The 43,468-nt window shown below is 48.6% G+C and carries 22 protein-coding genes; 17 read left to right on the plus strand and 5 right to left on the minus strand.

Features of this window, described 5'->3' with window-relative positions; translation table 11 throughout:
* The 4 genes from MoGM_RS10560 to MoGM_RS10575 all read left to right on the plus strand — a co-directional run.
* Positions 1 to 2,109 (plus strand): alpha-2-macroglobulin family protein (locus tag MoGM_RS10560; protein ID WP_104370014.1); only part of this gene is annotated, 2,109 nt, incomplete at its 5' end.
* Between the two features lie 19 nt (positions 2,110 to 2,128).
* Positions 2,129 to 3,190: a DUF1573 domain-containing protein gene (locus tag MoGM_RS10565; RefSeq protein WP_233210262.1), complete on the plus strand. Its 1,062-nt coding sequence runs from the start codon at positions 2,129 to 2,131 to the stop codon at positions 3,188 to 3,190.
* Between the two features lie 71 nt (positions 3,191 to 3,261).
* Positions 3,262 to 4,362: a methylmalonyl Co-A mutase-associated GTPase MeaB gene (gene meaB / locus MoGM_RS10570; RefSeq protein ID WP_104370016.1), complete on the plus strand. Its 1,101-nt coding sequence runs from the start codon at positions 3,262 to 3,264 to the stop codon at positions 4,360 to 4,362.
* Between the two features lie 135 nt (positions 4,363 to 4,497).
* Complete coding sequence (locus MoGM_RS10575; protein WP_104370017.1) at positions 4,498 to 5,460, plus strand: 4-hydroxy-3-methylbut-2-enyl diphosphate reductase; 963 nt, start codon at positions 4,498 to 4,500, stop codon at positions 5,458 to 5,460.
* 139 nt (positions 5,461 to 5,599) lie between these two features.
* Here MoGM_RS10575 and MoGM_RS10580 read toward each other — a convergent pair whose 3' ends face one another.
* The 5 genes from MoGM_RS10580 to MoGM_RS10600 form a co-directional block, all read right to left on the minus strand.
* Complete coding sequence (locus tag MoGM_RS10580; protein WP_104370018.1) at positions 5,600 to 7,459, minus strand: alpha-glucuronidase; 1,860 nt, start codon at positions 7,457 to 7,459, stop codon at positions 5,600 to 5,602.
* A 73-nt stretch (positions 7,460 to 7,532) separates the two neighbouring features.
* A complete protein-coding gene (locus tag MoGM_RS10585) occupies positions 7,533 to 8,828 on the minus strand; it encodes a glycoside hydrolase family 43 protein (RefSeq protein WP_233210270.1) in 1,296 nt (431 codons plus the stop codon).
* 73 nt (positions 8,829 to 8,901) lie between these two features.
* A complete protein-coding gene (locus MoGM_RS10590; RefSeq protein WP_104370019.1) occupies positions 8,902 to 9,867 on the minus strand; it encodes a glycoside hydrolase family 43 protein in 966 nt (321 codons plus the stop codon).
* Positions 9,864 to 10,976 carry an endo-1,4-beta-xylanase gene (locus tag MoGM_RS10595; protein WP_104370020.1) on the minus strand — a complete coding sequence of 371 codons (1,113 nt, stop codon included), beginning with the start codon at positions 10,974 to 10,976 and terminating at the stop codon, positions 9,864 to 9,866. Before MoGM_RS10595 ends, MoGM_RS10590 begins: the two co-directional genes overlap by 4 nt.
* A gap of 44 nt (positions 10,977 to 11,020) precedes the next feature.
* Positions 11,021 to 12,511, minus strand: coding sequence for an MFS transporter (locus tag MoGM_RS10600; protein WP_104370021.1), 1,491 nt, complete (start codon positions 12,509 to 12,511; stop codon positions 11,021 to 11,023).
* A gap of 180 nt (positions 12,512 to 12,691) precedes the next feature.
* Here MoGM_RS10600 and MoGM_RS10605 point away from each other — a divergent pair, with 180 nt between their 5' ends.
* The 13 genes from MoGM_RS10605 to MoGM_RS10665 all read left to right on the plus strand — a co-directional run bounded on the left by MoGM_RS10605 (position 12,692) and on the right by MoGM_RS10665 (position 43,300).
* Positions 12,692 to 14,593 carry a sialate O-acetylesterase gene (locus MoGM_RS10605; RefSeq protein ID WP_104370022.1) on the plus strand — a complete coding sequence of 634 codons (1,902 nt, stop codon included), beginning with the start codon at positions 12,692 to 12,694 and terminating at the stop codon, positions 14,591 to 14,593.
* A 558-nt stretch (positions 14,594 to 15,151) separates the two neighbouring features.
* Positions 15,152 to 17,593 carry a TIM-barrel domain-containing protein gene (locus MoGM_RS10610; protein WP_104370023.1) on the plus strand — a complete coding sequence of 814 codons (2,442 nt, stop codon included), beginning with the start codon at positions 15,152 to 15,154 and terminating at the stop codon, positions 17,591 to 17,593.
* 122 nt (positions 17,594 to 17,715) lie between these two features.
* Entirely contained in the window at positions 17,716 to 19,035 is a 1,320-nt protein-coding gene (gene xylA / locus MoGM_RS10615) for a xylose isomerase (RefSeq protein WP_104370032.1), read from the plus strand.
* A 909-nt stretch (positions 19,036 to 19,944) separates the two neighbouring features.
* Positions 19,945 to 22,482: a hypothetical protein gene (locus tag MoGM_RS10620; RefSeq protein WP_233210264.1), complete on the plus strand. Its 2,538-nt coding sequence runs from the start codon at positions 19,945 to 19,947 to the stop codon at positions 22,480 to 22,482.
* 41 nt (positions 22,483 to 22,523) lie between these two features.
* Complete coding sequence (locus tag MoGM_RS10625) at positions 22,524 to 25,778, plus strand: SusC/RagA family TonB-linked outer membrane protein (RefSeq protein ID WP_104370034.1); 3,255 nt, start codon at positions 22,524 to 22,526, stop codon at positions 25,776 to 25,778.
* A 10-nt stretch (positions 25,779 to 25,788) separates the two neighbouring features.
* Complete coding sequence (locus MoGM_RS10630) at positions 25,789 to 27,477, plus strand: RagB/SusD family nutrient uptake outer membrane protein (RefSeq protein WP_104370024.1); 1,689 nt, start codon at positions 25,789 to 25,791, stop codon at positions 27,475 to 27,477.
* Between the two features lie 32 nt (positions 27,478 to 27,509).
* Entirely contained in the window at positions 27,510 to 29,432 is a 1,923-nt protein-coding gene (locus MoGM_RS10635; protein ID WP_233210267.1) for a fasciclin domain-containing protein, read from the plus strand.
* A gap of 40 nt (positions 29,433 to 29,472) precedes the next feature.
* Complete coding sequence (locus MoGM_RS10640) at positions 29,473 to 31,095, plus strand: hypothetical protein (protein ID WP_233210268.1); 1,623 nt, start codon at positions 29,473 to 29,475, stop codon at positions 31,093 to 31,095.
* Positions 31,096 to 31,109: 14 nt separating this feature from the next.
* Positions 31,110 to 34,238 carry a SusC/RagA family TonB-linked outer membrane protein gene (locus MoGM_RS10645; protein WP_233210269.1) on the plus strand — a complete coding sequence of 1,043 codons (3,129 nt, stop codon included), beginning with the start codon at positions 31,110 to 31,112 and terminating at the stop codon, positions 34,236 to 34,238.
* Between the two features lie 12 nt (positions 34,239 to 34,250).
* Complete coding sequence (locus tag MoGM_RS10650; protein ID WP_104370027.1) at positions 34,251 to 35,921, plus strand: RagB/SusD family nutrient uptake outer membrane protein; 1,671 nt, start codon at positions 34,251 to 34,253, stop codon at positions 35,919 to 35,921.
* Positions 35,918 to 37,429 carry a glycoside hydrolase gene (locus MoGM_RS10655; RefSeq protein WP_104370028.1) on the plus strand — a complete coding sequence of 504 codons (1,512 nt, stop codon included), beginning with the start codon at positions 35,918 to 35,920 and terminating at the stop codon, positions 37,427 to 37,429. The genes MoGM_RS10650 and MoGM_RS10655 overlap by 4 nt, the downstream gene beginning before the upstream one ends.
* Before the next feature lie 327 nt (positions 37,430 to 37,756).
* Positions 37,757 to 38,995, plus strand: coding sequence for an Ig-like domain-containing protein (locus tag MoGM_RS10660; protein WP_104370029.1), 1,239 nt, complete (start codon positions 37,757 to 37,759; stop codon positions 38,993 to 38,995).
* Between the two features lie 414 nt (positions 38,996 to 39,409).
* Positions 39,410 to 43,300 carry a two-component regulator propeller domain-containing protein gene (locus MoGM_RS10665; RefSeq protein WP_104370030.1) on the plus strand — a complete coding sequence of 1,297 codons (3,891 nt, stop codon included), beginning with the start codon at positions 39,410 to 39,412 and terminating at the stop codon, positions 43,298 to 43,300.
* The last annotated feature ends 168 nt before the right edge of the window (positions 43,301 to 43,468 follow it).

Consider the following 43,468-nt stretch of genomic DNA (forward strand, 5'->3'; position numbering starts at 1 on the left):
ATGCTGAACGGAATGATTCAAGGCGAGGCCGTGGCGACAAAGGAAATAATGATTCAGCCAAACGTGCCGCGCTTCGTACGCATGGGCGACAAATCGCAGATAACCGCACGCATCTTCAACACGGGTACGGAAACGGTGAAAGGCACCGCAAGGATGGAGCTGATAGACCCGGAGACGGATAAGACGGTATATAAAGAGGCAAAGCAGGTGACGATAGATGCCGGCGGCACGTCAGGCGTGACGTTCGGTTACAGTCCGTCGGTAGGACACACCCTGTTGATATGCCGTATTTCCGTGTCGGGTAAGGATTTCAGCGACGGCGAGCAGCACTATCTGCCGGTACTTCCCGATCGTGAGCGGGTGACGGTCACTGTTCCATTCACCCAGAACGGGCCGGGAGTGAAGACGATAGACATATCGAAACTGATACCGGTAAAAGACGGACAGACCAAGCTCACGGTCGAATACACTGATAATCCGGCATGGATGATGGTGCAGGCGCTGCCAGTGATAGCCTCGCCGAATGCCGAAAACGCCATAGATCGCATGGCGGCGGTATATGCCAATACCGTGGCCGCAAGCATAATGGGCGGCAGTCCTAAGATAAAGGCCGCTATCGCACGGTGGAATATGGAGAGCGGCAGTGAGACATCGATGATGAGTGCCATGAAGAAAAACGGTGAATTGAGGGATATTGTACTCGCTGAGACACCGTGGGTGGCCGATGCCGACAATGAGGATGAGCAGAAACGGCAAATCGCCGACTTGTTGGACGGGGCGCAGATAGAAAGCCGCACTGTTTCCACGGTAAGGAAACTTATCGATACACAAAATTCCGACGGGTCGTGGGGCTGGTGTCCGGGAATGAGAGGAAACCCGTATGTCACAGTGACCACGGTACAAATGTATGCCCGGATGAAGGCTATGACCGGCAATGAGGCCGGTTGCGGGGCAATGATGGACAAGGCGTTCAAATATATGGACGGTGAGATTGTGAGGTTGGTAAGTGACATGAAGAAAGCGGAGAGCAATGGAGTGGAACAATCTTTCCCCGGAATGATGCCGTTGCAATATCTCTATTCGATGGCGATAAGCGATCGCAAGCCGTCGAACGCCGCACGCTCGGCATGCGATTATCTGATAGCGTTGTTGAAAAAGGACATTGCAAGCCAGTCAATATATGCCAAGGCGCTCACGGCAATAATACTCGCCAGACATGGAGAGACGGCCAAGAGCCGCGAGTATGTGCGGAGTTTGAAAGAATATACTGTATATAACGAGGAGACGGGGCGCTATTACGACACACGGAGGGCAAGCTATTCATGGTGCGACTATAAGATACCGGCACAGGTGGCGGCAATAGAAGCCATAAAGGCGGTGACCCCGGCCGATGGCAAGACGATAGGTGAGATGCGCCGCTGGTTGTTGCAGCAGAAGCGCACGCAGGCATGGGACACTCCTATAAACAGCGTCAATGCTGTATATGCTTTCCTTTTCGACAACACTAACGCACTGTCGGCAGGAACAGAAACGGTGCTTGCCATAGACGGGAAAAGGCTCGAAACACCGGGAGCGACGGCTGGATTGGGATATGTGAAGACTGCCGTCACAAATCCGAGAGGCACGGAACTGACGGCAACGAAGACATCGGAAGGCACGTCATGGGGTGCTGTATATGTACAGTACATGCAGAAGACACCGGAGGTGAGCGCCACCGGAAGCGGGATAAAGGTGAAAAGGGAAATAATACCATCGGGAACTGACGGCAAGAAAACCGTGAAGGAACTTTCCGTGGGCGACCGTGTGACGGTGAGAATAACGGTAGAGGCAAGCCGCGACTTTGACTTCGTGCAGATAACGGACCGCCGCGCGGCCTGCATGGAGCCGGTGAATAGGCTCAGCGGATACAGGAACGGTGCGTATATATCGCCAAAGGACAACTCGACAAACTATTATATCGACATGCTTCCGAAAGGAACATGGGTGATAGAGGATGTATACTACATAGACCGTGCGGGTACATACGAGACCGGAACATGTGCCGCAGCTTGCGTATATGCGCCGGAGTATCGTGCAACGGAGAAATCGCAGACGGTAAACGTGAAGTAAGTAATATTTGGATATGGAAATGAAAACGATAATAACACAACTGTTGCTGTTGGCTGCCATGCCTGTGGCGGCGCAGAGACTGACGGTAGCGAAGAAGACGGTGGACTGTGGAAAGGTGGCATACGAGAAGCCTGTGACCGCAACGTTCGAACTTCGCAACAAAGGGATTAGAAAACTGAAAATAACGGAAGTGAAAGCCGGCTGCGGATGCACGAAAGTGGAATATCCGACAGAGGACATTCCGGCGGGAGACAAGTTCACGCTCAGACTGACATACGATTCCCGCCAACTCGGACACTTCGACAAGAGTGTTCGAATAGTCAGTAACGGAAGCAAGCAACCGGTATATCTCAACATGAAAGGAGTGGTGGTGGAAGATCTGAAAGATTACTCCGCGTCTTATCCTTTCGCGATAGGCGAACTGCTCACCGACCGTAATGAAATAGAGTTTGACGATGTGAACAAGGGCGATAACCCGGTGCAGGAGATATATATCATGAATGCGGGGACAAAGGTGTTTACGCCGAATATGATGCACCTGCCGCCCTATCTCTCGGCAGTGGTGACCCCGGAACGGTTGGCACCGGGACGCTCAGGGAAGATAGAGGTGATGCTGAACTCGGCAAAACTGCATGATTTCGGTCTTACCCAGACATCTGTTTACTTGGCTCGTAACATAGGCGAGAAGATCAGTAATGACAATGAGATAACAGTGTCGGCAGTGCTTTTGCCCGATTTCACAGGTATGACGGGCGCACAGCGGCAGTATGCACCGAAGATGAAGCTGTCGGCCGAGACTCTCGATATAGCCTTTGACGGCAAGTCGAAGAAGACGGAAGAGATAGTGATAACAAATAACGGGCGCACTGCTTTGAAGATAACATCGCTGCAAATGTTTACATCGGGATTGAAAGTCACGCTCGGAAAGCGTGAGATAGCAGCGGGAGAGACAACCAAACTGAAAATAACGGCCCAGCGCGACGAACTGAAAAAGTTGCGCTCGAAGCCCCGTGTGCTGATGATTACCAATGACCCGGACAAACCGAAGGTGGCAATAGAGGTGAGGATAAAGAACGATTAGCGGTCCGTATTTCTGTTGTGACAGATAGATATTATATTTATTTACCGATTATGAATGATTGATTGTGAACTATGGAGCATCCGGAGAATAACGAAGAATACAAAGGACTGACGGTCAATGGAGGCGTGGAGCAGCCGTCGATAGTAAATCCGTACTTGAAGCGCAACCGTTTCCGACGCCGCGAACTTTCAGTAGCCGAGATGGTTGACGGAATAATACGCGGCGATGTGACGGTGCTCAGTCAGGCGGTGACACTTGTTGAAAGCGTAAACCCCGACCATGTGGCAAAGGCCCAGGAAGTGATAGAGAAATGTCTGCCGCATAGCGGCAATTCGATACGTGTGGGAATAAGCGGTGTGCCGGGCGCGGGTAAGTCTACAAGTATAGACGAGTTTGGCGTCCATGTGCTCGACACGTATGGCGGAAAGCTTGCCGTGCTGGCCATAGACCCCAGTTCGGAACGCTCGAAAGGAAGCATACTTGGCGACAAGACGCGAATGGAAAAACTCGCCCAGCACCCCAAATCGTTTATCCGTCCCAGCCCGTCGGCAGGCTCGCTTGGCGGTGTGGCACGTAAGACCCGTGAGACAATAATACTCTGTGAGGCTGCCGGATTTGATAAAATATTCGTAGAGACTGTGGGAGTGGGGCAGAGCGAGACAGCCTGTCACTCAATGGTGGACTTCTTTTTGCTTATCCAACTTGCCGGAACGGGCGATGAGTTACAAGGCATAAAGAGGGGAATAATGGAGATAAGCGACGGGATTGTGATAAACAAATGCGACGGAGAGAACGTGGATAAGTGCAAACTTGCGGCCACGAGTTTCCGCAATGCGTTGCATTTCTTCCCCATGCCGGAAAGCGGGTGGACACCGAAGGTGTTGTGTTACAGTGGTTTTTATGGTATCGGCATCAAGGAAATATGGGATATGGTGTATGAATATATTGATTTTGTCAAGGCAAATGGATATTTCGACTATCGCCGTAACGAACAAAGCAAATACTGGATGTATGAGAGCATAAATGAGCATCTGCGTAACAATTTCTACAACAATCCGCTTGTTCGGTCGCGTTTGAAAGAGTCTGAGCGTATAGTGCTTGACGGAGAGAAAACGAGTTTTACCGCCGCGAAAGACTTGCTTGACATGTATTTCGATGTGTTGAGAAAATGACTTTCAGGCAGATATCTGTTCTGTGGTGTGCCATGAGACGGTGAAAGAGGAATGGTGGCCATGGTATATGAATGATTGATTAACCGTGGTAAGGAATCTTTGATTAGCAATAATTGTTCAACGCTTATTTTGATTATGCTTCAGATAGAGATAGACAACGGCAGCGGGTTCTGCTTCGGAGTGACAACGGCCATCAGCAAAGCCGAAGAGGAGTTGGCCGAGGGAAAGACGTTATATTGCCTTGGTGATATCGTGCATAACGGCATGGAATGTGAGCGCCTGAGAAAGATGGGGCTGATAACCATCAATCATGATGAGATGCGCAATCTGCACGATGTGAAAGTACTGCTCAGGGCACATGGAGAACCGCCGGAGACGTATGAGTTGGCTCGAAGAAACAATATAGAAATCATTGACGCTACTTGTCCTGTGGTGCTGCAATTGCAACGCAGGATAAAGAAACAGTATGAAAAGGCAGGAGAGGCAAAGGCTTTTGTGGAAACCGGTGAAGAGGAAACCGGCGGTGTGATGGAGCGGAGTAGGAGTGAAGCGCGTCATGAGGCCTCGTCCGGACGGCAGGTTGCGGCCGCCCCGCAGATTGTTATATTCGGAAAAAACGGACATGCGGAAGTGCTCGGGTTGGTAGGACAGACGGAGAGTCACGCCATTGTGATAGAGCAGTTTGATGATGTGAAGCGTCTTGATTTCATGCGTGATATATACCTTTATTCGCAAACGACAAAGTCACTCGATGAGTTTCATAAGATAACAGAGTATATACAGAGCCATATATCGCCCGTTGCGGAGTTTCGCAGTTTTGATACTATCTGCCGGCAAGTGGCCAACAGAATGCCTAATATAAGTACTTTTGCCACACGCCATGACCTTATTCTTTTTGTTTGCGGCAGGAAAAGCAGTAACGGGAAGGTGCTTTTCAACGAATGTCTGAGGGTAAACGGAAACAGTCATCTTATAGAGGGGCCGGAAGAGATAAGGCCTGAGTGGCTTGAAGGAATAAGTACTGTTGGTATATGTGGGGCCACGAGCACACCGAAATGGCTTATGGAGCAATGTCGTGACGCTTTGTTGAAGTTGTGATTTCAAAGTAAGGCAAGTATTTAAAATGAATTGAGCAAGTAGGTTTGCTCAATGATGATATAATAAATGTGCGTTTAGGAGAAATGCTTCTCCTAAACGCACATTTATTATCATTGTGGATAAAGCTTGGTGATAAACTTTATTTGGTCGCGAACTTGCTGAAATAGTCCAGACAGGTGTCGCGCCATTCCTTGGCATCTTTAAGCTGTATACTTAGTTTTTCGTTTACTTCCTGCCATCTTTGCGGGTCTATTAGTTTTTTTGACTCTTGCCATATAGAGGCAAAGTCCTCTACTTCTTTCACTCCGCGATTATATCTGTACTGCATTTCGTCCCATAGTGTTCGTCCGCTCAGTGTGCGGTAGGTCCATGGTACATGGTGGAACCATAGCAGATAACGTTCCGGACATGTCGTCATACTGTCATATATGGTGCAGTACGGTGTCGGGTACTGCGCTGTAGCTCCCGTACCTTTGGTGCTTCTGTCGAATCCTACGCCTGCCGAGTCTGCCTGATGGTAGTACACAGGGCACCATTCTAACGGATAATCGGCCTTAAAACCGTCAGGTTCTGGTCCGTAGTGATGGTCGAACTTAAAGATGTGGTGCAGTCCGAGGGGCATCATGTAGTCAACACATGCTTCACGTGAGCGGAGCATCATCGACAGAATGGCTTCGTCGCGGACGAATGTTTGTTCGAGCCATTCTTCTGCGATATTGCGTGACGACAAGTCGGGATTCCATGCCAAGCGTCCGAACGCATACCAGTTTGCCTGCGCAAAATGATGGCCGCACCAATTCGCATCGTCTCCAATGTTGGCGACTCCGGCTATGCCAATGAGTTTTTTAGGGTTGACGAAAGAGAAAAACTCTTTCCACATGGGTGCGAGATATACCAGGTGATTGGATTGTCCGAGATATTCCTGTGTGATTTGGAGTTCAGCTATCTGCGGGGTCTTCTGCATTCTGTCGAATATCGGTGCGTACGGTTCACGCGGCTGGAAGTCGAGTGGGCCGTTCTTTGACTGCAAAATAACATTTTTTCTGAACTTACCGTCACAAGATTCGAACTCCGATACGGCTTGTTTTACCCTGTCTTCACCTTTATGGTTGGCACCGTATACGAAACTGCGCCAGATGATAGTGCCTCCGAATGGGGCAACGGCATCGGCGAGCATGTTTGCTCCGTCGCTGTGACTGCGGCCGTAATCTCCGGGGCCGGGTTGACCTTCGGAATTGGCTTTAACAAGAAAACCGCCGAAATCAGGTACCTCACGATATATCTCTTTAGCCTTTTTCTTCCACCATTGACGTACTCCGGTATTCAAAGGGTCAGCTGTTCTCAATCCGCCGAGTCTCATAGGTGATGCGAAGTTGACCGATAGATATACGCGTATGCCGTAAGGGCGCAGAATGTCAGCGATTTGTTTTACCTTCAATAGATAAGGGCGTGAAAGCATTTTTGGAGATGCGTTCACGTTGTTCAGAACCGTTCCGTTTATTCCAATGGAAGCATTTGCCCTTGCATATTCGTGTATACGTGCTGTATCAAGGCGCATTTCTTTGTTCCAAAAAATGCTTGGTCCCGCATATCCGCGTTCTATCGAACTGTCGAGATTGTCCCAATGATTGAGTATACGTAACCCGAATGCTGGTTGATTTACTCCTTGTGTCATATCGTTCCGAAGCAATGCGTAAGCTCCATAGAGTAGTCCGATGTCGCTTCCGGCGCTGATTTTTTTATCATTCTGCGTTCCGGAAATGACATAACTTCCGTTTGTCGGCAGCGATTTGTCAATATTCAGTGCAACTGATTTACCGTCATAGTATTGTTCCAGTTCTTTTTTTGCTATCTCGGCGGTAGCCGATTTCGAGTGAATTGTTACTTTGGCGGTATTGTACGGTTTGTGTCGCATCCATAGTTTACTGCCGTCCTCTGCCATGACAGTAAGGTTGAACAGTAGTAATGATATGGTGCACAACAGACTTTTTTTCTGCATTTGAATTGAATTTGTTAAAAGGATATTCTTTTGTTATTGGGCAAATACCTTTTGTTTTAGTTTCAGGACATTGTTATTTGAATTCCCACCAGTCGAGATTAAACAGGTTCTTGCTTTGTTTGGTAGAGCCTTTGAACACGAAGTAAAGATCATGCAGGCCGGTGGCACTCTTTATATCCGTCTCAAATACCTTCAGTTCCGACTTGGTGTTTGCTATATTAACGCTGCCTATCATTTTCCCGTCTGTGGCGTCAAGGCGTATCTCTATTGTGCCGCCGTATAGGTGGCAGGATGCGCTTATCTTGAATACAGAGGCTCCTTTGGCGAAATCCACTCCTTTCACCATGATGTATTCCCCGTCGTCTATTCCGGTTACGAGTTGATTCCACCGATCTTTGCCCCATGGGTTTTTCGTTACCGTTTCCAAACCGTATCCCCATGCCATTGTTTCGGCCTCTACTTTCCTGAAAGGATTGAACGGCTCTATCTGCTCCAATTTACAGTCGAGGAAGTAAGGGAGCTCCTGAATGGTTCCATCGGCATTGTACGTCATCTCTGCGGCAGAGACCGATCTGCGTTCCGCATGACGGCCTGTTTCGAGACGGAACACATCGTAATTCAGTCCAAAACAATATGATTTGCCTTTGTAGTCGATGATACCAGGGTGGTTTCCGCGTGTGCGGCTTGTGTGGTTCATGATGTGGCCTTTATATTCCCATGGGCCGGTCGGTGACTTGCTCATGGCATAACCGATTCCTTCCGGACAGCAGGTGGATGCAAATGCCATATAGTAATGTCCGTTACGCTTGTAGCACCACGGCCCTTCCTGATAGTCTTTGATGTGCGGTATCCGGACAATCTCACCTGAATATGAAATCATGTCTTTGTTGAGTTTCACGTAGTATGTGTTTGGATTGCCCCAGTACATATATGCCTGGCCGTCATCATCAATGAATACAGTAGGGTCAATGTCGTCCCAATGTTCTTTCTGCCATACCAAAGGTTTGCCTATCGGGTCTTTGAACGGTCCGTAAGGAGAATCGGCCACGAGAACACCTATGCCATGTCCGTGTATCGGGCAGTACATATACCATTTCCCGTCACGTTCTATTACCTGCTCGGCCCATGCTCCGTTGTTGCCTTTATACCACTCGAAATCTTTCAAAGAGGCGACGGCTCCGCGGTCTTGCCAGTTCACCATGTCTGTGGAAGTATAAAGCAGCCAATCTTTCATGTGAAATCCTTCCGCGTCGTTTTCGTCATGAGTAGTGTACAGATATATCGTGTCATTGTGCACCATTGGGGCGGGATCAGCGGTATATTTGGTCTGTATGATTGGCATATTAAGCTCTTGTGCCGCCGAATTCATGAAAGAGAAAAAAACTGTCGCAACAGTCGTGAGAATATGATATTTGTTCATAGATATCTTCTTTTAATATACGTCAATTGTTGATCACCGGTTTAATGGTGCCATCTTCATTGTAGTATAGTTTCTGTACTTTTAGAGAACGCAGCCATGTAATATCTCCCGATGGAACGCAGTCATGATAGAACAGATACCATTCTCCTTTGTATTTCACGATGCTGTGGTGTGTGGTCCAGCCGACAACGGGTTCAAGGATTACTCCTTGGAACGTGAACGGTCCGTAAGGATTGTCACCTATGGCATAGCACAACAGATGAGAATCTCCTGTTGAGTATGAGAAATAGTATTTACCGTTGTACTTGTGCATCCATGATGCCTCAAAGAAACGGTGCGGGTCATTTGCTTTCAGCGGATTACCGTCTTTGTCTATGATAATTATCGGTTTCGGCTCTTCGGCAAATTGGAGCATATCCTTGCTCATTCGTGCTACACGTGATGGCAGGGCAGTCTCGTCTCCTTCCGGCAGGTGTGCGCTTTCAAGTGCCTTGTTGTCGCGGTAACGCTGGAGCTGTCCGCCCCACAGACCGCCGAAATATACATATATCTCACCGTCATCATCCTTAAATGCGCACGGGTCGATAGAATATGACCCCCTGATCGGATCCTGTTGAGCAACGAACGGGCCGTGTGGGGCATCTGATACTGCCACTCCGAGGTGGAATATATCATTCTTGTCTTTTGCGGAATAAATCAGGTAGTACTTTCCGTCACGTTCCGCCACGTCGTTGTCCCACATCTGACGGCCTACCCATTCCACATCGTCTACGCATAGTATTTGGCCGTGGTCCGTGACTTCTCCTTTTTCAACGTCATCAAGTGACAGTACATGATAATCTTTCATTTCGAAATGCCCTCCATCGTCATCTTCTGCCGCGCCGCTGTCCCAGTCATGGCTGGGGTATATATATAAGCGGTCGTTGAACACATTGGCTGATGGGTCGGCCATATAGTCACTCGGAAATAAATATCTTGGCTGTTTCATTTGCTATATAGTTTTATGATATCTTCTACTACAGGTTTTGCTTTATAATCACGGTCGAAGAGCAGGGGATAGTTGGTGCGGCCGGGCACGGGCCAGCCGTTGAGCCACGAATTTGCATCGCTGATACCCCAAAGGTTTATTCTTGATATCTTATCACGGTGGCGATAATAAATCTTGAAAAATTCAAATATCCTTTCGTTCAGTTCCTTTGCCTTGTCTTTCGGAAGTCCGTTGGTGTATGGGTTGTATTTCTTCTGATAGTCGAAGTTCTGTTCCACAGCCGCACCGCCAAAGCCCTTCGGATTTGGTAGCACATTGAAGTCCAACTCCGTAATCATTACTTTCACTCCGCAGTCGGCAAAAGCTAAAAGCGATTTCTCGTATTCGTCCACGTTTGGATAGTCAAGTCCGTTGTGGCTTTGCATGCCTACACCGTCTATTCTCAGTCCTTTTTCCTTGAGATGCTTTACCAGTTTGCATGTCGTTTCGCGCTTTCCTTTCTGCGACATCGAATAGTCATTGTAGTAAAGTTCAGCGTCGGGGTCAGCTTCATGTGCCGCCTGGAAAGCGATGTCGATAAATTCTTCGCCTATTATGTTGTAGAATGGAGATTTACGGAACGTTCCATTATCTTCGATGGCTTCGTTTACAACATCCCATCCGTGAATTCTTCCTTTGTATCGTCCCACAACCGTATGTATATGCGCTTTTATTCTCTTGATGAGTTCTTCACGAGTCACTTGCTGTCCGTCTTTGTCTTTAAAGAACCAACCTGGAGCCTGTGAGTGCCATACGAGGCAGTGGCCAATCGCTTTCAGGCCGTTCTGTTCGCAATAATCCACAAAATTATCCGCCGCGCGGAAGTCGAAACGTCCTTCCTCTGGCTGAAGCGGCCCGCTTTTCATGCAGTTTTCCGCCACTGCCGTATTGAAATGCGTGCGGACAATGGCTGATGCCGCTGCATCAAGCCCGTCCGACTGCCTTTGATTGAGGGAGGAACCGATGAGGCAGTACTGCCCCACGGTCTCCTTCATTCCTTGTTGCGCATACGCTGCGAACGAGGATACTACAACTACTAAACTACTGATAAAAATTCTTGCTGTTTTCATAATTAATACCTATTGATTTGTTCATTCTAATGTAAGATTATTTCTTATTGGTTTTTACGCCTCACGGAAAGTTCGGCTTGCATATTCTCATTGAATTCCTTGGTTATCGGGTAGAAGAATAACGCCACTACACCGATACCGAATAATACGGCAGGTACGATAGAAGAGACAAGGCGTATGCCTTCCATTGCCGTCTCTGATTGTGAAGCGGCGTTACCCGACACATATCCGAAAGCGGAAAGTATCAATCCTGCAAAAGCTCCTCCGATGCCTAATCCTGCTTTAAGCGCGAATACCACTCCGGAGAAACAGAAGCCTGTCGCACGTCTGTGGTTCACATATTCCACATGGTCGGCCACGTCGCCAATCATCGCCCAGAGCAATGGCACTGTCGGGGCGTATGCCAATGACTTCAATATGCACAGTACAAACATAAACCCTACGTCTGACGGTTGAGGTAGATAGAACATCGCCGTGAACAGGGCGGTCAGCGAGAGACATACTATAAATGTCTTCTTCTTGCCGTATTTGTTTGCCAGATAGCCCGACAGGCAAATCACTCCGATGAACTGTACCAATGCTCCCACCATGTTGAAAAGCGAGAAGCCTATCGCGAAAGCGTCTCCTTCTTCATGTGCTATCAGGTTGAATGCGCCCAATACGGTTGCCATTACGCCCGTTTTTTCATATCCGGGGTCGGTCAGTCCGAAGTCTGCAAGGAATTCATATAACGAAAGCTGGTTTACGTTGTATTGGAAATAGAAGCTCATCGCCGAGCCCCACATGGCCAGTGTTATGAACACGAAAAGCGTCAGTACGAACATCGCACGCCATGGAATGTTGGAAACCGTGCCTTTTATGTCATCTTTTATACTTACTTTTTGTGTCTTGGGCGGCTGTATTCGCTCTCTGGATGAGAGGAATGCGATGATAAGGAAGACAAACGCGATTATGGCAAACAGGCTGATCGTGCACAGCCATCCGTGCTGAAGGTCTCCTTTGCCGAACTTGTTGACAAGAGGCAGTGTCAGTCCTTGCACAACGAACTGTGCTATTGTGGCCGCCACAAATCTTATTGACGTTATGCTGGTACGTTCCTTGATGTCTCCGGTCATCACTCCTCCTAAAGAAGAGTACGGAGTGTTGTTGAAAGAGTACATCGCCATTAATAATATGTATGATATGGTGGCATAGGTAGCCACGAGTCCTTTATCTTCTATTCCGGGATTATAGAACGCCAATACGTAGAACACCGCGAACGGCAGGGCGGTCCATAACACCCAAGGCCTGTATTTTCCCCATCTTGTCTGTGTGCGGTCGCTGAGTATTCCCACTGCGGGATCAACAAATGCGTCCACTACGCGTGCGATGAGCAATACGCTTCCTGCTATTGCCCCGTCCAGCCCGAAAACGTCCGTATAGAATTTCAGCTGGAAAATCATCATCATCTGGAAGACAAGGTTTGCTGATGCATCACCAAGTGAGTAGCCTATTTTTTCTCCCAATGATACTTTTTGTGAGATTTGTTTTTCCATTGTAAGTTATGTCTTTTAAATTTTCCGCTTACAAAGATAGTGTCTTTTTTTACTTAATCCGATTGCATACGTCACATAAGTTTTCTTATTTGTTTCACGGGCTGATCTTCTTGTGTTTAAAAGGGCTTTTTATTAAAGTAAAACATATAATTTTGTGGAGAAGAAAATATATCCGAGCGTATGAAAATAAAGTTTATTTTATCAGTTGTTACGGCACTCTGCTTTTCTTTCTGCGTGAGTGCCAAGGTTGTCATGCCGCAGTTGTTCCAGTCAGGCATGGTGGTCCAGCGAGGCAAACCTGTGATAATATGGGGCAAGGCCGACAAGGGAGAGAAAGTCACGGTTACATTCCGAAAAAAAGTTTATGAGACTTCGGCTGACGGAGATGGTAACTGGCGTGTCAGGTTGCCCAAGCAGAAAGCAGGCGGTCCTTATGTAATCCGGGTCAATGACCTTGAGATAAAAGATGTGCTTGTAGGCGATGTGTGGCTCTGTTCGGGGCAGTCTAATATGGATTTGCAGGTAGAGCGCGTCTATCCACAGTATACGACAGACATTGATTCTTATTCCAATAATGACATACGTCTGTTCCATGTGCATAACGAGACGGCGATACACGGACCCAAGAGAGATGTGCGGCCTACGTCATGGAAACCCGTCACAAAGGAAAACGCATGGAATTTTTCTGCGATAGGCTATTTCCTTGCCCGCGAGATGTATGAGAAGACGAAGGTGCCGCAGGGTATCATAGCCGACAGTTGGGGCGGTACGCCTATCCAGTCATGGATATCCGCCGACACGATGAAGAACAATTTCCCTATGGAATACCGCCGTTCGCTGCTTTATCAGAACGATGAGATGATAAGGTCGCAGATGCGTGCCAATCAGTTGGCCAATCAGCGTTGGTTCGAGGTCATGAACGAGACTGACCCTGGAATGAGCGAAGACTTCACGGCTCTCGGTTATGACGACAGCAAGTGGATCAAGAAAAACCAGTACGACAATCTTACCGGCGAGCGCAGTTATATGGGCTCGTTCTGGGTTCGCCAGCACATAAAGGTTGACGCCGCTCATGCCGGAAAACCGGCGCGTCTTCTGGTTGGAACGTTGTACGACCAGGACTATACGTATGTCAACGGGCAAAAGGTCGGAGAGACCGGCTACCAGTATCCCCCGCGCCGCTATAATGTGCCGGCGGGACTGTTGCGTGAGGGCGACAACGCTTTGACGGTGCGTTTCATTACCAAGGGCGGAAATCCGCATTTCATAAAGGATAAGCCGTATAAGCTCATTTTTGAAGACGGTGTCGAGATACCTTTGTCCGAGCAGTGGAGTGTCCGTGAGGGTGCCCGTATGCCCAGATGCCACAATAGTGAGATAAATGTCCATTATCTGCCGATTACGCTTTATAATGCGATGATTTACCCTCTTGCCCCTTATCCAGTTTCTGGCGTTGTGTGGTATCAGGGCGAGTCGAATACGGGTGACGGCCAGATATACGAGAGTATGCTGACCAAGCTTATTGAAAACTGGCGCCAGTTGTGGAACGATTCCGATATGCCGTTCGTTGTGGTGCAGCTTGCCAACTTCATGGAGCCGAGCGATAAGCCGCAAGACAGCGGATGGTCGTGGGTCCGTGAGGCTCAGCGTCTCACCGCGAAGCATGTTCCTAACACTGAGCTTGCCGTGGCTATAGATCTCGGCGAGGCGGTGGATATACATCCGCTCCGCAAGCGCGAGGTCGCTCAGCGTGCCGCGCTGGGTTTCGAGAAGATGCTCTTCAATCCGAAGGTAAAGCTGTCTCCCGAAGTGATATCTTCGGAAGTAAAGGAAGGCAATGTCGTTCTCACACTCGATCAGCAACTTAAGCCGGGAACTCTTTATGAATTTGAGCTTGCCGGTGCCGACGGCAGGTATCATAATGCCGAGGCAGTGGCCGACGGAAGCACTATAACAATAAAGTCTTCCTTAAAGTCCCCGAAGTCTGTCCGTTACGCATGGAAGAACAATCCCATACGCGCGAACGCTTATGGAAAGAACGAATTGCCGTTGTCTCCATTCCAGTTGGTAATAGGCGAATAGTGTTTTTTCATTATTTTGATATGTCGATATAATTAGAATTGTATTTCGGTTCCCTGTCTTGCGGCTTGAATACCGGTCTCGGTTTGGTATCCTTCCTTTGGCAGTGATTTCGTAAATCGAGGGCGCTTCTTTTCCGTTTACATCCTTGTCGGTGTATACGGGATAGGGAGCGCCCTTGTTTTTTTGTCCTCGACTTTATTTCTTTTTTTTGCCGCTTACGTATCCTTGCGGTTGTCTTGCCTGTTATTCATTTATTGATGGTGATGGGCTTTATGTCCCGTCTTTTGCGGATTGTATGTCCCGTACTTTCCGCTGTGTTGTTGTCGGGGCTGTGGATATTGGTTGATGATAGGGCCCTATGGGAAGGTTTGTTTCATTTCAGTTGATTACCTAATGATTTTTGGGGCATTCAAATATGGCGTATTTGTCTTTTTGTGTTTTTATTTTTGTTTCATATATTTATTCCGTGGTTTCATTGGTTAAGTTTTATTGAGTATGATTGACAAATGTCTTTTTAAATGTCTACTTTTGCAGTATAACTATAAATACTGTTAATCTATGAGGATTGGTGAAAAGTTGTTTTTTATAGCGATGATGTTTTGTGGTTCGGCTGTGTACGCGCAGACATATCAGCTTACAGATGGCGGGATTAAATCCGTTGTCGGTTCTACCGATGTGGAATTGAAGTTCTACGACGCTTCCACGGTAAGGGTGTTGAAGTCGCCGCAAGGAAAGGTTCTCGAGAAAAAGAGCCTTGCGGTTGTTGAAGAACCCGAGAAAGTCAGGTTGTCGATAAAAGAGAACGGGAGCGATGTGCGTTTGAGAACCTCGGCCATGGAAGTGGCTTTCAATACCGAGACAGGCATCGTGACCTTTTATGCTCCGGACGGCAGCCGTCTGCTCGCCGAGCAGGGACAGCCGTCGTTCAAGGAGTTCGACGATGCGGGAAACAATACTTTCACGGTGAAACAGGCGTTCGGGCTTGACAAGGACGAACCGCTGTACGGACTGGGTATTCTGCAGAACGGCAAGATGTCGCAGCGCGGCCAGACCAAGCGTATGGTGCAGGGGAATGTTGAAGATTTCATACCGTTTGTACAGTCGGTCAAGGGTTATGGCATATATTGGGACAACTATTCTCCCACCGATTTCATCGACACGGACAAAGAGACTGCTTTCCGTTCGGAGGTCGGCGACTGCATAGATTATTATTTCATGTATGGAGGAGATGCCGATGGCGTGGTGGCAAAGATGCGCCGCCTGACGGGCGACGTGCCTATGATACCTCTGTGGGCATACGGATACATGCAGAGCAAGGAGCGGTATAAGAGTCAGGATGAGATAGTGGGGGTATTGAAAAAATACCGGGAGTTGAACGTGCCGATAGACTGTGTCATCCAGGATTGGCAGTACTGGGGGCACAATTATCTGTGGAATGCCATGGATTTCCAGAATCCCCTGTTCCGCAACCCGCAGAAAATGATGGATGACATCCATGCGATGAACGGCCGTGTGATGATATCCATCTGGTCTTCGTTCGGTCCGGCCACACGGCCTTACCGTGAACTTGACGGCAAGAACATGCTTTTCAATTTCGGAACGTGGCCCCAGTCGGGAGTCGACTCATGGCCCCCGGACAGGAATTACCCTTCCGGCGTGAGGGTGTACGACGCTTATAATCCGGAGGCCAGAGACATATATTGGAAATATCTGAACGACGGTATTTTCAAATACGGTATGGACGGATGGTGGATGGACTCCACGGAGCCGGACCATCTCGACTTCAAACCGTCAGACTTCGACACCAAGACCTATATGGGCTCGTTCCGCAAGGTGCGCAACGCATATCCGCTGATGACTGTCGGAGGCGTGTACGACCACCAGCGCGCCGTCACTTCAGACAAGCGTGTGATGATACTCACCCGCAGCGGCTTTGCCGGACAGCAGCGCTACGGTGCCAATGTATGGTCGGGCGATGTAAGTTCGTCGTGGGAGACATTGCGCAAGCAGGTTCCAGCCGGCCTTAACTTCACGCTCGCCGGCAATCCTAACTACAACAGTGATATTGGCGGTTTCTTCTGCAGCCATTACAACAAGAGCTATGCCGACGGCAAGGCGACGAGCAATCCCATGTTCCGGGAACTGTATGTGCGTTGGCTGCAGTTTGGCGCTTTCAATCCGATGATGCGTTCCCACGGCGCCGATGCTCCGCGGGAGATATACCAGTTCGGCAAGAAAGGAGAGCCGGTGTATGACGCTATCGAGAAGACCATACGTCTGCGCTACTCGCTTCTGCCTTATATATATTCCACTTCGTGGGACGTATGCCACCGCCGAGGCAGCTTCATGCGCGCTTTGGTGATGGATTTTGCCGGTGACCGCAATGTGTGGGACATGAACGACGAGTATATGTTCGGCCGCTCCATCCTCGTGGCACCGGTGTTGGAGGCTCACTATACTCCTGAGGTGGCGGTGAATGTCAATGAGACCGACGGGTGGAACCGTGACGGGAAGAAAGTGGAGAGCAACGTGCAGGCCGATTTCACCAAGCCGCATAATTCCAAGGTATATCTTCCTGCCGGCACCGTCTGGTATGATTTCTGGACAAACGAGCGTCATGAGGGTGGCAAGGAAATATCCAAGACGACAACCATCGACATCATTCCGCTTTACGTCAGGGCCGGAGGCATAGTGCCGATAGGTCCCGATGTGCAGTATTCCGGAGAGAAAGCGTGGGACAACCTCGAACTCCGTGTATATACGGGAGCCGACGGTGAGTTCACGATATATGAGGATGAGTTTGATAATTACAATTATGAAAAGGGTGCGTATACCGAAATTCCCGTGACATGGAACAATGCGTCTCGAAGGCTTACCATAGGCAAGCGCAAGGGAGCGTATGCCGGCATGCTGCAAAAGCGCAAGTTCACGGTGGTCACTCAGGACGGTGTCCGTAAGACTGTGAGCTATGACGGCAGGAAAACAAGTGTCAGACTGTGATGCCGGAACATGGTTTTGCGGGTATGATACGGATGTGAAAGCAATGTAGGCCGTATGTGAATGCAGACAGTCGGGATATTTTAAATTTGCGAACGATTTCAATAACAACAATAAACATTTATATTATGTCAAAAGAGTATTTCCCTTCGATCGGTAAGATTCCTTTCGAAGGTCCCGAGAGTAAGAACGTGATGGCTTTCCATTACTATGATCCCGAGAGGTTGGTAATGGGTAAGAAGATGAAAGACTGGCTTCGTTTCTCGATGGCCTGGTGGCACACCCTTTGCGGCGCGTCCGGTGACCAGTTCGGCGGTCAGACCCGCAGCTACGAGTGGGACAATTCCGACGATGCCTTGCAGCGTGCCAAGGACAAGCTTGACGCCGGCTTCGAGATAATGGGCAAGCTCGGTATCGAGTATTTCTGCTTCCACGACGTAGACCTTGTCGACGAGGGCTCTACGATCTCCGAGTACGAGTCTCGTATGTCTGCGATCACCGACTACGCTCTTGAGCGTATGGGTCAGACCGGCATCAAGCTTCTTTGGGGCACCGCCAACGTTTTCGGCAACAAGCGCTACATGAACGGCGCCGCTACGAACCCCGACTTCGACGTCGTGGCGCGTGCGGGTGTCCAGATCAAGACCGCCATCGACGCCACGATCAAGCTTGGCGGCCGCAACTACGTTTTCTGGGGCGGCCGCGAGGGCTACATGAGCCTGTTGAACACCCAGATGCAGCGTGAGAAGAACCACCTTGCCTGTATGCTGAGAGCCGCCCGTGACTACGCCCGCTCCAAGGGCTTCACCGGCACGTTCCTTATCGAGCCTAAGCCCATGGAGCCCACCAAGCACCAGTATGACGTTGACACAGAGACCGTTATCGGCTTCCTTAGGGCTAACGGTCTTGACAAGGACTTCAAGGTCAACATCGAGGTTAATCACGCGACCCTTGCCGGCCACACATTCGAGCATGAGCTTGCCGTCGCGGTGGACAACGGCATGCTCGGTTCCTTGGACGCCAACCGCGGTGACGCCCAGAACGGCTGGGACACGGACCAGTTCCCCATCGACAACTACGAGCTGACCCAGGCCATGATGCAGGTAATCCGCAACGGCGGCCTTGGTGATGGCGGCTCCAACTTCGACGCCAAGCTTCGCCGTAACTCAACTGATCCCGAGGACATCTTCATCGCCCACATCAGCGGCATGGACGCCATGGCCCGCGCGTTGTTGAACGCGGCCGCAATCCTTGAGGAGAGCGAGCTTCCCTCAATGTTGGAGGAGCGCTACTCCAGCTTCGACAGCGGCATCGGCAAGGACTTCGAGGACGGCCGTCTTACTCTTGAGCAGATCTACGAGTATGGCAGGCAGGTCGAGGAGCCTAAGCAGACGAGCGGCAAGCAGGAGAAGTATGAGACGATAGTTGCTCTTTACACGAAGTGATGGCGCTTTACGTTAAAATAAGTTTGTAAAATGTTTGACGGCCGGCGGTTAATAAATGATCGTCGGCCTTTTTTTATGTGTTTGTAATAATAAAGTCACGGATTTAACACTTTGGTTTTTCGTGAAATAGAAAAACAACTCTATACTCTTTGCGATACACATCGCGATAGTCGTTTTGCGGGAAAGAGATATTCTTGCCTTTTTCTTGCGACGGGATGCCCGTTGGGGCGTGGTTGGTATCTTGTTGCGTTGCGTTCGGATACTCGTTGCATCGCAACGGGACGCTAAATGAAAGGCAATTAGGTACTCGTTGGCGAAAAACGGGAAAGCGATGAGATACGGTTTTACCATAAAACAAGGTGTGGCTGGTGTATGCGTCTGATTGACAGGTGGTTATGTTAGACAACGAAATACGGCGGTATTTTTGGCCATGGGACTTTAATTTTAAAATAATTGAAGTACGAGAGCCTTTTTGTAATATTATTTCATGTCTTTCTCCTTGTGCGGTATGGTGTTTTCGAGTCGTAAAAATAAACTCCCCGGCAGTCTTTCATGTTGTTCCCGTGTAATGCCCTGATGTTGTTTGGCATGGTGGTGTGCAGGACGTTTTTTTTGATGTCTGTGGGATTTTGGCGAATGTAATACGGCTAATACAATATTGCATCATTTAACGTTCTTTATTCCTTTAAAACAGTGTATTATGGGGTTTTGAGACGTTTTGCAAAACAAATGAAACAAAATGATAAATCCGTGGGCATTTAGAAAACCCTTGTAGACATACGGCTAATATATAATAGCGCGTTTTTGTTAACTTTGTTCGTGAAAATTTAAAAAGGCATAATTGGAATACCATGTAGTTAACTAACTTTAATAAAAATATTCAAAATCAAATAATCAAACCAAAAAATTATGAAAACCGAAAAACAATTCGTTAGAAGAAGCCGTCATTGGCTGTTAGCCGGGGTTGTGCTTATGGCAGGAGCTCTTGGTCCGACGTCTTGTTCGGAGTACGACTTGGACAAGGAAACGCCCGCAGGGTGGGGTTCCTCGATTTACAGTTGGCTCGATGAGCAAGGCAATTATACCAATACGGTTCGGATTATCGACGACTTGTCCTATCGCAATGTGCTGGGCAAGACGGGTTCGAAGACCCTGTTTGTAGCGGACGACGCGGCATTCGAGCGTTTCTATGCCAACAACACTTGGGGAGTGAAGAGTTACAAAGACTTGTCGGAGTCGCAGAAAAAACTGCTGCTTTTCGGCAACATGATCGACAACTCGATGCAGCTGAACAGCCTGTCGAGCGTTGAGGGACCTATCGAAGGCGAGTGCATGCGCAGATTTGCGTCGAACACACCCTACGACTCTGTAATGGTGCTCAATGCGGAGCAGATGCCTGACAATCCCTATTGGAAGAGATACAAGGAAGCGAACAAGATAGTGTGTATGGGTGATAACTCCACAGTGCCGTTGATTCACTTTGTAGAGAAGATGCTCGAAATGAAGCGGATCACCAATGAAGACTATAACTTCCTGTACAACTACACCACCAACCGCAAGGCCGGAGATGCCAGCGTGAACGGTGTGCAGGTGGAAAATCCGAATATAAAGTGTTCCAACGGATTCATACATAAGATGGAAGAGGTGGTGACACCGTTGTCCAACATGGCAGAGATAATAGCCCGTAAGCCCAATGTGAGCAAGTTTAACTCGCTCTTGGAGCGTTTCTGCGCTCCGTATTGGGTAGGCGAGGAGATGAATGTGCGCTATAATGATATGTATGGCACGACCGACTCTCTGTTCCAGAAGCGGTTCTTCTCGGAGAAGTCACAGAATGGAGTTGCTTTGAACATGTCTCCTGACAATACTCCGGTGAACGGACTGTTGCAGTTTGACCCGGAGTGGAACGCTTATTATACGGGAAATAACGACCTCGGCGGCAATGTGGCCATGGAGAGAGACATGGCCGTGATGATGGTGCCGAGCGACGAGGCGATGGAAGAGTATTGGAACAATGGTGCCGGCCGTGTGCTGAAAGACTATTACGGATCGTGGGAGAATGTGCCCGACAACGTGGTTTCAAAACTTATCAACAACAACATGCTCACATCTTTCATATCATCTGTGCCGTCTAAGTTTGAGGATATCCTCAACGACGCAAACGACCCGATGGGCGTGAAGACCGAGGCGGTAGACTCTGTATGGCTCGGATGCAACGGTGCCATATATCTGACAAACCGCGTCTATTCTCCGACGGCATATGTGAGCGTAAGTTTTCCGGCCCTTATCAACGAGACGATGAATATTCTCAACTGGGGTATCGACCAGTTGCAGTATAACGTATATCTCAACTCGCTTAATTCTTATTACAGCTTCTTCCTGCCTACAAACAAGGCCATGCTGGAATACATAGATCCTTGTTCTTACGGAAAGAGCAGGACGCAGCTCTACCGTTTCCATTACGATCCTACCAAGCCGGAGACGGACAGGGTGTGGGCCGGAATATTCAACTATGACGTGACAACGGGTGAGGTGCTCGACTCTATCGGCCGTGCCTCTACCGACCAGGTGAAGAACAGGCTGAACGACATTCTGAACACACATATTGTAATAGGTAATGTGGAAGACGGAAAGACCTACTACCGTACCAAGGGAGGCACTGAAATCCGTGTGAATAATGTCAATAACGGAGCCGGAAGCATGACCGTAGAGGGCAGTTACCAGATAAATGAAGGCAGTCCGCTCGTGGTGACCGACATATACGATCAGACCAAAGACGGTAACGGAAAGACATATATACTTGACGGAGGTCCCATCTTGGGTACGCGCCACACCGTGCGCGATGTACTGGCAAGCGACGAGAGATATTCTGCGTTCCTGGATTTGCTCGACGGTACAGGCCTGTTGGAGCAGATACACCTCAACCGCAATGCTTGCGGCGGTGACAACATTTCCACATTCAATACATATCATTACACCGTATACGTGCCTACCAACGAGAGCATAAAGGCTATGCAGCAGGCAGGTAAGCTGCCCACATGGGAACAGGTGGAAGTATTGGAAAATGCCGGACTGTTGGCCGAGAAGACACGCGACTCGCTCGCCATTGTCAATTTCGTGAAATATCATTTGCAGGACAATTCGCTGTTCATAGGTGCCGCCGATGAGAGCGGAGACTATGAGACGGCGTTGATAAACCCGGAGACAGGACGTTTCCATCGTCTGACATCACAACTGGACGAAAACGGCATCACCATCCGCGACGAGGGTGGAAATACACGCAAGGTGCTGACCGACGATGAGCGTATTTACAATCGCATGGCACGCGAGTATCAGTATGATCACATAGACAAGACGCAGGCCGGCCGAATAGAGACAACGTCATCAGCCGTGGTACATTTGATAAATAGACCGCTGTTATTAATAAAAGACCCAATTGAAAATTAATTATGGATACCAAGATAAAAAAAGCACTGTTGTACTCCTGTATGGGGCTATGCTTCTGTCAGGGAGCCATGGCACAAAAGGCAGGCGACATAGTCAGCGGAACCGTGACCGATGCTTTTGGCCCGGTGATGATGGCTAATGTGGTAGAGGTAGACGCGGCGAACCGTATCGTGGCTTCTACCGTCACAGACATGAGCGGTAACTTCTCGTTCAAGCTGAAAAGTCCTAAAAACCGTCTGCGTGTATCTTTCGTAGGATACAAGACAGTCACAATGCCGATAAACAAGACACGCTTCGTGGTAAAGATGACAGATGCCACGCAGATAAAGGAAGTGACCGTGACTTCACGCCGCAGGGCGCAAGGCTCGGGCTTGTCCATTCCTATGGACGAGGTGTCGTCATCACGCCAGACCATAAACATGTCCGAGTTTGACGGATTGTCGATGACAACTGTCGATGAGGCGCTTCAAGGACGTATTGCCGGTCTTGACATCGTGGCGAATTCGGGTAACCTCGGATCCGGCTCATCGATGCGCCTCCGCGGTGTGTCGACCATCAACAGTTCGGCCGAGCCTCTGATAGTTGTCGACGGCAATGTCTGGGAGACAAACACTAACGACTTTGACTTCCAGTCGGCCAATGACGAGAAGTTCGCTGAACTTCTCAACGTCAATCCCGACGATATAGAGAGCATCTCGGTGCTCAAAGACGCGGCCGCGACCGCAATATGGGGATCGCAGGGCGCCAACGGCGTAATCGAGATAAAGACGAAGCGCGGTATACGAGGTCGCACGAGAGTGTCTTACTCTTTCCGCCTCACGGGCACTTACCAGCCCAACGGATATGAGATGCTCAACGGTGACGAGTACACCATGTTGCTGAAAGAAGAGTATTTCAATCCGAAATTGAGCGACGCCACGAGCGATATTCCGGAATTGAATTACAATCCGTCATTCTCGGAATATGAAATGTATAACAACAATACCGACTGGCTGAAAGCGGTGAAGCAGACCGGATGGCGGCAGAACCACTCGCTTGCGCTGACGGGAGGAGGAGAGAAAGCGAGATTCCGTATCGCGGCCGGATATGACCATGAGACCGGTTCTATCATCAAGCAGCAGCTTGACCGTTTCACGTCGCGTGTCAATCTTGATTATAATGTGAGCGACCGAATAGCGATTGAGACCAATATCGCCCTCACTTACACCAAGAACAAGAAGAACGCGGCCGACCTTTTGGCTACCGCTTATATACGTATGCCGAACGTGTCGATATACGAGCAAGACAGATACGGGAATGATCTCGGTGAGTTCTACAACATGCTACCCACCATTTCGCCGGCATTGCGCGACCAGTTGGATCACATGAATCCGGTGGCGGTAGCCCATCTGGCAGAGAACGACGAGACGAGCTACAACATCGTGCCTGAGTTTAAGTTGAAGTACAACCTGCTCGGACTGAGCGACGACAAGACGAGACTCACATACGAAGGTAAGGTGGTATTCAACATATTCAATAAATATGAGGATATGTTCATGCCGTCGTCATTGAACACACGCGGATGGAACGACACGGACAAGAAGCAGAGCAACCGCACGACGGCCAACTCTTCAAAGAGCCTCGGAGTGACCACGACACATACTCTTACTTTCACTCCTCATTTCCGCAACGAGGACCACTCGATGATGATGTTGCTTCGCGGACAGTTGACGGATGGTAACTCGACATCCCAGCATACTGTGACATGGGGATTGCCGTCGGGCAGTATCACAAGCCCGGGCGCTCCGGCGTTGATAGCCGAGATGAACACGGGTAGCGGACAGTGGCGCAGCATATATCTGACGTATTCTCTGCACTATGCATACAAGAAACGCTATGCTTTCGACTTCTCGGTGCGCCGTGACGGAAGCACGAAGTTCGGTCCGGACCAGAGATGGGGTAATTTCCCTGCCGTGTCCTTACGCTGGAATATCAGCAAGGAGCCTTGGTTCGAAAAGACATTCCCGTGGATATCCATGCTCTCTGTTCGTCCGGGATGGGGTATCGTGGGTAAACAGCCAAATGCCGAGTACTTATATTTCAGTAAGTACGCCAACGGTGCCGGATATATGAACGAGGGTAGTATACATCCGCAGAACATACAGTTGAAGAACCTGAAATGGGAGCAGACGGAGACATACAACCTCGGTATAGACTTCGGTTTCTTCAATGAGAAACTTACCGGTAACGTGGAGATCTACGCTCAATATGTGACAGACCTGTTGATGCAGAATAGAGGTATACCGACTTCTTCCGGTTTCCCGACCCTTGCCTATCAGAACGTAGGTAAGATGAAGAACGTGGGATGGGAGTTCAACATCAACGGTAACCGTATCGTAAAGGCCGGAAAATTCGGACTGGATTTCAACATCACCTTTGCGAACAACAAGAACCAGATAACCGAAATGGACGAGACTTGTCTCGCTTCGCTCAACAATGAGTTTAACCGCAGTAACGGCTCGTATCTTTCACGAGTGGAGCTCAACCGCGCTTTGGGAAGCATCTACGGATTTAAATACAAGGGTGTATACCAATATTCGGAGTATTCGGAGAAGGAAGTGCCCGGTGTGAGCGGCCCCAACGCTCCCGTGGTGCGTGACGCTAACGGAAAAGTGTTTATTGACGAGAGCAACAGGACAAAGCCGATGACTTTCTGCTACGGTACATCCGCAGAGTATGAGTTTAAGGGTGGCGACGCCATATATGAAGACATAAACCATGACGGACAGATCAACGAGCTTGACATCGTTTATCTCGGCTCGTCACTGCCCAAGGTTACCGGAGGTTTCGGATTTAAGTTGTCATGGGGACGCCTTTCATGGAACAACCAGTTTAACTTCCGTTTCGGCAACAAGATTATAAACGCGGCACGTATGAATGCCGAGAACATGTATACAAACAACAACCAGAGCCGTGCGGTGAACTGGCGCTGGCGTGTTGAGGGCGATATGACGGAAGTTCCCCGTGCGCTCCGTCAGGCGGGTTACAACTGGCTTGGCTCGGATCGTTTCGTGGAGGACGGTTCTTTCGTGCGTCTGAACTATACTCAGCTGTCTTACTCATTCGAACCTAAGTTCGTGAAGAAGATAGGATTGAGCATGCTTAATGTATACCTGTCGGCAAACAATCTGTTGTGCCTGACAAAATATTCCGGCGCCGATCCGGAAGTGGGATATGGCAATCTCGGCATTGTGACAGACAATGCCAAGACACCGCGTGCCAAATCATTCACATTCGGTCTTACTGTACAATTTTAAATGATAGGATATGAAGAAGACAATAAATAACATTATAATAGCATTGGGTGCGTCATTCGGACTGACAAGCTGTTCGGACTTCCTTGATATTCTGCCTCTGAACGATGTGGTGCTCGAAAACTACTGGACAGAGAAAAGCGATGTCACGAGTAACGTGAACGGATGTTATGAAGCGCTGGAAATAAATGAATGCATCAACCGTCTGGGACTGTGGGGTGAGATACGTTCGGAGAATATGCGTCTCGGTACAAACGTTCCAAACGAGGTGAATGAGATACTGAAGGAAAATATCCTTCCTTCGAACCCTTATTGCAGTTGGGCGGCGATATATGACGTGATAAACCGTTGCAACACCGTGTGCCATTACGCCCCGGGCGTACAGGCGATAGACCCGAACTACACGGAGGATGAGATGAAATCCGACATGGCTCAGGCTTCGGCGATAAGGGCTTTGTGCTATTTCTATCTTATACGTACGTTCCGTGATGTTCCATACTCGAAAGAGCCGAGTATAGATGACGCACAGAGGTACATAATACCTGCGTCTTCGTTTGAGACGGTGCTTGACACATGTATTGCCGATCTTGAAAAGGTGAAAGACGATGCCGTCCGCCGTTACTATGCGGACGACAGCAATAACGCATACCGTAATTCAAGCCGCATCACGCGTCAGGCTATATATGCGCTGCTGGCCGACATGTATCTTTGGAAGGGAGATTATGATAAGTGTATTCATTATTGTGATCTTGTGCTCGATTTCAAGCGCAATCAGTATGATGAGATGGTTATCCGTAATGGAGCTCCGACAGATATAGCTCTTTTCGGCGACATCCCTATGATACTTGACAAGCCGGTGGGAACGACACAATGCGGAAACTCGTATAATAGCATATTCGGTAGCGGAAACTCGTTTGAGAGTATTTTCGAAATTTATTTCCGTACTAATACCACCAGGTTGAATACATGGGTCGGAAGATTTTATGTAGATGGAGCGAATAGCAATAATGGGTATCTGAGTGCTCCCGATTTCCTTCGCAAGGATGTGGCTGTAGGCAATCATACTATATTCAAGAAGACGGACTGCCGGGCCTATTCAAGCGTAGGAGTCGACGGATCTCGTTACTTTATAAGTAAGTATGTGTACCAGAATGTTTCTTTCAAGAACCAGAACATAACTTCTGAGAAAGATTTGGGTTTGATGACTTCGAAAGGTACTCCGACTGTGTCCAATTGGATATTCTATCGCTTGTCTGATGTAATCCTGATGAAGGCGGAGGCGGAAATAGAACGTGGCGCGGAAGACGGCTACAAGAAAGCGTTCGCTCTCATCAACACTGTGAACAAGCGTGCAAACGACGTGACAAATACTTCACGCTCGGATACATTGAAGATGGAAGACTATGTTTCCTCAAAGGAGTCGATGGAAGAGTTGTTGCTCGCGGAGCGTCACCGTGAGTTCCTCTATGAGGGAAAGCGCTGGTTCGACCTTGTGCGTTTCGCACGCCGTGACGGCAACAACGACCGTCTGATAACCCTTGCCACGCGTAAGTATATCGAGAACGTGAATGCCATCAAGATAAAGCTGGCAAATCCGAACATCATATATTTCCCGTATTCCAAGAGTGAACTTAAAGCCAATCCGTTGCTGAAGCAGAATCCCGCCTATATGGCCGGAGAAGATTCGGAGTTGACCAAGTAAACAAGATATTCAGAAATATTACAGTTATGACTATGAAGTTAAATAAAATAATTCTTTGCTCATGTCTTTGCTTCATCGCCGCTCTTATGAGTTGCAACGATGATGACATACCCGTGAATTATTATTCATCCACGAAGTTGACAGCGGCGAGTTTCCTTGAAGAGAACAACGATCAGTTCAGTGAGTTCAACAAAATACTGAAGCGTACTCCTTACTTCGCGATGCTCGGAACTTACGGTGAGTTTACCGTTTTCGCCCCGAACAACGATGGTATACAGAGGTTCCTTGCCCGCTCGGGCTATGGCTCGGTGGACAATATACCGACAGAGACTTGCGACACGATAGTACGTACGCACATAATAAAGAAAGGCGCGTTCTTCACAACCGATATCGGTGAGGGAACTTTGCCCCAGTTGAATATGGACGATGCTTATATTGTATTGTCTTCCGATTCTGACGTGATGAACGACAATGCCTTGGTTTACTATGTGAACAAGACATCGCGCATGGTTACCCGTGACGATTCTGTGACCAATGGTGTGGTGCACAGTATTGATAATGTGATATCGGCAAGTAACCTGTTGCTCGCGGACAAGATAGCGGAAGACTCCACTCTTACCATCTTCTCCCAGGCGTTGCAGCTTACGGGAATGGCGGACTCCCTGACAAAGTATATCGATGAGACGTATTTCTGTGGCGAAGACTCTGTGCATGAGGGTGTGATGGTTCGCTGTACCAGCGGTTCGGCGTTGATGACCCGTTCTTTCTGGCCGGAGAAGCGTTATTTCAAATATACGGCGTTCGTGGAGACGGATGAGGTATACGAGAAAGCCGGGATAAATGATATAAACGGACTTATACGTTATGCGAAATCGGTTTATGATCAGACATATCCGGAAGACGCGGGTCTGTATGATGATGATTACACGCACCGCAAGAACCCGCTCAACCGTTTTGTAAGCTATCATCTTCTGCCTCGTGTGGGACAGTATAACAGTTGGGTTTGCTCGGGTGAGATGCGTGAGCACTGCTGGCTTACGTCGGTAAGTGATCCGGAAGAGTTCTATGAGACGATGTGCCCGGGAACGATAATGCGTTTCTGCGGTCCTTCCGCCGGTCTGTTCATCAACAGAAAGGGACTGCAGAACAATGTGACGGTGCGCGGCGTGAAGGTGCTTTCTCCTTCCGAGTCCGGCTCGATAGACCAGAATGCGCTTAACGGTGTATACCATTATGTTGACAGAATACTTGCTTATACCCCCGAGGTTCGTGACAAGGTGCTCAACTGCCGCATCCGTATAGACGCTACCGCTCTCAGCCCCGACTTTATGAACTGCAATGGCCGTGGCCGTTATGGCGAGGATATTCTTACCGGTTTCAAGAACGGTTATATCACCGATTGGGTGGCACGTGAAGGTACTTATGTAGGTGTTCACAGTGATGTCGGCTATTGGAACTCATACGAAGGTAACGCTGTCTGTGTGAGCGGAGTGTTTGACCTGACTATAAAGTTGCCGCCGGTTCCGGACGGAACTTATGAGATAAGGCTCGGATATACTGCAAATGCAGAGCGTGGTGTGGTACAGGTGTATCTCAATGAAGATCCTTGCGGCATTCCGGTCGACCTGCGTGTATACGGTCCCGATCCTACTATCGGCTGGATTGCCGATACGGATGACGATGAAGAGAATGTGGCCAATGATAAGGCTATGCACAACCGCGGTTACATGAAATCGCCCGACTGTTATCGCCCGTGGGATGCGGACCAGACATTGCGTGAGTTGAGCTGGACGTTGCGTCGTGTTTTGGCTACGAGATATCTTCAGGCAGACAAGCCGAATTATCTGCGTTTCCGTCAGGTGCTTAAAGACCCCAATGCTTACTGGTCGTTTGACTATATCGAGCTTTGTCCGAAAAGCATTTACGGAAGTCCGGAAGGTGAGGACACTCATTAATGACAATTTATAATAAGCATCATTTAAGAATATGACTTTTATGAAAATAAAGAATATAGTATATCAACTGGCAGGACTCGCATTTGCGACTTGTCCGCTGGCTATCGTGGGATGTACCGACTGGGACGACCATTATGAAGGTACGGATGACGCGGCCGGAGCCGGAAATGTGACTTTGTGGCAACAGATGAAGGCTGACAGCAGACTTACGGATTTCTGCGAGGTACTTGAAAACACCAAGGTTTTCAGACAGCATAAGAAGACTCCCGTGAGCTATGCCGAGCTGCTTGACGGCGGACAGGCTTTCACTGTCGTGGCTCCAGTAAATGGAACGTTTGATAAAGACGAGTTGATAAGGCTCACGCAGACGAACAGCGGTGACTCGGTGGTGGAGAAATCATTTGTTATGAATCATGTGTCACGCTCGCTTTGCAGCGTGACCGCCGCCCAGTCCAAGATGCTGTTGCTCAATTCAAAGCATGTGGAAATGGAGGGTAATGGTATTTCAGGTGTAGATTTGCTTGACAAGAATGTGCACGCCAAGAACGGAATACTCCATGTAAGTGAGCAGCCGTTGCCTTTCGTACGTAATATTTATGAGAACGTGTGTGACTTGGATGAGTTCAGCGACATAGGTGATTTCCTTCGTGTTTACGATGAAGACTATTTCGATGCGGATGCATCCGTGTCGAGCGGAATTGTAGAAGGTGTACCCGTATATGTTGACTCGGTTATTATAGAGCGCAACAAGATGCTCTCGGTGATAGGGCTTATCAATGACGAGGACTCTACATACTGGATGGTCGCACCTACCAGAGATGGATGGAACAAAGCGTGGGAAATGGCCAAGCAGTATTACCGCTATGACAGCAAGGTGCTGAAGAGCGACTCGATACAGCATTATTGGACAAACCGTGCGTTGCTTGATGATGCCATTTTCACCATGACTACCCAGGAATCGGTTACGGATTCTCTTAAATCTGTTCAGTACAATAAATTAGAGCCGAAGTATCATGTGTTCTATAAACCTTTTGAACAGGGTGGAATATTGAGTAATGCAACTGAGGTGGAATGCAGCAACGGTATTCTTTACAAGACAGCGGAATGGCCTTTTACTCCTGAAACGACATTCTTTACCGAACTTAGGAGTGAAGGCGAGGACCAGGCTTTGATAACAGTAAGTAAGGATTGTAACTATACGACCCGTAGAGTGTCGGCAGACAGTATATCGGAAGGCGCGTATCTTGATATCGTGGCATTGAAAGCGACTTCAAACTGGACTATGACTTACCGTGTGAACAATACGTTGAGTGCCAAGTACGATGTATGTGCGGTAATCCTGCCGAAATCGGTGGCAGACAAGGTAAATCCGGATTTGCGTCCGTGCAAGTTCAAGGCTACTATAAACTATGTCGACGAACTTGGCAACAAGAAGACTTTCAACTGCGGTAATACACAGTTTAAAACCGACCCGTTAAAGGTTGATACAGTGGTTCTTGCCGAAAACTTTGAGTTCCCGGCTTGTAACTTTGACCAGCAGGATATAAAGATAAGCGTACAGCTTACATGTTCAATCCTCCCTCGTGAGAACTCGGAATACAACCGCGAGATGTATCTTGACTGTATCTATCTCAGACCACGAACCTCTAAATCTGAAGAATGATGAAAAAATATATTATGTCAGCAATGCTGTTTGCCGGCATCACGGCGACAGCGCAGGAGAACATGAAGACAGTGAGCGGTCATGTGACCGACGCTGCTTCCGGAAAACCAATAGCCGGTGTTATCGTCGAGGCCTATGGCGATGCCCGTTATACGGCTATGACAGACGATAAAGGACAGTATGAGCTGAAAGTTCCTGTATATACATCGTCTGTGGGAATGAAAGTGGACGGTTACAATTATCATCAGACCGCGATATCCGATGGTAAGGCGAACGGCCGTCTTTATGTTTCGGCTTTTACTCCCGGTTACTCTCAGAATACGACTGCTACAGTCTCTGTCACGGCCTCAGGCTTCGACAACACGGCAGAAGTAAGTCTTGACCCGCTGATCCAGCAGAGACTTGGAGCGCATGTACGTTCCGTGTCGCGCGGCGGAAATGTAGGTCTCGGCAATATAATGACTATCGCCGGTCTTAACTCTTTGCAGATAAACGCCCAGCCGCTCGTTATTATCGATGATGTGATAATGGACATGCAGTATGACAACACCATGCTTCATGACGGTTATTTTAACAACATTCTTGCCAATATCAATGTTAACGACATAGAAAGCGTGAACGTGATAAAGAACGGTACGGCACTTTACGGAGCGAAAGGCGCCAATGGAGTTATCAACATCAAGACAAAACGCAGCAAGAGCATGGCAACGAAAATCGATGTCACCATCAATGGAAGCTATGAGCTTACTCCGCGTTTGCCTAAGATGCTTGATGCCGACGGCTATCGTCTTTATACGACCCAACTGTTGGCCAATCAGGTAAGTGATGTCGGTAGTATGAAGTTCCTTAACAGCGATCCAAATTATTATTACTACAAGCAATACCACAACCAAACCGACTGGGCGGATCTTGTTTATGAGAATGCCTTCTCGCAGAACTACGGTATAAACGTGCAGGGTGGTGATAATGTGGCGAGCTACAACCTGTCTGTCGGCTATTCGATAGGCAACAGCACCTTGAAGAACAACGATTATAAGCGTTTCAACATGCGTCTGAACAGCGATATAGAAGTGTTCCGCAACTTTGATGTACGTTTTGATGCGTTTTATAGCGATGTGGACCGTAATCTCCGTGATGACGGAGCCATTGTGGATCCGCTTAATAATGTTGTCACGGCTCCCGGATTTCTCGGATTGGCCAAGGCTCCTTTCCTGTCACCCTATGCTTATGACAAAAAAGGTAACCTGAGTCATTATTTGTCGGAGGCGGATGATTATATCGGTGGTGACAATTCATTGGCAAATCCGCTCAGCATTCTTGAACACGGAGATGGCAAGAACAGAAATACTTTCGGTAATCGTCTTATAATGTTTTCCATCATGCCTAAGTTCCAGATAAACAAGCATCTTTCCTTGATGGAGCATTTCACGTTGTCTCTGGCCAATGTTAATGAGAATTATTACCTGCCTATGCAGGGTGTGCCTCCTTTTACAAAGGATGAATATAATGATGAAACGGAGCTTCGTAATATAGCTCAAAGTATGGCTGCGCGCCAGACTGGAATACAAAGTGATACACGTATTAACTGGAACAACCGTTACGGAGCGCACGTAATATCTGTTTGCGGAGGTGTAAGGTACCTTTCCTCGGATTATAAACTTACGAAGCAGAGCGGTTTCAACACCGGTAACGACAAGACTCCTCAGATGAGCAATTCGTTGCTGTTCAAGCGTACCGGCGGAGCCAATAACAATGTACGTGAGATAACATGGTACGGACTTGCCGACTATAATTTTGCGGGTAAGTATTATCTTAGCGCCGGTCTGTCCGCTCAGACATCTTCACGTTTCGGCGAGGATGCCGGTGGATTGAACCTGTTTAATGTTCCATGGGGATTGTTCCCGAGTGTAGAGGCGTCATGGGTGATGACGAATGAAAAGTGGTTGGCCGGAATAAAAGGTCTTGACTATCTCAAACTGAATGCCGGTTTCGATGTGACAGGTAATGACAACATTGATTATACAGCCTCAAAGACATATTTCATTGCCAATTCCATGCTTGGCTCATCTGCAGACGGTATTTCTATCGGAAATATCGGAAACACGGAGTTGCAGTGGGAGACAACAAGACGGCTTACGGCCGGTCTGGAAGGAAGTTTCCTCGACAACCGTGTGAATGTGCGTTTCAATGTGTTCAAGAGCTGGACATCCAACCTCCTTACCCTTCACAGCCTTGCCTGGACAAGCGGACTGGCTGAGAGTTGGAGCAACGACGGTAAGTTGGAGAACACCGGGTTTGATGCGTCATTGAGTGTAAAGGCTCTCAACTTGAAAGATTTCAAGTGGGAAGTGGGTGCGTCGGTCGGTCACTATAAGAATGAGGTTACGGCACTGCCTGACGGCAACAAGCCTTTTGAGACCGATATTTATGGCGCAACCGTGCTTACACAGGTCGGTGGCCCGGTCGGACTATTCTACGGTTGGAAGACAAACGGGGTTTATTCTACTACGGAAGAAGCCGCATCTGCCGGAAAATATATATTGAAGAAGAACGGAGAGCGTGCGTATTTCGAGGCCGGTGACATGCGTTTTGTTGATTTTGATAATAATGGACTTATCGACGACAACGACCGTTGTGTCATAGGTGACCCCAATCCGGATATCTATGGAAATATCTTCACCACCTTTACATGGAAGAACCTGACGCTTAATGCGGTGTTTAACTATTCGGTGGGCAATGATATTTTCAACTACCAGCGCTCGTTGTTGGAGGGTGGAAGCCTGTACCTCAACCAGACCACGGCTACGGCCAATCGTTGGACAACCGAGGGACAGGTTACCGACATACCTCGTGTCAATTATAAAGACCCGATGGGCAACAGCCGTTTCAGCGACCGTTGGATAGAAGACGGCAGTTATCTGAAACTGGCTTCTGTCACGCTCAGCTATTACCTGCCCGTGCAGAGTGAATATCTGCAAGGCATTACGATATGGGGAAATGCGTCTAACCTGTTCACTATCACACGTTACCTCGGTGGCGACCCCGATTGCGGCATAGCCGGAGGTGTTCTCACCCAGGGCATCGACCGTGGTCTGCTGTCTGCCGGACGTACGTTCTCGTTAGGTGTAAATATCAATCTGTAATCATTTGACACTATGAAATATTTATCAAAAATACTTTGCGCTCTGTGCGTGATATTCGGCTCTGTATCTTGTGCCGACATGATGGACATAGACTCGGAGCTTGTAGAGTTTGACAAAGACCACGATATTAACGCTCCTTCCGATACCGTTTACAGTGTATTGGGAATTATTCACAAGATGCAGGTCATAGCCGACCGTACTTCGCTTCTCGGCGAGGTACGTGCCGATCTGGTGAGTCCCACCAATGCGGCGTCTGCCGACTTGAAGCGTCTGTCGTCGTTCGGTTTCGATGAGGAAAACACGTATAATGTTCCGGCGGATTACTATGCCGTAATCAACAACTGCAACTATTTCATTGCCAATGCGGATACCTTGCTTGCCCGTCGTGGCAAGAAGGTTTTTGAGAAAGAGTTTGCCGCTGTCAAGACATTCCGTGCCTGGACATATATGCAACTTGCAATGGCATACGGCAATGTACCTTTGGTTCTTCAGCCTATTATGACAGAGGCAGAGGCACGTAAGGCGATGGAGCAGCCTCGTGTTTCCATTACCGATATATGTAATTTCTTCATATCGGATATAGCTCCTCATGTGGATGTTGATTTTCCCGATTACGGTTCGATAGGCGGTCGCGTATCAAAGTCGTTCTTCATTCCGGTTCGTCTCTTGCTTGGTGACATGTGCCTTTGGACCGGTCGTTATGCCGATGCCGCCAAGTGGTATCATGATTATCTTGGTCATAAGGATGATCCGCATGTACCTCAATTCTCTTCTGTATCATGGACTGATACTGAATTTAAAAATATAGTTAACAGCTATGGTGAGGAACCGCTTTCTTATATTCCCATGGAACTTGACAGATATTCGGGAGTTGTCAGCGATTTGCCGAATATATATAATTCAACCAAAAAGAATTATAACTATTTCCAGTTGATGCCGTCGAAAGGCATACGTAAACTGTCGGCAGATCAGACTTATTGCGTTTTGCAAAAGACAGACACGAAGTCCGATACCATATATGCTCCCAAGGAAGGATTGCTCTCGTCGTTGGCGGTTGGCGATCTACGCCTTTACGGCAATTATTCGATAAGGCAGCTAAATCAGGACAAGTATTCGGAATTTGGTTCGGAAAGTCAGCAGATTTCTAAAATAGTACCCAATTATGTTCCCACATATAGTTTGGCTATGGTTTATCTGCGCTATGCCGAGGCTCTCAATCGTGCCGGTTATCCTCAGTCGGCCTTTGCCGTATTGAAGTATGGCCTTAATTCCGATAACATTGGAGAGTATGTGGACAGCGTTGAGATAAAGGCGGCCGGAAACCTCATAGCTTTCGACCCTCTTGTGTTTACGGAAGCAGCAACAAAGGGAATTCATTCCATCGGTTGCGGCAATAGCGAGGCCAATGCTTATTACACATTGCCGATGCCGTCTCAGCAATTGGCTACTTATGCAGATACCGTGGCATATCAGATTCCTCTTGTCGAGGATTTGATAATCGACGAGATGGCTCTCGAAGGCTGCTTCGGCGGCTCCCGTTTCTATGACCTCATGCGTGTCGCGCTGCGTCGGAACGACATGAGCTACCTTGCCCGTCCTATATCGGAGCGTGAAGGCGTGAGAGACGATGCTCTTTATACATTATTGTTGGATAAGAATAATTGGTACTTACCGTTAAGATGAGACGAATAATCTTTTCATTAGTATTGGCGTCGGTCGCGTTTTTGTCGGCCGACGCCGCTACCATTACCGTTGTCGTAGACAGTGTCCGCCACCAGCGTGTGACCGGTTTTGGTGCGGCTGCGTGCTGGGGGCTTATGGCTCCGATTGAGGATGTGAATATCATAAAGTTGCTCTATGGTGAAGACTCTCCTGTGGGACTCAACATCATGCGTATGGAAATATCGCCGAATCTTATTGGCAATGTCACCGTACCTTGGGACACTCCATACGACTGGCACGGTTATCTGCCTGTGGTGAAAGAGGCGAAAGCCCGTGGAGCGATAATATTCGGCACTCCGTGGTCTCCTCCTGGGGAGTACAAGACCAACGGAACCCCTCAGGGCGGTAACAGCGAGGCGCAGGGATATCAGCGCGGCGAATTGAAAGCGTCGAGCTATTCCAGTTTCTTTCCTTGGCTGAATACTTTCCTTGCGTATATGAAAAAGAACGATGCGGCAGTGGATATCGTTTCTTTGCAGAATGAGCCTGATTGGTGGGTAGACTATTCCGGATGTCTGTATACACCGCAGCAGCTTCATGACCTTGTCAAGAAATACGCTTCACGTCTTGATCGCAAAACATATAATGTGCGATTGATGAATGCGGAACCTCTCGGTTTCAATCCCGAATATTCGGATATCATGCTCGATGATCCCGAGACGGCCAAGCATATAGACATTATCGCCGGCCATATCTACGGGCATGAGCCGCTTGGCAATATGGCTAAGGCGGCCAAGAAAGCGTTGGCTCAGGGCAAGGAAGTATGGATGACCGAGCACAGCGTCAACCCCCGCGGCGATGCCGACGGCACGGTAGACTTGCCCACATGGCACGAGGAAATACTCTTTGCCGAGGAGGTCAACGAGTGTCTGCTTGCCGGCGGAAGCGCGTATGTGTATTGGTATATGCTCGCCCATTGGTCATTTGTCGGCAGCGGCGACAAGACCATACAGCCTGGCAATGACTACGGAAAGCTGTTGCGTAGGGGATATGTTATGTCTCACTTTTCCAAGAACCTGCCCGGTTCAACCCGTCTTGACACAAAGGCCAGTGTAATAGTAGGCACCAACAGTGCATTCCAGACCTCGGCCTATATCAAGGGCGACTCTCTCATCGTGATGGCTATAGACACTACAGCCAATGCCCATAAATTGCGGGTGCACCTTCCTTATGAGGTTACGTCGGGAGAGTGGATCCTATCTACGGAAGAGGCCGTTTGCCGGCGCTCTGATATAGAAATGACCGAGCCGGCCAAGGTTGTCATGTTGGATTTGCCCGCCCGCAGCATAAACACCTACATCTTCAAGATAAACAGGGTGGAAAGCGGTGTTGACGAGATAAAGTCCGATTGCGAGATGAAGCCGGTAGACGATGCCTTGTATGACATGCAAGGCCGGCGCATGAATTCCGGTGCTTCGTTGCGCCAAGGCATATATATTAAGAACGGAAAGAAGATATATATAAAGTAACGGCGGTTTTGCATGCGATATGGTCGCTTTTGCTTATCGCATGAGTTTTGATAGATTAAGGATGTGGGTGCTCTTTTGCACTCACATCCTTTTTTTGTCTGGTTTCATGTTTTTTGTTTGGTATCGTGTTTTTCTTTCATCTTAAGCCCGATGCTTTCATATCATGGGCTTATGCGATCTTCTTTTTTCGTTTATATATACAAATAATAAAGTTTCGGAAACTTGTGCGATAGCCTGTATATGTTATAATGTGTATTTTTGTTTGCGAAACAGTTAAACATGTTTTATAAAAACAACATTCTATTAATCGGTTAAAATTTCCACTCAATGAGAGACTTTAAGAATTTATTATTAATGATGCTTGTTTGCATGGCATCGCTCGGCGCGTATGCCGACAATATAGAGGTTGGCGGAAAAACACGCAACTATCTTAAATACGTTCCGTCGAACCTGCCTGCCAATAGGCCGTTGCTTATTTCCTGTCATGGAATGAATCAGGACGCCAACTACCAGAAAGGGCAGATGGCTATAGAAGCTCTTGCCGATAAGGAGAAGTTCGTTACGGTTTTCCCTGATGGTATCAATAAGGCCTGGGATATATCCGGCAGGACCGACATCGATTTCATTCTGAAGCTTATAGACAAGATGGCTGAACTGCACGATATCGACCGCGACCGTGTATATCTGTCGGGTTTTTCCATGGGTGGCATGTTTACTTACCACTGCATGAACAACATCGCCGATAAGATTGCGGCTTTTGCCCCTATCAGCGGTTATCCTATGTGGGGAGCCACTGCCGCCGCTTCGCGTCCTGTTCCCATCATCCATACTCATGGTACGGGCGATGATGTGTGCACGTTCGATAAGGTTCAGGGTGTTCTTGACGTATGGATAAAGTTCAACAAGTGCAATACCACTCCGTCGGTCATTTCGAGCTATAAGGGAGCCGGGCATGCCACATACCGCAAATGGAGCGGCGGCACCAACGGAGTGGAGGTCGTTCTGCTTGAATTTGCCGGCAAGGGACATTGGGTTTCCAACGACGTGGTGAAGACAGGCGAGGAGATATGGAATTTCTGCAGCCGTTATTCTTTGGTAGACCGCAGTCCGAAAGTGACCATAACCGAGCCTGCCAACGGCTCTACCGTATATTTCCCCGAGAGCGACACCGGGTTGCGTGAACTCCGTATCGCCGCCGATGTGACGAGCGAGTATGGCGATATAGCCAAGGTCGGTTTTTACGGTGGCAGTACTTTGCTTGCCGAGCTTGCCGCTCCTCCGTATGAGTATGTCTGGAAGAACGTGACGAAAGGCCAGCGGGTCATCCGCGTGGTGGCTACCGACGACCAGGGACGTACCGGTACAGGCACGTCTGTGATTACTGTCAAGAAAGAAGTCGGTTCCGGTATATCTGATGTCGCGGGAGGCGGTAATTCCGGTGAGCGTCCCTCTGTCTACGACCTTTCCGGCCGTCGTGTGAGCGGCAGCTCGGCGGAAGGCGTTAGAATTATTGGCGCCGGTCATTCAAATGGTAGCAAAAAGTTTAGAAAAGTGCTCATCCGTTAATGTTTTCCGTGTTGTATACAAATAAAAAACATTCGGAAGCCTGTGTTATATAGGTTTTGCGGCATTATCGCTATTTTTGCTGTTGAAAAGTTAATAGATTAGTATTTCTTTTAAGATTAAGTTTTTGTTAGTTTAATAGGTTAGTATTTTATTGTTAAGACTAATAGAGCGGTTACCGGTATGTGAATATAGGTAGCCGTTTAGTGTTTTTTGTGTCATTGGTCTTTGTGTCTGCCGTCGCTAATCCGGTAAAGATGAAAGTACGTGAGTCGCAAAAGCAGGTAAAAAAGGGAAATTTTTCATTACGTCTCAAATATATTGCATATTATTGCAAAAAATGAGTATATTTGCCAAACGATATAAGAGACATAAATATAAATAGCATATCTTAACAGTAAAATATATTGACTGACCATGAGACGAATAATAACATTTCTCTTGTTGTATGTTTCATTCACAGCTGTGTCCGGACAGACAGGATGGTTCATCCCTTCCAACCGTTTTTCAAGCAGCCAGATTACGGATATCTGCCAGGACCGGTATGGTTATATATGGATAGCCACGGAATATGGACTGAACAGGTTCGACGGCTATCGTTTCACCACATATCTGAACCAGCCCGGCGACACCACTTCCCTATGTTGCAATGCGGTTTCCAGGTTGTTCTGTGACGATGAGGGCAGTCTGTGGGTCGGCACGGCAAAAGGGCTCGACCGCTATGATTACGGCCGTAATATGTTTCGCCACTATCGCTTCGCCAACGGGGTGAAGCCCCGTGTGAATGTCATAAGCAGTCTTCGTGACGGGAGGCTGTTCGTAGGCACGGCCGGCTATGGAGCCCATTTGGTGGAGAGTGGAGACAGCCTGGCCGATGTGTCGAAGCGTTATACCGTACCTGAGGAAGACGCTTTTTTCAGTCGTGTGTATGAGGACAGCCGCGGCCGTGTGTGGAAAGGCGGTTTCGGAAATGTCTTTACCTTGCGTGAGACCAACGGTAAAATACGCAAGTTTGTCTCCCCTTTCGGTTCTCCCATAGGCTTCACCGAGTACGAAGGCGAGGTGCTTATTGTCTGTATGCGCGGAATATTGTCATTTTCAATAGGGGGGGGTAAAAGTGTCCGTGTGTCTGATATAGACATGTCCGTGATGTCGGATAAGAGAATACCCATCCTTACGGTATATAAAGACAAATCGGGGAACATCTATATAGGCACTCGCGGAAACGGGCTTTTCCGCCTCTCGAACGGAAGTCGCAGGTTTGAGCGGATAGAGAGTGTCACCGAGGGTATCGACCTCAACACAGCCAAGATATGGGCTGTCACCCAGGATCGTGACGGCAATATATGGGTCGGTTGCCAGTCTAAGGGACTCTTCGTGCTCCCTTGTCGCCAGCCGAGGTTCCGCAATTGGAGCTTTTCTGCCCAGAAAGTCAGTATCGGCTCCACGATTACTTCTATCTGCGAGGGCGATAACGGTATCATGTGGTGCACGGTGCAGGGCAACGGCGTGTTCGGTTTCGACGGCAACGGCCGTATAGTGGCCCGTCCCCAGTCTCCGTCTTCCACCGAGTTTATTTTCCGTGACAGCAGGCGCCGGTATTGGCTTGGCACCGATAACGGCTTCTATGTATATGATCCGGTGACGGGCAAGTCTGATCTGAGGGTTACTTTCGAGTGCAACAAGTTCAACGATATGACCGATGACGGGAAAAACATATATATATCCACTTTCTCGCGCGGGTTCTGTGTATACAATCCCACAACGCGCAAACTGAAAAACTATGTCCAGAGTTCGGTGAACGGCCCGAAAGGCAGTCTGTGCAACAATTGGGTCATGTGTATGATGCCCGACCGCAATGGGCATATATGGCTCGGTACGGCCTCGGGAGTGTCGTGTTTCGACCCGGCCACAGGCAGTTTCCGTGTTCAGGGCTGGTCGTCATTGCTTGAAGGCGTGGCCTGCTATTCACTTTGTGAGACTCGCGACGGACGTATCCTTATGGGCACCGAGCAGGGTATTTACGTGTACCGGCCTGGTGCTGGCAAAGTGACAGACATGCCCGGAGGCGAGGTGCTGAGAGACAAGACAGTGGGATATATCGTAGAGTCTAACAACGGTGACATCTGGTGTTCCACGTCGATGGGAATATGGCAGTATAATGCCCGGAAGAAGAAGTTCATCGGCCATGTGAACGGTAACGGTCTTACAATGAAGGAGTATGTCAATTCGGTAGGTCTGCATACGGACGATGACATGGTATATTTCGGAAACAATGACGGTCTCACGGTATTCAGGCCGGAAGACATACATGAGAGCCACGGCAAGATAAACGACGTGTGCCTTACCGACTTCCTCATAGCGGGCAAGTCTGTCAGCATGAATACGGAGTCGGGCGGCCGCCGGGTGACTGACGAGCCGCTTGCCGAGTCGGACCATTTCACCGTGTCTTACCTTGACAATACGTTCTCCCTCGAATTCTCGCTGTTCGACTATGTCGCTCCCGGTAACATAATATATGAATACAGGGTGAACAACGATGATTGGAAAAACAACGGTGAGGGGCACAACACCATCACTCTGAGCCACTTGCAGCCCGGAAAGTATGATGTGGAGGTACGTGCGATGATAGACGGGATCTATTCGGGCACGAAGACCATAACGGTGCTTGTCAGTCCGCCTTGGTATAAGACGCCCGTGGCCAATTTCATATATATCGTCCTGTTGATCGCTTTCGTCGCCTACATCATTTATTTCTACAATCGCAGAAAGCGCGAGCAGCTGTATGAAGAGAAGATGAAGTTTCTCATCAACGCCACCCACGACATACGTTCGCCGCTGACGCTGATAATGAGTCCGTTGGCAAACTTGAAGCGCAGGGTGGGAGAGTCGTTCCCCGACTCTATGCGCGACATAACCACGATAGAGCATAACGCCAAGCGAATACTCGACCTCGTGAGCCAGATACTCGATGTGCGCAAGATAGACAAGCAGCAGATGCATCTGCACTGCCGGCAGACGGACTTGGTGCCGTTTATCAACGGCATATACAAGATGTTCGAGTACAGTGCGCAGGAGCGCAACATCAAGTTCGTGTTCACCCATTTCGACGAGACACTTGACGTGTGGATAGACAGAAACCAGTTTGACAAGGTGATAACCAATCTGCTTTCCAACGCTTTCAAGTATACATATGATGACGGAACGATAGAGATCAGACTGACCTCCGACAAGACACATGCCATGATACAGGTAGCCGATACAGGCGTGGGACTGAAAAGTGAGAGCATGAAGCATATCTTCGACCGTTTCTACCAGGGAAGCAACTCGCGCCGGCTGCACATAAGCGGCACGGGAATCGGTCTGAACCTGTGCAAGATGATAGTCGACATGCACCACGGCACCATATCAGCCGAGAACAGGACAGACGTCAAGGGCAGCATATTCACTGTGCGGATACCTCTCGGAAACTCTCATTTCTCTTCTGAGGAGGTACAGCAGGATACAAGCCGCGAGCGCATCCGTCAGGCGCGTCCGCAGACTAAGTACAGGGTGCTTGTGGTCGATGATGATTTTGAGATAGGCCGGTATATCAGCACCGAGCTTGGTTGTTACTATAAGTTCGGTGTATGTACCAACGGAAAGGAAGGACTCAAGGAACTCCTTACCAATGCCTACGATGTGGTGATTAGTGATGTCATGATGCCCGAGATGGACGGTTTCACCATGCTTCGTATGATAAAGACCAACATCAACATCAGCCACATCCCTGTTATAATGCTTACCTCCAAGTCTGACGTGGGCAACAGGCTGGAGGGTCTCGAACGCGGTGCCGATGCCTTCCTTGCCAAACCGTTTGACATGGAAGAGCTGCACATGAGCATAGAGAATGTGATCAACAACGTGTTGAGGCTCAAAGGCAAGTTCTCAGGCTTGCAGTTGCAGACAGACAAGGTGGAGACCAAGGAAGTGAAGGGCAACGACGAGTTGCTGATGGAGCGAATAATGAAAGTTGTCAACGAGCATATCGGCGACAGCGATTTCAACGTAGACATGCTTACGCGTGAGGTGGGCATAAGCCGTGCCCAGTTGCACCGCAAGATGAAAGAGATGACCGGCATTCCCACGAGCGAGTTCATCCGCAACATAAGGCTCGAGCAGGCTGCCCGCATGCTCCGCGAGCAGAAACTGAACATCACCCAGGTCGCTTATGCCACCGGCTTCTCCAACCTTGCCCACTTCTCAACAGTGTTCTGCAAGTATTTCGGTGTGTCCCCGTCCAAGTATGTGGACCGGGAAAACAATTAGCCGTTGTAATAATAAAATCACGGATTTAACGTTTCGTTTTTCATTGAAATAGAAAACGAAAACGATATACACCTCTATATTCGATGCTATATGCCGCTTTTCGCCATCCGGCGGAAAGCGGCTTTTTTCGCGACGGGATGCCTGTTGGAGTGCGTTCGGTTGCCGGTT

Source organism: Prevotella sp. MGM1 (genome assembly GCF_002933775.1).
GTDB lineage: Bacteria > Bacteroidota > Bacteroidia > Bacteroidales > Bacteroidaceae > Prevotella.

What these genes read in the sequence shown, in the direction of transcription:
- MoGM_RS10565 (WP_233210262.1), top strand. Translation starts at nt 2,129, where the DNA reads ATGAAAACGATAATAACACAACTGTTGCTGTTGGCTGCCATGCCTGTG.
- MoGM_RS10640 (WP_233210268.1), top strand. Translation starts at nt 29,473, where the DNA reads ATGAAAATAAAGAATATAGTATATCAACTGGCAGGACTCGCATTTGCG.
- MoGM_RS10625 (WP_104370034.1), top strand. Translation starts at nt 22,524, where the DNA reads ATGGGGCTATGCTTCTGTCAGGGAGCCATGGCACAAAAGGCAGGCGAC.
- MoGM_RS10580 (WP_104370018.1), bottom strand. Translation starts at nt 7,459, where the DNA reads ATGCAGAAAAAAAGTCTGTTGTGCACCATATCATTACTACTGTTCAAC.
- MoGM_RS10635 (WP_233210267.1), top strand. Translation starts at nt 27,510, where the DNA reads ATGAAGTTAAATAAAATAATTCTTTGCTCATGTCTTTGCTTCATCGCC.
- MoGM_RS10655 (WP_104370028.1), top strand. Translation starts at nt 35,918, where the DNA reads ATGAGACGAATAATCTTTTCATTAGTATTGGCGTCGGTCGCGTTTTTG.
- meaB (WP_104370016.1), top strand. Translation starts at nt 3,262, where the DNA reads ATGGAGCATCCGGAGAATAACGAAGAATACAAAGGACTGACGGTCAAT.
- MoGM_RS10630 (WP_104370024.1), top strand. Translation starts at nt 25,789, where the DNA reads ATGAAGAAGACAATAAATAACATTATAATAGCATTGGGTGCGTCATTC.
- MoGM_RS10665 (WP_104370030.1), top strand. Translation starts at nt 39,410, where the DNA reads ATGAGACGAATAATAACATTTCTCTTGTTGTATGTTTCATTCACAGCT.
- MoGM_RS10590 (WP_104370019.1), bottom strand. Translation starts at nt 9,867, where the DNA reads ATGAAACAGCCAAGATATTTATTTCCGAGTGACTATATGGCCGACCCA.
- MoGM_RS10600 (WP_104370021.1), bottom strand. Translation starts at nt 12,511, where the DNA reads ATGGAAAAACAAATCTCACAAAAAGTATCATTGGGAGAAAAAATAGGC.
- MoGM_RS10605 (WP_104370022.1), top strand. Translation starts at nt 12,692, where the DNA reads ATGAAAATAAAGTTTATTTTATCAGTTGTTACGGCACTCTGCTTTTCT.
- MoGM_RS10620 (WP_233210264.1), top strand. Translation starts at nt 19,945, where the DNA reads ATGAAAACCGAAAAACAATTCGTTAGAAGAAGCCGTCATTGGCTGTTA.
- MoGM_RS10645 (WP_233210269.1), top strand. Translation starts at nt 31,110, where the DNA reads ATGTCAGCAATGCTGTTTGCCGGCATCACGGCGACAGCGCAGGAGAAC.
- MoGM_RS10575 (WP_104370017.1), top strand. Translation starts at nt 4,498, where the DNA reads ATGCTTCAGATAGAGATAGACAACGGCAGCGGGTTCTGCTTCGGAGTG.
- MoGM_RS10585 (WP_233210270.1), bottom strand. Translation starts at nt 8,828, where the DNA reads ATGAATTCGGCGGCACAAGAGCTTAATATGCCAATCATACAGACCAAA.
- MoGM_RS10650 (WP_104370027.1), top strand. Translation starts at nt 34,251, where the DNA reads ATGAAATATTTATCAAAAATACTTTGCGCTCTGTGCGTGATATTCGGC.
- MoGM_RS10610 (WP_104370023.1), top strand. Translation starts at nt 15,152, where the DNA reads ATGAGGATTGGTGAAAAGTTGTTTTTTATAGCGATGATGTTTTGTGGT.
- MoGM_RS10595 (WP_104370020.1), bottom strand. Translation starts at nt 10,976, where the DNA reads ATGAAAACAGCAAGAATTTTTATCAGTAGTTTAGTAGTTGTAGTATCC.
- MoGM_RS10660 (WP_104370029.1), top strand. Translation starts at nt 37,757, where the DNA reads ATGAGAGACTTTAAGAATTTATTATTAATGATGCTTGTTTGCATGGCA.